This window comes from Nonomuraea turkmeniaca, from assembly GCF_005889735.1.
Taxonomy (GTDB): Bacteria; Actinomycetota; Actinomycetes; order Streptosporangiales; family Streptosporangiaceae; genus Nonomuraea; species Nonomuraea turkmeniaca.
Genome location: NZ_VCKY01000071.1, coordinates 1 through 43,165, shown reverse-complemented (window position 1 = coordinate 43,165; position 43,165 = coordinate 1). Strand labels below are relative to the sequence as shown.

The following is a 43,165-nucleotide window of genomic DNA, read 5'->3' as shown; positions in this document are numbered from 1 at the left end:
CGCCAGCTCGGCGGCGGTGAGGAAGGTGGCGAACCCGGGCAGCGCCGCGGTGTAGTAGCGCCGCACCCGCCATCGCACCTCGCCGACCAGATCGCGGGCGGCGTCCGGGCCGCGCGCGACGACGATGTAGGGGCGGGCGGGCTCGGTGGCGGCGGGGCGCAGGGCAAGTCCTGAAGCGGGCGTCATGGCCAGTGGGACGGCGGTCGTGGCGGCCGTCGCCACGGCCGCGGCGAGGTATACGGAGGGCAGGCCGAGTCGTCGGGGCACGAGTGACGAGGGTGCAGCCCGCGCGTGTCGTCCGGGCGGCGGGACACGCCTTCACGGCCGTTCGCGAGCCAGTTCTTTACCGAAAGAACGACGACCTTAGCCGAGCACCAGGTTTAGGTAGTCGTTGGTGAACAGGCGGCGCGGGTCGAGCCGGTCGCGCAGCGCGGCGAAGTCGGCCAAGCGGGGGTAGACCTTGCCCAGGTAGGCGGCGTCCCTGGTGTGCAGCTTGCCCCAGTGTGGCCGGCCGTCCAGCCGCACCATGATCTCCTCCACGCCCTCGAAGTACGCGGGGTTCGGCGTCGGGCGGTAGATGTGGCACGCGATGTACGCCGAGGCCCGCCCGTACGCGGTGGACAACCACGCGTCGCTGGGCGGCGTGACCCGCACCTCCACCGGGAAGGTGATCATCCACCCCATGCGGTCGATGAGGTCCCGCGTCTCGCGTAACGCCTGCGCGAGACGCTCGCGCGGCACGGCGTACTCCATCTCCAGGAATCGCACGTCCCGCCGCGCCGTGAAGATCTTGTACGAGGTGTCGACCGACTCGGAGTCCCCGAGCGCCGCCGCGCTGACCTCGTTGATCCGCGGGATCAGCCCGGGGAAGCCGGCCCCGGTCGCGCAGGCCGCGCCGAACACGGTGTTCTCCAGGAACACGTTCTCCAGCCAGCGCTTGACCGCGCTCGGCGGCGACGCCGGACCGGGATGCCGGTTGTTGGTCTTGACCAGGCAGGCGTCGGTGTGCGGCAGCCAGAAGAAGTCGAGATGCTCGTTCGCGGCCGTCAGCGAGTCGAGCGAGCCGAGGATCTCGCTGAGCCGCATCTTGCGCCGCCTGTTGTGCAGCAGGAACGCGGGCTCCACCCGGAACGTCACGGCGGTCAGGACCCCGAGCGCGCCCAGCCCCACCCGGGCCGCGTCGAACAGATCCTCGCCGGGGGCGGCGGTCGCCACCGACCCGTCGGCCAGCACCAGCTCCAGCTCGGCGACCTGGTCGGCGAGCCCGCCGCTGTCGCGCCCGGTGCCGTGGGTGCCGGTCTGGATGGCGCCCGCCACGGTCTGCTCGGTGATGTCGCCCATGTTGGCCAGCGCCAGCCCACGCGCGTCGAGCAGCTCGTTCAGCACCCGGAGCGGGGTGCCCGCCTGCACGGTGACGCGGTCACCCGCGTACGACCTGATCCCGGTCAGCGCGTCCGGGCGCAACATGATGCCGTCGGTGAGGGCCACCCCCGTGAAGGAGTGGCCCGTTCCGACCATGCGGATCCGCCGCCCGGAGGCGGCGGCGTCCCGCACGGCGCGCACGACGTCCGTGACGGACGCCGGAGCACGCACCTCGGCGGGGCTGCCCGACTGGTTCTTCGCCCAGTTCGTGAAGACCATGAGCGCCCCTCAAGAGTTCTCGTTCCAGTGAACGTGAACGATACTCAGTTCTCCCAGCCCGCGGGAACGGGGAAGATGTCGCCGGGCTCGAGGTTCTCCTTCTTGACGATGTCGGAGACCGTCACGAGGGTGTAGCCCTTGCTCTGCAGCGTCTTGATGATCGACGGCATGGCGTCGACGGTCTGCTTCACCCAGTCGTGCATGAGGATGATGCCGTCCTGCTTGGCCACCTCGAGGGTCTTCTTCTTGATGGACTCGACGTTCTTGCTCTTCCAGTCCTCCGAGCCGCCGGTCCACAGGATGATCGGCATGCCGAACTCGCTGGCGATGTCGGAGACCGTCAGGTCGGCCATTCCGTACGGCGGCCGCAGCAGCTTGGGCTCGACGCCCGCCGCCTTCTTGACCTCGTCCTGCGTCTTCTTGATCTCAGCCCTGACGTCCCAGGGCTCGATCTTGGTGAAGTCAGGATGCTTGTAGCTGTGGTTGCCGAGCTCGTGCCCCTCGGCGACCATGCGCTTGACGTACTTGGGGCGGCTCTTCACGTACTGGCCTTCGAGGAAGAACGTCGCCTTGGCGTTGTGCTTCTTCAACGTGTCGAGCAGGACGCCCGCGTACTTGCCCGGCCCGTCGTCGAAGGTCAGCGCGATGCACTTGACCTGCGTGCAGTCGACCGGCGCCGTCTTCGGCGCCTGGGCGTACGCGGGGGCTGGCGCGAGGGTGACGCAGACAGCCGCGATTGCTAGAAGTGAACTGATTTGTCGGGACATAAGTAAAGCTTCCAAAGTGATGAATGTTGCGAGGGATGTCCCGACGGTAGCGGATCAACTCTGTGCGGGTGAAGGTGCCTCGGGCACTCTCAGGAAACCCGAACCTCCGATTCCCACGATCACGGCCAGCACCGCGGCGCCCAGGCTGAAGACGTAGGCGTTGGACGCGCCGTACGTCTCGGTGAGCCGCCCACCCGCCCACGCGCCGATCGCCACGCCGAAGCCCAGCGCCGTGGAGATCCACGCCATACCCTCGGTGAGCAGGGACGGAGGCACCAGCCGCTCGGTGAGCGAGAAGCCGGTGATGAGCGTCGGCGAGATCGCGAAACCGGCCAGGAAGAGCGCCCCCGCCATGATCAGCACGTCGCCGATGAACACGATCGGCAGCAGCCCCAGCGCGAACACGCACAGGGCCCGCACGAACCGGCCCCGCATCGAGATCCGCCAGTGCCTGGACCCGAACCAGAGCCCCGACACCATCGACCCGCCCGCGAACGAGGCGAGCAGGAACCCCGCGACCGGCTTCACCCCCTGCTCCTCGGCGAACGCCACCGTGATCAGGTCCACGGATCCGAACACCGCCCCCATCGCCAGGTAGACGCACGACAGCAGGGCGATCCCGGGGATCAGGATGGGCGTGCCGCCGCTCCCGGACCTGGCCGGCTGGACCGGCGGCTGCGTACGCCGCTGCGTCGCCAGGGCCAGGCAGCCGACGAACATGAAGACCAGCGCCACGGCCAGGCCCATGTACGGGCTCACCGCAGTGGCCAGCACCGTGACCAGGGCGGGCCCGGTGACGAAGATCACCTCGTCCACCACGGACTCGAAGGCGAAGGCGGTGTGCAGCTTGCTGGAGCCGCCGTGGATGACCGACCAGCGGGCGCGCACCAGCGACCCCACCGACAACGACGTGGCCCCGACCACCAGGCCGGAGGCGTACAGCGTCCAATCGGGCAGGCGCAGCCCGGCGCAGAACAGGAGCGCGGCCAGCCCCATCGCGTTGACCACGGCGAACGGCGGGATCACCCGGCTCTGCCCGAACCGGTCCACGAGCCGCCCGGACAGCGGGGCGCCGATGGCGAAGGCCACGTTGGTGGTGGCGGCGACGGCGCCCGCGGTGGCGTAGTTGTCGGTGAGCGCGGAGATGAGTAAGACGATCCCGATCCCTATCATCGACATCGGCATGCGCCCGACGAATCCGGCGAGCACGAACGCCTTGATGCCAGGCCCGTTGAACAGCCCCCGGTAAGGCCCGACCACCCCGTTTCCCCCTTACTTCCGACGGCTAACCATTGCGCACCGATGCCCGGTTATCAAGTGGATTTACGGCTCGCTCGGCTAACGTGTCCCGAGTGTCCGGTCTTCCCACCTTCCGCGCGGTCATGCTCATGGTCACCGCCGTGCTCGCGGTCACCGCCGCGGCCGGCGGAGTCGTCGTGTTCCTGGATGATGACCTGCTCACGTCCGCTCAGGAGCCGGTACGCAGGCCGGCGCGCCAGCCCACGGCCGCCCCCCGCCTCGACCAGCTCGTGCCCGAGGCGGAGCCGGTCAAGGACTTCGGCGCCGGCGGCCCCGGCGTCACCGCGACCCCGCCGCGCGTGCTGGCGATCGCCCCGTCCGCCGTACCCAAGCAGGCCAAGCTCAAGCTGGGCGAGCTGAAGCACGTGCAGAAGGTGACCGTGGTGGACGCGGGCGCGGTCAAGGTCTCGGGCACCGCGCTCAACCTGCTGGCCGTGGACCCGGCACACTTCCGCTCGTGGACGCCGCAGCCGGTCGCCGACCAGCCCGCCGTCTGGAGCGCGCTGGCCAGGGGAGAGCTGGTGGCCGACACGAGCACGATCAGCAGGTTCGGGATGATCCTGGGCGCCATGTACCAGGTGGACGGCGGCCCCACGCTCCGCGTCGCGGCCTCGGCCCCGCTCGGACTGCATGGCGTGGACGGGCTGGTGAGCGCAGACCTGGGCAGGTCGCTGGGGTTCGCGCCGGAGGTCGCGGTGCTGCTGCACGGCAAGCCGGGCAAGATCAGCGAGTCGGGGGTGCGCAAGCTGCTCGGCAAGGGCGCCCAGGTCGTCATGCTGGACTCGGCCGCCCGTACCCCGACGCGGAATCAGCCGAACCCGCAGACCGTCAACGTGGGACGCCCGGGCAGCTTCCTGGAGCTCTACAAGGCCTCCGCCACCCGCTGCCCCGGACTGTCGTGGACCGTGCTGGCCGCGATCGGGCAGGTCGAGAGCAGCCACGGCCGCAACAACGGCCCGTCGAGCGCCGGCGCGCTCGGGCCCATGCAGTTCATGCCCGCCACGTGGAAGCACTATGGCGTGGACGGCGACGGAGACGGCAAGGCGGACATCTGGAGCCCGTACGACGCGGTGCCGGGCGCGGCCAACTACCTGTGCGCCAATGGCGCCGGCAAGGGCGGCGAGAAGCTACGCAAGGCGATCTGGTTCTACAACCACTCCTGGGACTACGTGAACAAGGTCATGGGCATCGCCGAGGCCTACGCCCGCACCTACGCCTGAGGCCGAGCCGGCCTCACGCAGCGGGGGGAGAAGGACGCGGGCAGCACGTGAGGGAGCAGGGAACCGGCTCGGGCTCCTCCATCAACTCGCGGACCATCCGGACGAACCGCGGGTGCGTGCCCGCGGTCGCCGCCCGCTCCAACGGCAGGCCGATCTCCGCGGCCACGTCCCTGGCCTCGGTGTCGAGGTCGTAGACGACCTCCATGTGGTCGGAGACGAACCCGATCGGCACCAGCACGACCGCGCGGGCCTCGGTCTTGCGCAGGAAGTCGCAGACGTCCGGCTCCAGCCACGGCACCTGCGGCGGACCGCTGCGCGACTGCCACACCAGGTCCCACGGCTGGGTGCGGCCGAGCGCCTGGTCGACCAGCTCGGCGCTCCTGCGCAGCTGCGCCTCGTAGAGGCCGCCGGACGGGCCGGCGGTCTCGGCCATCGACACCGGGATGCTGTGCGCGGTGAACACGAGCCGGGCGTCGTCGCGGCCGAGCCGCTCCAGCGCCGCCCGCGTGTGGTCGGCCATGGCGGCCACGAACCCGGGGTGGTCCCCGAAATGCCGCATCTTGACCAGCTCGGGACCGCCCTCGACGGAGATCCTGGCGATGTCCTCGTAGTACTGCCGGCAGCTGGAGTAACCCGCGAACGCCGACGTGGCGAAGACGGCCGCCTTGCGGATGCCGTCGGCCTTCATCCGGCGCACGGTGTCCTCGCCGAACGGGTGCCAGTTGCGGTTGCCCCAGTAGACCGGCACGTCCACGATCGGGCGCAGGGCCTCGATCAGGTCGCGATTCTGCTGGTTGATCGGGCTGACCCCACCGAAGCTCTGGTAGTGCTCGGCCACCTCGAGCAGCCGCTCGCGCGGCACGCCGCGGCCGCGCACGACGTTTTCCAGGAACGGCATCACGTCGTCGGGACCCTCGGGACCCCCGAACGACAGGACCAGCAGAGCGTCGTAATCTCCCACGTGACCAACCCTATTCGCGCGAGTGAGCGCCCCCGCCTGGAGGAGCGGCGTAGGGCGACCGAGCCCGCCGAAGGGAGTGAGGCCATAAGCTCGTGCTCGAGGTCCTTGGCGCGCGGTAGGTTCGGGTGAGTGAGCGCATTTACCGACATACGTGAATATGTGGCCATCCCTCGGGTTCTCTCGCTGCGGCTCTCCCCTGACGGCTCCAGGCTGATCTCGACAGTCCAGTCACTCAACCCCGACGGCAAGTCGTACGGCACCGCGCTCTGGGCGATTCCGCTCGACGGCGATCCCTACCGCCTCACCCGCTCCGCCAAGGGCGAGTCGGCCGCCGTCTTCACGGACGCCGGCGACGTGCTGTTCACCTCCGCCCGCCCCGACCCCACCGTCAAGGACTCCACCGACGAGGTCCCCGCCCTGTGGCTGCTGCCCCGCGCCGGCGGCGAGTCGCGCCAGGTGGCCGTCAGGCCCGGCGGGATCGGCGGGGTACGCACCGCGGGTGACGTGGTCGTGTTCGCCTCCGACGTGCTGGACGGCGAGGAGGCGGCCGAGGAGGACAAGCGCAAGGCCCGCAAGGACGCCGGGACCAGCGCGGTCCTGCACGAGGGCGTCACGGTCCGCTACTGGGACCACGACCTCGGGCCCGGCCGTACCCGGCTGTTCGCCGCGCGGCTCGGCGACGACCGGCTCGAGGACGTGCGCGACCTGACGCCCGACGCGGGCGAGGCACTGCGTGACGCCACGTTCGAGCTGACTCCGGACGGCGCCACCGTGATCACGACGTGGCGGACGCATCTGCCGCAGGGCGAGTGGCGTACCGACCTGGTGGCCATCGACGTGGCCACGGGGGAGCGGCGCGTGTTCCTCAGCGAGGACCGCTACGACTACACGCACCCGATCGCGATCTCCCCGGACGGCGGCAAGGTGGCCTGCGCCCGGGAGCGGTTCACCGGCCCGGACGTCTCCGCCCGCAGCGAGTTGTGGATCGCGGACCTGGCCACCGGCGAGGGCCGCGCGTACGCGCCCGACCTGTTCGCGGCCGACGTCGAGTGGGCGCCGGACTCCTCGGCCGTCTACATCGCCGCCGACCATCACGGCCGCCGCCCGATCTTCCGCGTGTCGTTGGACGAGCGCAGGAGCTCGCGACGAGAGGGCGAGGGACGAGCCGACGAGGAGCGAAGCGGGCGCGACCATGAGCACGGGGAAGTGACCAGGCTCACCCAGGACGACTGCGCCTACATCGGGCTCAACGCCTCCGCCGACGGCCGGTTTCTGTACGCCCTGCGCAGCGCGGTCAACCTCGCCCCCGCCCCCGCCAGGATCGACGTGGCCACCGGCGAGATCATCGACCTGCCCTCGCCGGCCCCGCGGCCCGAGGTGCGCGGCACGCTCACCGAGATCTCCGCCACCGCCGATGACGCCGCCACGATCCGCGGCTGGCTCGCCCTGCCCGAGGGCGCTTCCGCCGCCGACCCGGCGCCGTTCGTGCTGTTCATCCACGGCGGCCCCCTCGGCTCCTGGAACGACTGGCAGTGGCGCTGGCAGTCATGGATCATGGCCGAGCAGGGTTACGCCGTGTTGATGCCGGACCCGTGCATGTCCACCGGTTACGGTCAGGACATGATCGACCGCGGCTGGGGCAACTGGGGCCCGCGCACCCAGGCCGACCTCGACGCGATCGTGGACGTGGCCCTGGCCAGGGACGACATCGACAGCGAGCGCGTCGCCGCCATGGGCGGCTCCTTCGGCGGCTACATGGCCAACTGGATCGCCGGCCACAGCGACCGCTACAAGGCCATCGTCACCCACGCCTCGTTGTGGCACCTCGACCAGTTCGCCGGCACCACCGACGCCCCGATGTACTGGCAGCGCGAGTTCGGCGCGCCCGGCTCCGAGCGGTACGAGCTGCTGTCGCCGCATCTGTCCCTCGACAAGATCACCACGCCGATGCTCGTCATCCACGGTGACAAGGACTACCGCGTGCCGATCGGCGAGGCCCTGCGCCTGTGGTGGGACCTGCGCCGCAGCGAGGTGGACTCGAAGTTCCTGTACTTCCCCGACGAGAACCACTGGATCCTGAAGCCGGGCAACATCATCGCCTGGTACGAGACCGTGCTCGCCTTCCTGGCCCAGCACGTGCTCGGCCAGGAGTGGAAGCGCCCGGACTCGGTGGCGTGATGACCGGCTTCCTGAAGCTGGCCGAGGACATCGCCCGCGAGGCGGGGGACATGCTGCTCGCCAAACGGCCCACGATGTCCGAGGAGATCGAGACCAAGTCCAGCCCCACGGACGTGGTCACCGCTCTGGACACGGCGTCCGAGGAGCTCATCCGCGAGCGTATCCAGGCGGCCAGGCCCGGGGACCGCATCCTCGGCGAGGAGGGCGGCGAGGAACCGGGCGAGTCCGACGTCCGGTGGATCGTCGACCCCATCGACGGCACCGTCAACTTCCTGTACGGCCTGCCGGACTGGGCGGTGTCCATCGCCGTCGAGGTCGGCGGCAAGGTCGTGGCCGGCGTGGTCAACATCCCGACGCGCGGCGAGGTCTACACGGCGGCGCTCGGTGAGGGCGCCTGGCTCGGCGGCGCGCGGTTGCGCTGCAACACCGGGGTGCCGCTGGCGCAGGCGCTCGTGGCGACCGGGTTCGGCTACAGGGTGGCCAGACGGGCCGTGCAGGGCGAGGTGGTGGCGGCGGTGCTGCCGCGGGTGCGCGACATCAGGCGCGGCGGCTCGGCCGCCATCGACCTGTGCTCGGTGGCGGCTGGGCGGACGGACGCGTACTACGAGCGGGGCCTCAACCCGTGGGACTACTCCGCCGCCGGTCTGGTGGCGACCGAGTCCGGGGCCCGGCTCGGCGGGTTGCGCGGCAAGCCGGTGAGCCCCGAGTTCGCGCTCTGCGCGGCTCCCGGGCTGTTCGAGGAGTTGCACGACCTGTTGATGACGCTGGACCCCGAGCGGGACGCGTGAGCTGAGCGGGGCAGAACAGGAAACGGCCGGAGCCAGGGGGCTCCGGCCGTTCCGAGTGGGCTAGCGGGGCAACGCGATGCCGTGATCGTCCGCCAGTCGGCGCAGGTCCTCGATCTCGGCGGTGAGCGTGTCGGCGAGGTATTCGTCGCCTACGCTGCGGGCCTCCCGGAGGCCCTTGTAAGCCTGGTCGAGGCGGTCTTCGATCGTGGTCGTGAACTCGCCCATCTCACCTTCTCTCTAGGGGTTCGTTCCGTGTCCGGGCGATGTGCGCCCATTGCCGGTCGATGTCCAGGCAATGGGTGTCCCGCAGGCATACCCCGGGTCATCGCCCCCCGAAACATGAATTTCTCCGTACCCCGCCTCACCTGCCGGCCACCAACCCCTGAACATGCCTTACCGTGCGCTTATCGAGGCCGTGGGCAGAATGAGTGTCCAGAATCGGAGAGAGGTGTACCAGGCGTGCGAGTGCTGGTGGTAGAGGACGAGCGGGTGCTCGCCGATGCGATCGCGACCGGGCTCAGGCGCGAGGCCATGGCGGTGGACGTGGCCTATGACGGCGGTGGCGCGCTCGAACGGACCTCCTACATCGACTACGACGTGATCGTGCTGGACCGGGACCTGCCGGTGGTGCACGGGGACGAGGTGTGCCGGCAGCTGGTCGAGCAGCGGACCGCCTCGCGGATCCTCATGCTGACCGCGTCGGGCGATGTGGACGACAAGGTCGAGGGGCTCGGCCTGGGGGCCGACGACTACCTGGCCAAGCCGTTCGTGTTCATCGAGCTGGTGGCCAGGGTGCGGGCGCTCGGCCGCCGCTCGGCGCCCGCCCTGCCGCCCGTGCTGGAGCGGGCCGGGATCCGGCTCGACCCGGGCAAGCGGCTGGTGGAGCGCGACGGCAGGGAGGTCGTGCTGACCAAGAAGGAGTTCGCTGTCCTGGAAGAGCTGATGCGGGCCGAGGGCGCCGTGGTCAGCCAGGAGGACCTGCTGGACAAGGCATGGGACGAGAACATCGACCCGTTCACGAACGTGGTCCGCGTGACCATGATGACGCTGCGGAAGAAGCTGGGCGAGCCTCAGGTGATCGAGACTGTGCCCGGGGTTGGGTACAAGTTGTGAACGAAGGGCAAGAGCGCCAAGTGGGGCCGACGCATCCGATGATCAGCCCGCACTCGGCGCGGAAAGCACGACAGGTGCAGGAGGCGCCGCCGCCCAGCGGGTTGCCAGCCTGGGACGGCCCGCCGCCGCCGGAGCAGGCGCCGATCCAGCGCACCGCGATGGAGCGGGTGAAGGCGCTGCCGGAGCGGGTCAGCATCCGCTGGCGGCTGACGCTGGCCTACAGCCTGCTGTTCTTCATGGCCTCGGCCGCCCTGCTCTACTCGATCTACGCCATCGTCGGCAGGGCGATCGCGGAGGCGTGGCTGCCGCTGGACACCTCCCAGCTCGACGCGATCTCGGCCGCGATCATGCAGAACCGGTGGAGCGCGGCCAGGGAACGGGCCGTGGAGACCGCGCAGAGCACGTTGTTCACCAGCTCGCTGATGGCGCTGCTGGGCGTGGGGATCCTGGCGATCATCCTCGGCTACTTCGTCGCCGACCGGGCCATGCGGCCGGTCGCGCAGATGACGGTCACGGCACGCAAGCTCTCGGAGAGCACGCTCGCCCACCAGCGCATCGACCTGCAGGGGCCCAACGACGAGCTGAAGGAGCTGGCCGACACCTTCGACGCCATGCTCACCAGGCTCAACATCGCCTTCGACACCCAGCGCAGATTCGTGGCCAACGCCTCCCACGAATTGCGCACCCCCCTCACCATTAACCGGACGGTCCTCGAGATCGCCCTGTCGGATCCAGAGGCGTCGCAGGATCTCAAGGCGCTCGGCCGTACCCTCCTGGAAGTCAACGCGCGGAACGAGAAGCTCATCGAAGGGCTGCTGTTGCTCGCCAGGAGCGAGCGCGAACTCGCCGTACGCAAACCGGTCGACGTCCGGGAAGTCGCTCAGACGGCCGTGGAACAGCTCGCGCCCTTCGCCGAGGAACACGACGTCACGGTCACGACCGATCTGGTCAGCGCGCCTACCATTGGCGATCCCGTGCTCTTGGAGCGCTCCGTCAGCAACCTGCTCGAGAACGCCATCAAGTACAACATTCCGGAAAACGGAAAAGTCTGGATCCGGACGGGAATGGTGGACGGTGTCTTGGTTGTTCAGGTGGCCAACACGGGACAACACGTCCCGGCGTACGAGGTGAACAGCCTGTTCGAGCCGTTCAGGAGGCTCAACGCCGACCGCGTGGATTCGGCCAAGGGATCGGGTCTCGGGCTGTCCATCGTCCGTGCGGTCGTGCAGGCTCACGGCGGAAATGTGGCCGCCGTGCCACGTGATGGTGGAGGACTTGTGGTGACCATTCGGCTGCCGAGGCGCTGACCGCGGTTGCTCCCAGAACGTTCGTCCGCGTGTTGAAAGCCGTGTTGAGGCACGGGGGGCGTCTCATTGACGCCGTACATGTGGTTGGATGTGCCGTCGAACACGGTGGTGCATGGCGCCAAGGCTGTGGGTTTCGCCATATTTGGCTAACCATTGCCGTCGGCAGCAGGCCCTGACGTGTTGGGAGGTTCGTTGTCCGTTCCCGCGGGGTACCGATGGGAAATCTCCCCGGCGGAGCGGGCACAAGATGGGTCTCCTGGACGTTAGAACACGCGCGACGAGCGCGAAGACATATGGATGAGGGGGATGGAGTAAGCACAATGGCTACCGACTACGACAGCCCGCGCAAGACCGACGACGACCTGGGGGAGGACAGCCTTCAGGAACTCCAGGCGCGGCGCACCGACAAGTCGTCCGGCAGCATCGACATCGACGAGACCGACCTTGCCGAGTCGCTCGAGCTGCCCGGTGCGGATCTGTCGAACGAAGAGCTCTCCCTGCGGGTGATTCCCCGCCAGGCCGACGAGTTCACCTGCTCGCGCTGCTTCCTGGTGCATCACCGCAGCCAGCTGGCGTCTGAGAAGAACGGCCAGCAGGTCTGCCGGGAATGCGCCGCCTGATCGCCGTAGCTCAGGGTACGACAGCGAGAAAGCGAGCCGGCGAACCCTGAGCGGTCGACCATGAGGACGGAGGCATCGCGTGGCCGTACCGGAGAAAGACCGTCAACAACCAGGCAACGAGATCGCCGACTCCGACAAGGAGGTCGGCGAGCTCGTCGGTAAGCTCACCGAGCCCGGTGAGCTCGAGCCGGCCGAGCGGCGCAGGCTGCTCGGCCGACTAGCCCAAGCCCTGTCCGCGGGAGCCAAGAGGGCGCGCGAGACCGGCGCGGGCCGGGGGCGCTGGCTGGCCGACGTCTTCCTCAACATCGCGCCGCGCATTCCGATCCGTGATCTGCACGCACTCTCCGAGCATCATCACGGCCTGACCGGCGAGCAACTCGCCGACGACCTCGTGCGCACCGCGCAGAAGGCCACGATGACAGTGGGCGCCATCGGCGGAGCGCTCGCGGCGGCCGAGTTCGCCGCACCACCCCTTCTGCTCTCCGCCCCCGCGCAGCTCGTCGCCGAGACCCTTGTCGTCGCCGCCATCGAGGTGAAGCTCCTGGCCGAGCTCCACGAGGTGTACGGCGTACGCGTCCAGGGCAGCGGCGCCCAGCGCGCCGTCGCGTTCACCTCGGCCTGGGCCAGACAGCGCGGCATCGACCCCCTCGCTCCCGCGTCCGTTTCGCTCGCGTTCGGTGCGGCCGCCAAGACGGCCCTGCGCAACCGTCTCCTGCGGACACTCGGCCGCCACCTGACCACGCTCGGCCCGTTCCTCACCGGGGCGGTCGCCGGTGGCGCGCTCAACAGGGCCGCCACCAAGAGGCTGGGCGAGGCCGTACGCAACGATCTGCGCGGCAAGCTGCCCCCGCCGCCACGCCGCGACGAGCTAGCGCAGTAGGCCGCCGAAGGCCATCTTGACCAGCGCGTCGGCAAGATCCTCCGCCGACGCGCCCGGTGCCGGCCGGTACCACTCGGCGATCGAGTTGACGGTGCCGAACAACAGCCGCGTCAGCAGCGCCGGATCGACGTCAGGGCGGACGGTCCCCTCCTCCGCCGCCGCCCTGACCAGCCCGCCGACGAAGACGTCGAACTCCTGTCGCCGCTCCAGCGCCGCCAGCTCCGTCGCGCTGTTGCCACGTACCCGGAGCAGCAGCGTCACGTACGGCAGCCGGTCGATGAGGAGCCGCACACTCTGCCGCACCACCCACTCCAGGCGCTCGATCGCCGCGCCCGTGGCCGCCCGCTCGTCGGCGGCCAGCTCGAACAGCCCGTCCAGCGCCCGGTCGAGCGCCCGCGCCAGCAGCTGCTCCTTGCCCGGCACGTGGTAGTAGATCGCCGACTTGGTCACGCCGAGCGCCCTGGCCAGGTCCTCCATGCTCGTCCCGTCGTAGCCGCGCTCGTTGAAGACGCCGACGGCGATCGACAACACGGACTCGGGATCGTGCCCGCGCCGGCGCGAAGGGGCGGAGGTGGGGGTAGCCATATGCCTAATTATCCTTGAGTAACCCAATTATCCTTGACGCGAGTCGATGACCCGTCTCAGCTTCCCCACCGACCGCTCCAGCGTCTCCGGGTCCACCACGTCCACCTCCACCCGCACGCCGACGGTGTCCTTGACCGCCTTCCGCAGCGCCTCGCCCGCCTCGTCCCTATCCGCGAATCCTGGCCGCGCCTCGACCCTGACGGTCATCACGTCGAGCCGCTCCGGGCGGGTCAGGTGCAGCTGGAAGTGTGGCGACAGGCCCGGCACCCGCAGCACGAGCTCCTCGATCTGGGTGGGGAACACGTTCACACCGCGCAGGATGATCATGTCGTCCGTGCGGCCCGTCACCTTCTCCATGCGCCGGAACGCCGGCCGTGCCGTGCCCGGCAACAACCGGGTCAGATCGCGCGTGCGGTAGCGGATGACCGGCATGGCCTCCTTGGTGAGGCTGGTGAACACCAGCTCGCCCGCGTCCGCCGGCTCCCCGGTGAACGGGTCGACCGTCTCCGGATAGAAGTGGTCCTCCCAGACGTGCAGGCCGTCCTTGCTCTCCACGCACTCGCCGGCCACGCCAGGCCCGATCACCTCCGACAACCCGTAGATGTCGACGGCGTGCAGGTCGAAGCGGTCCTCGATCTCCTCCCGCATGCGCTCGGTCCACGGCTCGGCGCCGAAGATCCCGATCCGCAGTGACGACGCGCGCGGATCCAGCCCCTGCGCCGCGAACTCGTCGAGCAGGGCCAGCATGTACGACGGCGTCACCATGACGATGTCGGGCCGCAGATCCGCGATCAGCCGCACCTGCCTGGGCGTCATCCCGCCCGAGACCGGCACCACCGTGCAGCCCAGCCGCTCGGCCCCGTAGTGCGCGCCCAGGCCGCCGGTGAACAGGCCGTAACCGTAGGCGACGTGCACGATGTCACCCGGCCGCCCGCCCGAGGCGCGGATCGAGCGGGCCATGACGTCCGCCCAGAGGTCGATGTCCCGCCTGGTGTAGCCCACCACGGTCGGCTGCCCCGTGGTGCCGCTGGAGGCGTGGACGCGGGCCACCTGCTCGCGGGGGACGGCGAACATGCCGAACGGGTAGTGGTCGCGCAGGTCCTGCTTCGTGGTGAAGGGGAATTTCGTCAGGTCGCCGAGATCCTTGCAGTCGCTCGGATGCACGCCGACGCTGTCGAACTTTTGCCGATAGAAGGGGACATTTTTGTAAGCGTGGCTGAGCGTCCACTGCAGGCGCTCCAGCTGCAGCGCCAGGAGCTCGTCGCGGGACGCCCGCTCGATCGGGTCGAGCTCTTCCGGTCGTGGGGAATCGCCGTGTCTCATCCCGGCTCCCGGCTCGGGTCGTCGGACATCGCTGTCACCTCAGTTCCCGGCTCCGGCCGCGGAACTCCGCGACCACCTCGCCGTCCGGCCTGCGTACCGTGATGTCGTAGATGCCGCTGCGGCCGTAGCGGGTCCGCTCGGCGGCCTCCGCCACCAGCACGTCGCCTACGCGGGCGGGGGAGACGAACGTGATCTCCGCGCCCGCCGCCACCGTCACCGGCCCGCGCGTGTTGCACGCGCAGGCGAAGGCCGTGTCGGCCAGCAGAAAGACATAACCGCCGTGACACAGGTCGTGTCCGTTGATCATCTGGCCGGTCACGGTCATGCGGCACACCGCCCGGCCCTCCGCCAGCTCCGTCAGCTCGATGCCCAGGGCCGCGGAGGCGGTGTCGGCGTCCATCATGCGACGCGCGCTCTCCAACGCCGGTCTCCCTTGTCAACTGACCGAATGTTCGGTAAACACTTCACCGTCTGGCCGATCTCTGTCAAGAGGGTGAGCAAATATGTTCGAACAGCACCGCGACACCCTGGAGAAAGCTCTTTCCGCGATCGCCGGGCGGGGATACTGGAGCGCCTATCCCGAGTCGCCGAGCCCCCGCGTGTACGGCGAAGGGGCGGCCGAGCGGGGCAAGGAGGCGTTCGAGTCCTATCTCGGCAAGCCGTTCCCCCTCGACCAGCCCGGCACCGGCACCTGGATCGGCGCCGAGCGCTCCCCGTTCGGGATCGAGCTCGGCGTCACCTACCCCGAGCCCGTCGTCGAGGACCTCATCGGCGCCGCCAAGGCGGCGATGCCGGCCTGGCGGGACGCCGGCCCCGGCACCCGCGCCCTGGTCTGCGTCGAGATCGTCAACCGGATCAACCACCACAGCTTCGAGCTCGCCAATGCGGTGCAGCACACGACCGGGCAGGCGTTCGTGATGGCGTTCCAGGCCGGTGGGCCGCACGCGCAGGACCGCGCGCTGGAGGCCGTCGCGTACGGCTACGCCGCCATGACCTCCTCGGCGGAGGTCGCCCACTGGGAGAAGCCGGGCAAGGGCGAGCCGCTCGTCATGGACAAGCGCTTCACGGTCGTGCCCAGGGGCGTCGCGCTGGTGATCGGGTGCAACACGTTCCCGACATGGAACGCGTACCCGGGGCTGTTCGCCTCGCTCGTCACCGGCAACCCCGTGATCGTCAAGCCGCATCCCCGTGCCGTGCTGCCGCTCGCGATCACCGTGCGGATCGCCCGCGACGTGCTGGCCGAGGCGGGCTTCGACCCGGCCCTCGTGTCCCTGGCCGCCGAGGAAGGACAGGGGCTGGCCAAGACCCTGGCCACGCACCCGGACGTCCGCATCGTCGACTTCACCGGCTCCACCGAGTTCGGCGACTGGCTGGAGCAGAACGCCCGCCAGGCCCTCGTGCACACGGAGAAGGCCGGGGTCAACACCGTCGTCATCGACTCCACCGGCTCCTGGCGGGGCATGCTGGGCAATCTGGCGTTCTCCCTGTCCCTCTACAGCGGGCAGATGTGCACCGCGCCGCAGAACATCCTCGTTCCCGCCGGCGGGATCGACACGGACGAGGGGCACAAGAGCTTCGACGAGGTCGCCTCGGGGTTGGCGGCGGCGGTCGGCACGTTGCTCGGCGACGACGCGCGGGCGGTCGAGCTGACCGGCGCCATCGTCAACCCGGACGTCCTGGGGCGGGTCGAGACCGCACCCTCGCTGGGGGACGTGGTGCTGCCGTCGCGGGCCATCCAGCACCCGTCGTTCCCCGATGCGGTCGTCCGGACGCCGGCGATCGTCCGGGTGGACCCGTCCGCCGCGGACGTCTACGGCCGCGAGCACTTCGGCCCCATCTCGTTCGTCATCCCGACGTCCTCGACCGAGGAGAGCCTGGAGGTGCTGCGCCGCACGATCAAGGCGCGCGGCGCGCTGACGGCTTCCGCGTACTCGACCTCGCCGGAGGTGCTCGACCAGGCCGAGCGGGCCGCACTGGACGCGGGGGTGAACCTGTCGTGCAACCTGACGGGCGGCATTTTCGTCAACCAGTCCGCCGCCTTCAGTGACTACCACGGCACCGGCGCCAATCCGGCCGCCACGGCGTCCCTCACCGACCCCGGCTACGTGGCCGGTCGCTTCCATGTGGTGCAGTCCCGCCGTCCGGCGTGACCCCACCCGGGGGCCGCGAGAGGGGGCCGCGAGAGGGAAAAGGGATCGTACGAGTGGTGACGGGAGGAGAGCCATGGCCAAGCCGTTCGCCTCGTCGGCGGATCTCGGCGAGAAGCGGCAGACCCTGGAGGTGCTGGCGGACGGCGTGTACGCGCTCACCGCCGAGGGCGACCCCAACGTGGGAGCCGTCGAGGGCGAGGACTTCCTCGTCTGCTTCGAGGCCCTGGCCACGCCGGTGGCCGCCCGCGAGTGGCTGACCAGGCTGCGGGAGCACACCGACAAGCCGATCAGGTATCTGGTGCTGTCGCACTACCACGCCGTCCGGGTGCTGGGCGCGTCGGCGTTCGGCGCGGACGTGATCGTGACGCACGACAAGACCCGCGAGCTGATCGCCGAGCGCGGTGAGCAGGACTGGGCCAGCGAGTACGCCAGGATGCCCCGCCTGTTCAAGGAGCCCGGGTCGATCCCCGGCCTGACGTGGCCGACGGCGACGTTCAGCGACCGGTTCACCATCGACCTGGGCGGCGACCGAGGCGACCTGGTGCTGGCCTACTGCGGCCGGGGCCACACCGAGGGGGATCTGGTGGCGTGGCTGCCGCGGCAGCGGATCATGTTCGCCGGCGACCTCGTGGAGTCGCAGGCCGCGCTCTACACCGGTGACGCCTTCCACCGCGAATGGTCCGCGGGGACGCTCGACCGGGTGGCGTCGTTCGGCGCGGAGACGCTGGTCGGCGGCAGGGGAGCGGTGGCGAGGGGCAAGGCGGGGGTGGACGCGGCCATCGCGCAGACCCGCGACTTCCTCCAGGTCATGCTGCGCGAGGTGAGCGCGGCGGGCACCCTCAAGGAGGCGTTCGCCGGCACCTACCGGGCGTTGGAGCCGCGCTACGGCGCCTGGCCGATCTTCGAGCACTGCCTGCCGTTCAACGTCTCCCGGCTCTGGGACGAGTTGCACGGCGTCGAGCGGCCGCGGGTCTGGACCGCCGAGCGCGACCGCGAGGTCTGGGACGAGCTGCAGTCATGAACACCGAACCGCAGGTCATCGTGGTCGGCGCGGGTCCGGTGGGGCAGAGCGCCGCGTTGTTGCTGGCCCGCTGGGGGATTCAGGTCCTGGTGCTGGACCGGCGGCCGGAGCGGGACGCGGCCGGGTCGCGCTCCATCTGCCAGCAGCGGGACGTGCTCGACATCTGGGCCGCCGTGGGCGCGGGCAAGGTGGCCGAGGAGGGGCTGACCTGGACGACCGCCCGCACCTACTACCGCGATCGCGAGCTGTTCTCCTGGTCGTTCGAGCGGGAGGGCCCCATGCCGCCGTTCGTGAACATCTCGCAGGCCCGCACCGAGCAGATCCTCGACGAGGCCATCGCCGGGCAGCCGCTCATCGAGGTGCGCTGGAACCACGAGGTCACCGGCCTCACGCAGGACGCCTCAGGCGTCACGGCGCACTGCGGGCAGCGGCTGCTGCGTGCGCCGTACGTGCTGGTCTGCGCCGGGGCCCGGGCCCAGCAGGTACGCCAGTCGCTCGGGGTCACGTTCGACGGGGAGACGTTCGACGACCAGTTCCTGATCTGCGACATCAAGGCCGACCTGCCGGGGTGGGAGACCGAGCGGCGCTTCTACTTCGACCCCGTCTGGAACCCGGGACGGCAGGTGCTGATCCACCCGTGCCCGGGAGGCACGTTCAGGATCGACTGGCAGATCGCGCCGGACTTCATCCCAACGAAGACTGATATTTCGCGAAAAATCAGGCAAATCATTGGCGACCGGCCCTACGAGCTGATCTGGCACAGCACGTACCGCTTCCACTCCCGCATCGCCTCCCGCATGCGGGTCGGCCGGGTCCTGCTGGCCGGCGACTGTGCCCATCTGGTGGCCCCGTTCGGCGCGCGCGGGCTCAACTCCGGCGTGCCCGACGCCGAGAACGCGGCGTGGAAGCTGGCCTTCGTGCTCAACGGCTGGGCCGGGGACAGCCTGCTGGAGTCGTACCACCTCGAGCGGCACGCGGCCGCGCGGGAGAACCTCGAGGTCACCGCCGCCACCATGCGGTTCCTCGCGCCCCGCAGCGTGGAGGAGCGGATGCGCAGGCGGGCGGTGCTGGAGGGCGGGCTGGTCGCCGAGGTGGACTCCGGGCGTTTCGCCGAGCCGTACTGGTATGTCGACTCGCCGCTGACCACGCCCGAGCCGACGCGGCCCTTCGCGGGCAGGCCGCCCAAGGGAGCGCTGTGCCCGCCCGCGCCCGGCGTGATCCTGCCGGACATGGGAATTCCGGGCGGCCGATTGCGCGAGTTCTGCCGGGATGGATTTCTAGTACTTCTGGGTGATATGTGCGATTCGAGTTTGTTTGTGCAGGTCCTGGGCAAGGTCACTACGGCGCCGCTCGCCGTACGCGGGCTCGCGGAGATGGATGGAACCGGCTCGCTCAGTGAAAGGCTTGGCGCCGGGCCTGATGAGGCATGGCTCATCAGGCCCGACTCCCACGTCGCCGCGACCGTCCCCCACGCGGGTCCGGAGTCGGTGGCGGCCGCCTTGAGCCGCGCCATGGGCGGCTCGCCTGACATAACCCCATAAGAGGAGGGAACTGCGTGACTGGCCGGAGCTCGTTTCTGATCGTCGCGAACCGCTTGCCAGTGGACAGGACGATCGAGCCTGACGGAACGGCCTCGTGGCGCAGGAGCCCCGGCGGGCTCGTCACGGCGATCGCGCCGGTGATGCAACGCCGCCACGGAGCCTGGGCCGGTTGGCACGGGGCGCCTGATGAGAAGCTGGAGCCGTTCGAGCAGGACGGCATGAACTTGATCCCGGTCCCGCTGTCGGCCACCGAGGTGGAGCTCTACTACGAGGGCTTCTCCAACGCCACGCTGTGGCCGCTCTACCACGACGTCGTGGCGCCGCCGGTGTTCGACCGGGCGATGTGGGAGACCTACCGGGAGGTCAACGAGCGCTTCGCCAACGCCGCCGCGGACGCGGCCGAGGAAGGCGCGGTCGTGTGGGTGCAGGACTACCAGCTCCAGCTGGTGCCTGCCATGCTGCGCAGGCTCAGGCCGGATCTGCGGATCGGGTTCTTCCTGCACATCCCGTTCCCGCCGGTCGAGCTGTTCTGGCGGTTGCCGTGGCGCAAGGAGCTGGTGGAGGGCCTGCTCGGGGCCGACCTGGTCGGCTTCCAGCTGCCCGGCGGGGCTTCCAACTTCCGCCGGTTGTGCCGGCGGCTGCTCGGGCTGCCGTACAAGGGGAACGAGATCTTCCTCGACGACCGCATCGTGCAGACGCAGGCGTTCCCGATCTCCGTGGACTTCGGGCAGCTCGACTCGCTCGTCCGCGAGCCGCACGTCGAGGCGCGGGCCAAGGAGATCAGGGTGGAGCTCGGCGATCCCGAGCACGTGCTGCTCGGCGTGGACCGCCTGGACTACACCAAGGGCATCGGCCAGCGGCTGGAAGCCTTCGGCGAGCTGCTGAAGGACGGGCGGCTCCAGTCGGGCGAGGCGGTGTTCGTGCAGATCGCCACGCCGAGCAGGGAGCGGGTGGAGGAGTACCGCCGGCTGCGCGACGACATCGAGCTGCAGGTCGGGCGGATCAACGGCGAGCACGCGCAGCTCGGCTACCAGCCGATCGTGTACTTCCACCAGTCCTACGACCACGAGGAGCTGGCCGCGCTGTATCTCGCCGCCGACGTCATGGTCGTGACCCCGCTGCGGGACGGCATGAACCTGGTGGCCAAGGAGTACATCTCCTGCCATCACGACCTGCACGGCGGGCTGGTGCTCAGCGAGTTCGCCGGGGCCGCCGACGAGCTGCGCCAGGCCTATCTGGTCAATCCGTACGACGTCGAGGACGTCAAGCGGCAGATGCTGGCCGCGATGCGGGCCACGCCGCACGAGCTCGCCCGGCGGATGCGTACGATGCGCCGCCGGGTCGCCACCTACGACGTGGACCGCTGGGCCAGTGAGTTCCTCACTGCCCTGGAGTCACCTGCTTCAGAGACTTCCACGCGTCGTAGCGCTTCTTGGCGGTCCGGTTGACCACGATCTGCGCCACGGACATGCCGACGCCCATGAGCACGGCGTAGCCGATGGCCTCGCCCATGCTGACCTCGGGCGACTCTGTGTCGACCGGCGGCTCCTTGCCGGTCGTCTTCACCCAGACGAACCCGAGGAGCTTTTTCATCGCCCACCCCGTCGCCAGACCCACGAGGCCGCCGATGATCCGCCAGGCCACGTCGGGCTTGTCGTCCGCCATGCCGATCTCCTTCCCCATATGTAACGAACACTAGTCTGTACCGCGGGCCGAGCCCGTGAAGCCGTACCATAAGGAGGCATGACTCAACAGCGACTACGCCATGCATCCATGCCGGACAAGCCCACTCTCGATGGCTTGGAGCAGGTATGGGTAGCTCGCTGGGAGGCCGACGACACCTACCGCTTCGACCGGTCCAAGCCGCGCGATCAGGTCTACGCGATCGACACGCCGCCGCCGACCGTGTCGGGATCGCTGCACGTCGGTCACGTCTTCTCCTTCACCCACACCGACATCATGGCCCGCTACCAGCGGATGATCGGCAAAGCGGTCTTCTACCCGATCGGCTGGGACGACAACGGCCTGCCCACGGAGCGGCGGGTGCAGAGCGTCTACGGCGTGCGCTGCGATCCGTCGCTGCCGTACGACCCGGACTTCGTTCCACCGGAGAAGCCCGGCAAACGCGAGATCTCGATCTCGCGGCGCAACTTCGTGGAGTTGTGCCACCAGTTGACCGCGCTCGACGAGCAGGCGTTCGAGGAGGTGTGGCGGCGGGTCGGCCTGTCGGTGGACTGGTCGCTGCTCTACACGACGATCGGCGATGAGGCGCGGGCGGTGTCCCAGCGGGCGTTCCTGCGTAACCTGGCGCGCGGCGAGGCGTACCTGGCCGAGGCTCCGACCTTGTGGGACGTCAGCTTCCGCACCGCGGTCGCGCAGGCCGAGCTGGAGGACCGGGAGTGGCCGGGCGCCTTCCACCGGATCTCGTTCTACGGCGAGCAGGGTCCCGTCTGGATCGAGACGACCAGGCCCGAGCTCATCCCGGCGTGCGTGGCGCTGGTCGCGCACCCCGACGACGAGCGCTACAAGGAGCTGTTCGGCACGTCGGTGCTGACGCCGCTGTTCGGGGTCGAGGTGCCGGTGCTGGCGCACCACCTGGCCGAGCCGGACAAGGGCTCGGGCATCGCGATGATCTGCACGTTCGGCGACATCACCGACGTCACCTGGTGGCGGGAGCTGCGGCTGCCGACCCGGCCGGTCATCGGCTGGGACGGGCGGCTGCTGCCCGAGCCGCCCGAGGGTGTGGACGCGGAGCCGTACAAGGAGCTGGCCGGTAAGACCGTGCACAGCGCGCGCGAGCGGATCGTGGAGATGCTGCGCGAGTCCGGCGACCTGGAGGGCGAGCCGCGGCCGGTCGCGCGGACGGTGAAGTTCTACGAGCGCGGCGACAAGCCGCTGGAGATCGTCACCACCCGTCAGTGGTACATCCGCAACGGCGGCAGGGACGAGGAGCTGCGTCAGCAGCTGCTGGGGCGCGGGCGGGAGCTGGACTGGCACCCGCCGCACATGCGGGTGCGCTACGACAACTGGGTCGAGGGGCTCACCGGCGACTGGCTGATCTCCCGCCAGCGGTTCTTCGGCGTGCCGTTCCCAGTGTGGTATCCGGTCGACGAGTCCGGGCAGCCGGTCCACGACGCCCCGATCGTGCCGCCGGAGGACACACTGCCGATCGACCCGTCCTCCGACGTGCCGCCCGGCTACACCGAGGACCAGCGCGGCGTGCCCGGCGGGTTCATGGCCGACCCGGACGTCATGGACACCTGGGCCACCTCGTCGCTGACGCCGCAGATCGCCGGCCGCTGGGAGACCGACGACGACCTGTTCAAGCGGGTCTTCCCGGCCGACCTGCGGCCGCAGGCCCACGAGATCATCCGCACCTGGCTGTTCTCGACCGTGGTCAGGTCGCACCACGAGTTCGGCGGTCTGCCCTGGCGCGACGTCGCGATCTCCGGCTGGATCCTCGACCCCGACCGCAAGAAGATGTCCAAGTCCAAGGGCAACGTGGTCACGCCCATGGCCCTGCTGGAGCAGCACGGCTCCGACGCCGTGCGTTACTGGGCGGCCAACGGCCGCTACGGCGTGGACACCGCGTTCGACGTCGGGCAGCTCAAGATCGGGCGGCGGCTCGCCATCAAGATCTTGAACGCGTCCAAGTTCGTGCTCGGCCTGGCTTTGACCGACGGTCCGGAATCAAACAGCGTCACCGAGCCGCTCGACCTGGCGATGCTGGCGGCGCTGTCGGAGGCCGTGCGCGAGGCCGGCGAGGCGTTCGACGCCTACGACCACACCAGGGCCCTGGAGGCCGTGGAGCGCTTCTTCTGGGCGTTCTGCGACGACTACCTGGAGCTCGTCAAGGCGCGGGCGTACGCCGGGTCCGCCTCCGCCCACACGGCGCTGCGGCAGGCGCTCGACGTGCTGCTGCGGCTGTTCGCGCCGTTCCTGCCGTTCGTGACCGAAGAGGTCTGGTCCTGGTGGCGGGAGGGCTCGGTGCACCGAGCGCCGTGGCCGGCCGTCGAGCAGGGACCGGGGAACCCGGCCGTCCTCGCCGTGGCCTCAGAGGTGCTCAGGCGGGTGCGCAAGGCCAAGTCGGAGGCCAAGCTGTCGATGCGGGCCGAGGTGTCCCGGCTGACGGTCACGGGCCCTGAGATCGAGCTGGTGCGGCAGGCGCAGGACGATCTGTGCGCGGCGGGCAACGTCGAGGAGTTCGTGCTCGACCACGGTGAGGAGCTGACGGTCGAGGTCCACCTGGGCTGAGCTGGTGGTGAGAGCGGGGGACCCCACGTCCCCCGCTCTCTTCACGCGTCGCGGGCCACGTCGCGGTGGAGCGCGACGAACAGCGAGTACGCCTCCCCGTCCGGCGACGGCGGCCGCTCGCGGAACTCCTCGAACACCTCTTGCAGCCGCCCCTGCAACTCGGCGAGCCCTTCGGCGGTGAGCCTGAGCCCCAGTCTGGTGAAGTCGCTCTCCTCGACGTCGACGAGCTTGATCTCCTCGAGGAACGCATTGAGCATCGCCGCCCTGCCCCCCATCACGCCGCTCTCGCGGACGTCCATCTCCCATGACTTGCCGGTGGCCCGGTAGGGGATCTCGGTCGAGCCGCGCGGCCCGGGACGGCTGGGCTCGGCGCCCAGGAAGCCCGTCTCGACCAGCTTGCGCACATGGTGGAGCGTGGTGGCCGGGTTCGCGTCGAGACGGCCGGCGATCTCCTTGTTGGTCAGCGCCTGGTCGAGGCAGAGCCGCAGAATGCGCAGCCGCACGGCTGAGGCCAGCGCGCGGGCCTCGGCCTCGGTGGCGGGGCGGCGTTTGGTGCCCATGGACGGCCACCCTATAGCCGATTGATTTTTCTCAATCGGTCATGGATGCTTGGCCGGGTGAGCCTGTTACGCGATCACGACTTCCGCCGCCTGTTCCTCGCCGACACCGCCAGCCAGGCGGGCAGCCAGATCCTCATGCTGGCCCTGCCGCTGGTGGCCGTGTCGGCGCTGCGTGTCTCGGCGTTCGAGGTGGGCCTGCTGGCCGCATGCCAGACGCTGGCGTTCGTGGTGATCGGGCTGCCCGCGGGCGCCATCGTGGACCGGCTGCGCAAACGCGTCGTCATGGTCGTCGCCGACTGGGCACGGGCGGGGGCGCTCGCGTCCGTGCCGCTGGCGTGGTGGCTGGACGCGCTGACGATCCACCAGCTGTACGCGGTGGCGCTCGTGCTCGGGGTGTTCACCGTGTTCTTCGATGTCGCCTACCAGAGCTACCTGCCGCACCTGGTCGGGCGGGAGCGGCTCGTGGCGGGCAACTCCTCGCTGGAGGTCGTGCGCACGGTGGCCCAGCTCGGCGGACCCGGCGCGGGCGGATACCTGATCCAGTTCCTCACTGCGCCCTTCGCGCTGGCCGCCACCGTGGCCGGGTTCGCCTGGTCGGCGCTGTGCCTGGGGACGATCCGCAAGCGTGAGGCGCCTCAACAGGCGCGCCGCGGCCACCTGGGCCGGGAGATCGCCGAAGGCGTCAGATTCGTGCTCGGGAACCCGCTGCTGCGCCGCATCGCGGCCTGTACGGCCACCTCGAACCTGTTCGCGGCGATGGCCCAACCGGTGATCCTGCTGCTGCTGGCCAGGGAGCTCGGGCTGGCCGCGGGCACGATCGGGCTGCTCCTGGCCGCGGGCGGGGTCGGCGGGCTCGCCGGCGCGCTGGTCAACGCCAGGATCGCCCGGCGGCTCGGGCAGGGGCCGACGATGTGGCTGGCCATCGTGCTGCCCGCGCCGCTGACGTTCGTGGTGGCGTGGCTGGAGGCCGACTGGCGGCTGGTGCTGTTCGTGCTGTACGAGTTCTTCGTCGGGGCCGGCGTGGTGGTCTACAACGTCACCCAGGTCAGCTTCCGCCAGGCCATCACGCCCGAGCCCCTGCTCGGCCGGATGAACGCCACCATCCGCTTCCTCGTCTGGGGGACGCTGCCGCTGGGCGGGTTGCTCGGCGGCGTGCTGGGCGAGGTGATCGGGATCAGGAACACGTTGCTGGTCGCCGCGGTCGGCGCCTGCCTGGCCTTCCTGTGGCTGGTCACCTCGCCCCTGCGCTCGATGCGCGAGCTGCCCGTCAGTAGTCGCACACCCCGGTAGGGAAGATCTGCTTCAGCCGGGCCCGCTCGTCCGCCGACGGCCGCCAGGAGCCGTACAGGCCCTTCCCGATGGCCCGCTCGGCCAGCCGGTCGGCGGCTGCAGGCGGCACTTTTGAAGTGCTCTCCTCCGTGACGGAGGAGATTCCCTCCTACCTTGCGGTGGCGGGCTTGACGCGGCGAGCGCGCCTGACGACTGCCCTCCCGGCAGCCGGGACGAGCGCAAGGCCCATCCGATACAGGTGCAAGATGTTCCGGGCGGCATTGTGGTCGGCGTTGCCGCGCCAGCCGCAGCCGGGGTTCTTACACGCGAACACGGCCTGGCTCTGTCGGCTGCCCGGGATGGTGAACCCGCAGGCCGAGCAGCGCTGGGAGGTGCCCGGGGCGGGCACCTTGTGCAGGACGCCGCCATAGCGTGCGGCCTTGTACGTCAGCATCGTCACGGTGCGGCCCCACGCCTCCTGGTTGATGGAGCGGTTCAGGCCGGACTTTTGGGCGACGTTCTTGCCCGGGGCCTCGACGGTGCCCTTGGCGGAGGTGACCATGTTCGTGATGGCCAGGTCTTCCACTACGATGACGCCGTAGGTGCGGGCGATCTCGGTGGTGGTCTGGTGCTGCCAGTCGATCGCCCGGCGCTTGGCTCTCGCGCGCAGGCTGGCGATCCGGTCGTAGGTGGCCCGCAGCCGGTGCGAGGTGCGCTCGCCCTGCTTTCGCAAGCTCTTGCGGTGGGCCGCCCGCCGCTCCAGCGCCAGTAGCGTGGCCTGTTCCCTGCCGGTCAGCCAGGCGTTCGACTTATCGCAGGTGGACCTCCATTGCTCGTGGGTGTGATGGTTGCCGTCCGACAGGGCCAGCGGCACGCTCACACCGGCATCGATGCCAACCTGCGGCCCTTGGTGGGGCTCGGGCATGGGGTGGAGGGTCTGGACGCGGAAGGCGACGTGCCAGCCGAGCGCGTCCTTGACCAGCCGGGCCCCGGTGATCCGGTTGCCGGCGTCGGCCTTCGCGCCGGCGGGCAAGTCCTTGGTCCAGCGGAACCGAACTCGGCCGACCTTGGGGATGGTGACCATGCCCCAGCGGCGGTGCACCCGCGTGATCTGCAGGTCGCGGCCCTGCGGGATGTCCACCGACATCACCGTGTGGAAGCGGGCCTTGAAGGTGGGCGGGTGGGCGCGGCCCTCCCAGCAGTTCTTCCACGCCTGGTAGTACGTCTTGAGGACGGCCTGCGCGGCCTGGGCAGGCAGCACGGCGAGCCACTCGATCTCTTTGCGGGCCTGCCGGATCGCCGCGTCGGCCGCGGCCAAGGAGCGCTGGTGTTTGGCCAGCATGGTCCACCAATCGTGCAGCAGGTTCCACAGCGCGCGGGCCGCGTGCGCCTGCTCGTCAATGAGGCGGATCTGGGCAGGCGTCAGCGCCAGCCGGGCGCGATGCCCGAACTTCCGCTCCTGGAGACCAGGTTGCGGGGCCAGAGTGGGCGCGAGCCGCAGTTGCACCGCCGAAGGCAGGCCTTGCTCTGCGGTGGTGGAGCGGCGGATCGCCATTCGAGCACCTCCTGTCACGTAATCATCACCCATCGCGATGGTAACCTATTGTCACCGATGTTTTCCATACTGTTTTCGAAAAGGGGTGTCAGGTTCAGCGTCCGGCCACCCCTTACACAGGCCCGATCTTCGGCTTGTGAGCCGCGCCCGGCGTTTATCGGCGCGCATCCGCGGCCCGGACATGCCAGTCTTGAACACGTGCTGCCGGACCGCCCAACCAAACTCGTGCCGCCCGTGCTGGCGAAGATGGCCGCGTGGTGCGTGTGCCTGATCCTCGTCGGCGTGGTCGTCTACTTCTTCGCCCTGGTCATCGCCCGGCTGACGTTCGTGGCGCTGCCGGTGGCGATCGCGTTGCTGCTGACCGCGCTGCTGTTCCCGTTGACCAACAGCCTGCGCCAGGCGGGCATGCGGCCGATCTACGCCACCTGGCTCACCATGCTGGTGGCCCTGACCGTGCTCATCGGCACCGGCTGGCTGGTCGGGGCGCGGGCCAGCGAGGAGTTCCCCAACCTGGTCACGCAGGTGCAGGCGACCGCTCGCGACGTGCAGGAGTGGCTGATCACCGGCCCGCTGCACCTCGAGCAGGCGCAGATCACGGCTTACGTCGACGAGATCGCCAACCTCGTCAACACACAACGTAATGCCATCACCGGCACCGTCCTGAGCGCCGGCGCGGCCGCGCTCGAGGTGCTCGCGTCCATCGTGCTGCTGCTGTTCGTGACGTTCTTCCTGCTCAAGGACGGCGACCGGATCTGGGGGTGGTTCCTGCGGGGGTTCGGCCGGATGGCGCCGCGCGTGGACCGGGCCGGGCGGGCCGCGTGGACGACGCTCTCCCACTACGTGCAGGGCACCGTGGCGGTGGCCGCGGTGCACGGCCTGATCATGGGCATCGTGCTGGCCGGCATGGGGGTGCCGCTGTGGGCGCCGCTGGCGGTGCTGATCTTCTTCGCCAGTTTCATCCCGATCGTCGGCATCTTCTTCGCCGGCACGGTGGCCACGCTCGTCACGCTGGGCGCGAAGGGACTGGTGCTCGCGCTGGTCTTCCTCGGCATCCTCATCGTGGAGCAGCAACTGGAGAACCACGTGCTGCAGCCGCTCATCGTGGGGCGGGCGCTCAACTTCCATCCGCTGGCGATCATCCTGGTGCTGTCCATCGGGGGCATCCTGGCGGGCATCGCGGGGGCCGCCGTGGCCGTTCCGGTGGCGGCGGTGCTCTACCGGGCACTGCCGGAGCTCCGGCACGAGCCACCGGCCCTGCCGCCGCCACCTGAGGACCATGCCGAGCCCCCGGACGGCGGCGAGCCGTCCCGCCCGGCGCCCGGGTCCGGACCCCCGTCCGGCCAGGACGTGCCTCCCACGGCGGGCGGGACTCCTGCCGGAGGCGAAACGGAGCCAGGGGGCCAGGGAGGCGAGGGCCGGACCGGCGACCGGTGACGCGAGGGCCGGGGAGGCGAAGGCCGGACCGGCGACCGGTGGCGCGAGGGCCGGCGCGGAGCGCGGAGCGAGGACCGGCGGGGCGTGGACACGGAGTAACCTCGTCACCCGTGACCCGTTCCTCCCTCACGACCCCGCCGCCGGACGCCGGCACGCCGGCGGCCCACCCCGACGCGCCGCCGCCGGGCACCGACCTGGGCTCCCACTACAGCCGCTGCTTCGGCTGCGGCACCGACCACCCGACCGGCCTGCACCTCACGGCCAGGACCCCCGACGGCACCACCGTCGAGGCGGAGTTCACGGTGGGGGAGGCGCACCAGGGAGCGCCGATGCTGGCGCACGGCGGAGTGCTGGCCGCCGCCATGGACGAGGTCATCGGAATGTCCGTTTACCTGTTCCACAAGCCGTATGTGACGGGACGGCTGGAGACCGACTTCCTTCTCCCCGTTCCCGTGGGCACGACACTCCACCTGCGCGCCTGGTGCAACGGCATCGCGGGCAGGAAGGCGTACCTTGAGGCTGAGGGGCGCATCGGCGCCCCCGACGGACCGGTCGCCGTCCGTGCCGCAGCGCTGTTCATCGAGGTGAGCATGGAGCACTTCGCCCAGCACGGTGACCTGGCCGCCATCGCCGCAGAGCACCAGGACTACGAGGTGAACCCTTGAGCAACGTGGAGGTCCTCATCCACCGGCTCGACGTCGAGCTGCCGATGCCGTCCTACGCCCATCCTGGAGACGCGGGCGCCGACCTCTACGCGGCTGAAGGCGTCGAGCTGCTGCCCGGTGAGCGGGCCGTCGTCGGCACGGGCGTGGCGATCGCCCTTCCCGACGGCTACGCGGCGTTCGTGCATCCGCGTTCGGGACTGGCGGTCAGGCACGGGGTCACGATGGTCAACGCGCCCGGCACGGTCGACGCGGGCTACCGGGGCGAGATCAAGGTGACGTTGATCAACACGGACGCCAAGGAGCCGTTCCGGCTCCAGCGCGGCGACCGGGTGGCGCAGCTCGTGATCCAGCGGGTCGAGCGCGCGGCCTTCTACGAGGTCGAGCGCCTGCCGGGTTCGGTACGCGGCGCGAACGGCTTCGGATCCACGGGACGTTGAAAGTCGGGCCGTTCCGCGGCCCACGCGAGCAGGGAGAGTGAGGAAAGTGTTCCGACGTCGTCGGCGTGAGCAGCCGGAGAAGGTGGTCGAGCAGGAGTCTGCTGCGCCCACGCGAGAGTCCGGCCCCTGGGATGCCGACGAGCCCCATCCCGAGGCCGACAGGATCGACCTCGGCGGCCTGCGGCTGCCGCACAACCCCGACTTCGACGTACGGCTGGCCTCGCTCGGCGACCAGCACGTCGGCGTCGTCGTCCTCTACGAGGAGAGCAGTCTGCAGCTGCAGGCGCTGGCCGCGCCGCGCAGCTCGGGCCTGTGGGACGAGGTCAAGACCAAGATCCTGGCGCAGGCGAAGGACCTGGAGGAGCGGGAGGGCCCGTTCGGCACCGAGCTGAGCGGCGAGATCAAGGCCGACGGCAACGTCAGGCCGGCCCGCTACCTCGGCATCGACGGCCCGCGCTGGTTCCTGCTCGCGGTGATCTCCGGCAAGGGGGCGCACGACGAGGCGGTCTTCGGGGCGTTCGTCGACTTCATCAAGGATGTCGTGGTGGTCCGCGGCGACGAGCCGATGGCCCGCGAGGAGCCGATCACGCTACGCCGCCCCAACGAGCAGACGAGCGAACAGGCCGAGGACCCGCAGGGGCTCAACCCCTTCAAACGAGGACCTGAAATCAGCGAGATTCGCTAAGGGCTGACATTCGCATAGGCTGATTCATCATGAGTACGGCAGAGCCCCCCAAACGCGGGGGATTGCGCGGGTTCCTCAGCCGACTGGCATCCCCCCAGTCCGAGATCGAAGCCCAGGAGCTGCGGGAAGACGCCGACGAGGTCGGCGCGACGCCGATCGCGTCGTGTGGCGGCCGTCGGCGCTTCTGCGTGGCAGGTACGCTACGTACGGTGACTTTGCGTCCAAGGGGCGGTGCCCCTGCTCTCGAAGCCGAGCTCTACGACGGGTCGGATGTGATCGACCTGGTATGGCTCGGCCGCCGCAAGATCGCGGGCATCGAGCCCGGCCGCACGGTCAAGGCCGAGGGCCTGGTCAGCATGCAGGACGGGCGCAAGGTGATGTTCAATCCTCGTTACGAGTTGCGCCCAGGGAGTTGACCAGGTGAGTGCTGAGGCGGAAGAGGTCGCCCACGACACTGTCGAGGCCGCGGTGCGAGCGCAGCTCGCCAAGGCCTTCGGCGGCGTGCGCGGGATCATCGAGGCGGCGATCCCGACGATCGCGTTCACGGTGTGCTGGATCTCCACCGAGGAGCTGAAGCTGTCGCTGATCGTCAGCATCTCGCTGGCGGTCCTGCTGCTGGTGGTCAGGATCCTGCAACGCTCGACGCCGCAGTTCGTGATCAACAGCTTGATCGGCATCGCGATCGGGGCTTTCTTCGCCAGCCGCACGGGCGACGCGAAGGACTACTTCCTGCCGGGCATCCTGTGGAACGCCGGCTACATGGTGGGCATGCTGCTGTCGATCGTCACCCGCTGGCCGGTCGTCGGCTTCCTGATCGGCTCGGTCACGGGCGACCCGACCGCCTGGCACAAGGATCCCGGCATCGTGAAGCTCTGCACCCGCCTGACCTGGCTGCTCATGCTGCCGTGCGCGGTCAGGGTGGCGGTGCAGGGGCCCGTCTACCTGTTCGGCGGCGGGGACGAAGCGGTGGCGGCGCTCGGCCTCGCCAAGATCGCGATGGGCTGGCCGCTCCAGGTGGCCGCGCTCGGGGCGATGCTCTGGATCCTGGGCCGCGGCCGCACGCCGATCAAGCCTCCGGTCGCCCCGGCCTGACCCGCTCCACCGCGTGATGCGCGCGGCGTGCTCCAGGATCCTGGCATTGGCCAGACCATGCCGCGCTGCTCGCTCTGGCGGCAATGATCGTATTGGTGATGGCCGGACTCGCGTGGCGCGCCAGGGTCAGCGCTCCGTTGCTGGTGGTCGCGCAGGGAGTGCTCGCCCTTCCCCTTCCTGCTGTTGGTGGTGTCGGCAGGGACCCCCTTCATGCTCAGCGGGGCCGGCGGCGAGCCCGTTCCCGAGGTGCTCGGCTCAGGGCGGTCTGGTACCAGCCCGCCATCCTCGTCCCAACCGTCCCTGGCGCTCTTGCCTACATCGTGTGCCTGGTCCTGCTGGTCAGGCAGACCACGCAAGAGGGCAGGCCCGTAAGCCGTTCAGTGCTGGGAGAGGAGGTGGGCGAGCTCCTGCTCGACTTCCTGGCTCGCGACGAACAGCAGCTCGTCCCCCGCCTCCAGCGGATCGTCCGCCGTCGGCACCAGGACTCGCCCCTCCCGCAGGATCGCCACCAGCGCCGCGTCCACCGGCCACGGCACCGAGCCGGCCCGCTGGCCCACCACCGGTGCGTCCTCCGCCAGCGTGAGCTCCACCAGGTTGGCCTGGCCCTGGCGGAACGTCATCAGGCGGACCAGGTCGCCGACGCTGACCGCCTCCTCCACCAGCGCGCTCAGCAGGCGCGGGGTCGAGACGGCCACGTCCACGCCCCACGACTCGTTGAACAGCCACTCGTTGTTGGGGTGGTTGATCCTGGCCACCACGCGCGGCACGCCGTACTCGGTCTTGGCCAGCAGCGACACCACCAGGTTGACCTTGTCGTCGCCGGAGGAGGCCACCACGACGTGGCAGTTGTTGAGTCCGGCCTCGTCGAGGGAGGCGATCTCGCAGGCGTCGGCGAGCAGCCACTCGGCCCGCGGCACGCTGTCGATCTTGATGGCGCGGGGGTCGACGTCGATGAGCAGGACCTCGTGGCCGTTCTCCAGGAGCTCGGCCGCGATGGAACGGCCGACGGCCCCCGCTCCGGCGATGGCGACGCGCATCAGTGGTCCACTTCCGGTGCCGCGGCGAGCACCTTGTTGATCCGGTCCATGTCGTTCTCGGCGGCGATGACGTGGAGCACGTCGCCTTCCTGGACCACGGTGTCCTCCGTGATGGTGACGGCCTCGCCCATACGGTTGATGAAGGCGGCCCGTATGCGTACGTGACGCTCCAGGTCGATGACGCGGGTGCCGATCCAGGACGGGTTGGCGGCGACTTCGGCCAGCACGACGGTGCCGGTGGGGTCGCGCCAGAGCGGCTCGGCGCCCTCGGGGAGGATGCGGCGCAGGATCTGGTCGGCGGTCCAGCGCACGGTCGCCACCGTGGGGATGCCCAGCCGCTGGTAGACCTCGGCCCGGCGGGGGTCGTAGATGCGGGCCACCACGTTGTCGACGCCGAACGTCTCGCGCGCCACGCGCGCGGAGATGATGTTGGAGTTGTCGCCGCTGGAGACCGCGACGAACGCCGTCGCGGACTCGACGCCGGCCTCGGTGAGCACGTCGCGATCGAAGCCGACGCCCGTCACCCGCCGCCCCCGGAACCCGGCGCGCAGCCGGCGGAACGCCTGCGGGTCGCGGTCGATGATGGCGACGGAATGGCCGCTGTCTTCGAGGATGTGCGCGATGGTCGATCCCACCCGGCCACATCCCATGATCACTATATGCATATCCCCCCGCATCTCGCGGTCGGCCGGTTGCTCGACACCAGTATGGCCCCACGGGGGGCTCACCTCGTTTAGGGCCTGCGTATGGGGCTAGCATCTCGTTACGTGGCGAAGGTAACGGATCTTGTCAAACGCTTGCTCGTGGGGCGCGCCCTACGCAGCGGGCAGCTTCATGAGCAACTCCTCCGTAAGCGGATCGCACTACCCGTTTTCGCGAGTGACGCCCTTTCCTCCGTTGCCTATGCGCCGCAGGAGATTCTGGTCATTTTGTCGCTGGCCGGCGTCTCCTTCTACAGCTTCAGCCCGTGGGTCGCCATCGCCGTGGTGGTCGTGATGCTCACGGTGGTGGCGTCGTACCGGCAGAACGTGCACGCCTATCCCAGCGGCGGCGGCGACTACGAGGTCGCGACCACCAACCTCGGCAAGAACGCCGGCCTCACCGTGGCCAGCGCGCTCATGGTCGACTACGTGCTGACGGTCGCGGTGTCCGTGGCCAACGGCGTCGACTACGTGGGCGCCACGATCCCGTTCGTGGGTGAGCACAAGCCCTCCGTCGCCATCGCCATCGTGATCCTGCTCACCGTGATCAACCTGCGCGGCATCCGCGAGTCCGGCGCCGCCTTCGCCATTCCCACGTACGGGTTCATGGTGGCCGTGTTCGTGCTGATCGCCTGGGGCGGGTTCCGGATCCTGGTGCTGGGCGAGCAGATCGAGGCGCCGAGCGCCCACTTCACCATCGAGCCCGAGCAGACCAACCTGACGGCCTTCGCCGCGGCGTTCCTGGTCCTGCGCGCGTTCTCCTCCGGCTGTGCGGCCCTGACCGGTGTGGAGGCCATCAGCAACGGCGTGCCCGCCTTCCGCAAGCCCAAGAGCAAGAACGCCGCCACGACGCTGCTCATGATGGGCCTCGTCGCGGTCACCATGTTCAGCGGCATCATCGCGCTCGGGCTGGCGTCCGGGGTGAGGATCGCCGAGCCGTCCGTGGTCGCGCGCGACCTGCTCAGGCCGGACGGCACCCCGGTCGGGCCCGACTACTACCAGCAGCCGATCATCTCCCAGGTGGCCGACGCGGTGTTCGGCGGCGGGTCGCTGATGTTCATCGCGATCTCGGCGGTCACGGCGCTGATCCTGTTCCTGGCGGCCAACACGGCGTTCAACGGCTTCCCGGTGCTCGGCTCGATCCTGGCGCAGGACCGTTACCTGCCGCGGCAGCTGCACACCCGCGGCGACCGGCTGGCCTTCTCCAACGGCATCGTCATCCTGGCGCTCGGCGCGTGCCTGCTGCTGTGGGGCTTCCAGGCCGACGTCAGCCGCCTGCTGAACCTCTACATCGTGGGCGTCTTCGTGTCGTTCACGCTCAGCCAGACCGGCATGGTCATCCACTGGACCCGGCACCTGAAGACCGAGACCGACCCCAGGATCCGGCACCAGATGCATCGCTCCCGGGCCATCAACTTCTTCGGCGCCGTCATGACGGGGCTCGTGCTCATCGTGGTGCTGCTGACGAAGTTCCTGGTCGGGGCGTGGATCGTGGTGATCGCGATGCCGATCCTGTTCCTCATGATGAAGGGCATCAGGCACCACTACGACAACGTGGCGGCCGAGCTGGAGATCACCGAGGACTACGAGCCGTCCATGCTGCCGGCCCGCAACCACGCCATCGTGCTCGTCTCCAAGATCCACAAGCCGACGATGCGGGCGCTGGCGTACGCCCGCGCAACCCGGCCGTCCACGCTGGAGGCCATCACCGTGGGCGTCGAGGGCGAGGACGCGCGCAAGCTGCAGGAGGAGTGGGAGCGGCGGGGCATCCCGGTGCCGCTGAAGATGCTCGACTCGCCGTACCGGGAGATCACGCAGCCCATCCTCGACTACGTCAAGCACCTGCGGCGACGCTCGCCGCGTGACGTGGTGACCGTGTTCATCCCGGAGTACGTGGTCGGCCACTGGTGGGAGCACCTGCTGCACAACCAGAGCGCGCTCAGGCTGAAGGCGCGGCTGCTGTTCAAGCCGGGGGTCATGGTCACGAGCGTGCCGTGGCAGCTGCACTCCTCGGACCGGCTCAAGGGCCGGCCGGAGCCGTTCGCACCGGGTTCGGTGCGCCGGCCGTGGCACCAGACGGTCAAGGAAGAGGAGCAGATCAAGAGTTGATCAGGGCGCGCAGCCGCTCGGTGTCGGACGTGCTCCAGCCCGGCGGCGCGGCGACCGCGGCCCAGCCGTCGACGATGTTGGGTCCGTAGCGGTGCCCGTGGCCGGGCGGCACGGACAGTCCTTCTGTCAGGTCCACCAGCACCTGCCAGAACGTCACCAGCGGAAACCAGTTCATCTCCGGGTTCACCCCCGGACCCCGCTCGCCCTCGAGCCAGGCCGGCCGGCGGTAGATCAGCTCGGGCGACCACCACACCACCGGGTCGGAGGCGTTCTGCAGGTAGACCACGCGCGGGTGCGGCCACGGGTCCGCCGGCCGGCCCAGGTCGTCGGGGCGCTGGGCGAACCTGACCGTCTTGCCCGCCTGGTAGACCGGCCGCCACACGGGGCTCCCGGGCTCGCGGCCGTTCGTGACGCTGCGCCAGATGTGGTTGGCGTTCGGCGGGCCGACGAACACCGCGCCGTCCGCCCGGGCCGCCAGGTCCTCCAGGTCGCGGAAGGCCCCCTCCAGCTGGTAGGACCCCAGGCTCTCGCCCGACAGCACCAGTTTCGGCCGATCGGCGGGCGGCAGCACGGCCCACCTGGCGCGTACCGCCTCGAACAACGCCCGCCCCGCGGCCGCCGCCTTCTCCCTGTCCAGCAGGAACGACGCCCAGCTCGGCAGGTATGAGTACTGCAGGGCGACCATGGCGGTGCTGCCGTTGTACATGTACTCCAGCGCGTCCGCCACGTGCTGGTCCACCCAGCCGGTGCCGGTGGTGCCGAGCACGGCGAGCACGGGGCGGTCGAACGCGCCGGTGCGTTCCAGCTCGCGTACCGCCAGCGCCGCCTGGGCCTGGGGAGAGCGGGTGGCGTCGAGGCCGACGTACACCCTGATCGGGTCGGCGGCGGGACGGCCGGAGAAGGCGGCGAGCCTGGCGCGGGTGGTGGCGGTGCCGGTGAAGCGGCGGCCTTCCCTGCCGAGCGACTCCCAGGTCACCAGCGAGCGGGGGCCGCCGGACACCAGGGTGGAGGTGGGCCTGTGCACGCCCGGGTGGGTGCCCGCGTTGGTGACGGAGGAGACCTCGCTCACCCGGGCGACGAACGCCGAGAACACCACGTCGTTGGCGAACACGACGACCACGAGGCCGATGACGAGCACGCCGAGGACATGGCCGACATAGATGGGGACGAAACGGTCGAGCCAGGCGATCAGCTTGCGGCCGCCCAAGCGGACAAGCCGCGCAGTAACGAGAAATATCGTGAAAAGGGAGACGGCTATGGCGAAGATCACCGGCGGGAACCACGTGATCCGCGTGTCCATGCCCATGAGCGCCCGCAGGTCGCGCTGCCAATCCACGCCGTACAACAGTGCCACCGTCGCCAGCGCTCCGCCCCCGGCGATCAGGAGCTGCCAGGCGATCCTGCGGCCCCGCTCCGGCAGCCGGTACGCGATCATCGCCCGGCCCAGCGCGCCGGCTGCGGCGCCCACGGCATAGCCGAGAATGCCGGTGACCGCGCACATCACCCCCTGGTACAACCAGGTGCGGGGCAGCAGCGACGGCGTCACCGACGCGCAGGCGAACAGCGTGGCCATCAGCGTCCCCCCGAAGCCTGGTGCCCGCCGTACCACTCTCCCCGTTTTCACGCCCACCTACAGTAGTGGATCAATCTGGGCAGGTAGTGGGCATAGGGTGGCGGTGTGGAACAGGTATCTCTCGAGCTGACGGTGGGTCCGGTCGCGCACGGCGGCTGGTGTGTGGCACGCCACGAAGGGCGCGTCGTGTTCGTCCGGCACGCGCTGCCCGGCGAACGGGTCATCGCCGACGTCACCGAGGAGACCACCCGGTTCCTGCGTGCCGACGCCGTGGAGATCCTCGAGCCGTCGCCCGACCGGGTGGTCCCGCCCTGCCCGTACGCGGGCCCGGGCCGCTGCGGCGGCTGCGACTGGCAGCACGCCACGCCGGAGGCGCAGCGGCGGCTCAAGGCCCAGGTCGTGGCCGAGCAACTGCACCGGCTGGCGGGCATCGATCGCGAGATCCTGGTCGAGGAGGTGCCGGGGGCCAAGGACGGGCTCGGCTGGCGTACGCGGGTGCAGTTCGCCGCGCTGCCGACAGGCGAGCTGGGGTTCCGGCGGCACCGTTCGCACGAGATCGAAGTCGTGGACGCCTGCCTGATCGCCCACCCCGAGGTGGAGGCGGTCGGGGTGGAGGCGCACGAGTGGCCGGGCGCGGCCGGGGTCGAGGTCATCGCCTCCTCCGCCGGCGACCGGGCCGTGGTGGTCTCGCCCCGGCCGCGGCGCAGCGTCACCGTCCCCGAGCTCGAGGCGCCCGCCTCGATCCTGCTCGACCAGGGCAAGGGCCGCACCGTGCCGCGACGCGGCTCGGGGGTGCTGCACGAGCAGGCGGGCGATCGTGAGTTCCGGGTGGCGGGCAGCGGCTTCTGGCAGGTCCACCCGGGGGCGGCGGAGACGCTGCTGGACGCGGTGCTGGCGTACGCGGCGCCGGAGCCGGGGGAGTGGGCGCTCGACCTCTACTGCGGCGTCGGCCTGTTCGCGGCCGGGCTCGCCGAGACCGTGGGGCCCGAGGGGGCGGTGTTCGGCCTGGAGTCCGAGGCGTCGGCCGTCCGCGACGCCCGCGCCAACCTCCGCGACCTGCCGCAGGCCCGTGTGGAGCGGGGGCGCGTGGAGGAGGCGCTCGACCGGTTCCAGATCGAGCGCGCCGATCTCGTCGTGGTGGACCCGCCGCGGTCCGGGCTCGGGCGCGAGGTGGTCGAGCGGATCACGGGGCTGGACGCGTCGCGGATCGTGTACGTGTCGTGCGATCCCGCCACGTTCGCCCGGGATCTGAAGTGGCTGGCCGAACGTGGATATGCGCTCGCCGACCTGCGGGCTTTCGACGCCTTCCCGATGACGCACCACGTGGAGTGCGTGGGACTGCTCGTCAGGACATAGCTCGGCAAAGGGTCCCCGCGGCCCTCGACGGCGAGGCTTCGCCGCCTCCGTCGAGGCGGCGAAGCGGCTGCGCGCGATCAGCTTTGAGGTGGACTCAATTCGGCCGCGCTCTGGTCGAAGTCATTACCACCAATCCAAGTCGACGTCCCACCCCGAGAAGTTGCCACCCTTGTTGATGATGACGCCTCGGCCGCTGATCAACGTGTCATTGCCCGGTGCCAGGTTCGCCTTCTGCTGCAGGCCCGTCTCGTTCCGTAGCACGTCGTCTCCGGCGCCCGTGGTCGCCGAGAGCATCGTGATCCCCTTGCTCGGGCAGGCCACCTCGTTGGCGGTCACGCGCGTGCAGGGCGCGCTCCCGACGACGGTGTCGCCGGTGTTCTTGACGATGATTCGGCCCTCGGACAAGGTGACGGTGATGTCGTCGGACGCGGTGCCCGCGTGGACGGTCAGCTGCCCGCCGGACACGCTCACGTTCGTGGTGGCGTGCGCCGGAGCGCCGATGGCGGTCAGCGCCGCGGTCAGCGCCGCTCCGGTCGTCAGCGCGCGCTTGCCGTGCCGCAGCAGACCGGCCCTCGAACGCCGTACGTTCCCCCGTTGTGTACTCATCGATCCCCCTGAGTTGGATGATCGGCTCCGCGATCGAGAGCTGAGGACCCCCGCGACGGCCGCGCCGATGGAGCGGCCATGCGTTCTGTGGCTTTTGCCGTGTACGTCATGTCGTGCGTCGCTAACGTGGCCCACATGCACCCCCAGCCACCTCGACCGCACCCGCAGCCGCAACGGCCCCCACAGCCTCCTCCGAAGCAGAGCCCTGTGCTGCTGATCCTACTGGTGGCCGTCGGCGGCCTGGCGGTACTCGCCGTCGTCGGCGTGCTGCTCGTCAACGTCGTGGGGCCGCGCCTCCTGGCACCGCCCCAGCCCCCGTCACTGGCGCTTCCCCAGAAGAGCCAGGGGACCGGGACCACGACGCCGGAGGAGCAGCGGAAGAAGGACTTCCTGTTCAGACTGGCCACGATCGCCCCCTGGCTGCTCGACGAGGACATCAACTGGTCGGCCGCCACGAGGACCTGCACCGACATCAAGCAGGGCAAGAGCGAGCAAGAGGTGATCGAGGCCGCGCAGGAGCGGTTCACCGACGTGGACGCCGAGCAGGCCAAGAAGATCGTCGCCGAGATCAGGACGTGGTGCGGCCCCTGAGCTCAGAGCCACCCCATGCGCTGTGCGGTGCGGATCGCCTCCAGGCGGTTCTGGGCGTTGAGCTTGGTCATGGCACTCGACAGGTAGTTGCGTACGGTGCCCTCGGTCAGGTGCAGCTCACCGGCGATCCGAGAGATCGTGGCCCCGTCACCGGCCAGTCGCAGCGCGTCGCGCTCGCGCTCGGTCAGCGGGCTGTCGCCCGCGGCCATGGCCGCCGCGGCCAGCTCCGCGTCCAGGTAGCGCCCGCCGGTCTGGACCTTGCGGATCGCCATGGCCAGCTCCTCGGCCGAGGCGTCCTTGCCAAGGAACCCGCTCACGCCCGCCGCCATGGCCCTGCGCAGATAGCCGGGCCGGCCCAGGCTGGTCAGGATGACGATCTTGCACTGGGCGTTGATGCGCTCGGCCGCGCTCAGGCCGTCCATGCCGGGCATCTCGATGTCGAGCACGGCCACGTCGGGCCGGTGCTCGGCCACCGCGGCCAGGACCTCGTCGCCCCGGCCGATCTGCGCCACGACCTCGATGCCGTCCTCGAGGTCGAGCAGGGCCGCGATGGCGCCGCGGATGAGGTGCTCGTCGTCGGCCAGCAGCACGCGGATGGTCATGGAAGCTCCCAGATAATCATGCGGGCGAGTCATGCGGGCACCGCCGCCCGCAGGAGATAGCGGCCCTCGCGCGTGGGCTCCGCCTGCAGAGTGCCGCCTGCCGCGCGGACGCGCTCGGCCAGCCCCGCCAGCCCGTTGGGCGCGTGCTCGCCCACCGGCCCGCTCACCCCGTCGTTGGACATTTCCAGTACGCCGTCCTCGATCGTGATCGTGCAGCGTTCGGCCCGGCTGTGCTTGAGCACGTTCGTCGCGCCCTCACGGACGACCGTGGCCAGCAGCGTGCGGGTCTCGGGCGTCAGCGAGGCCGTGTCGGCGCGTACGGTGCACCGCACGTCCGCCGCCTCCAGCACCGCCCGCACGCTGGCGAGCACCTCGTCCAGGTCGATGGCCCGGTAGTTCTGCACGACGGTGCGGACCTCGCGTAACGACTGCCTGGCCAGGTCGCGTACCTCGAACATCTCGGCCGCGGCCGCCCCGGGGTCGGCGCGTAGCGCCTGCTCGGCGTGGGCGGCCCGGGCGGCGACGTCGGTGAGGCTCTGCCCGAGCAGGTCGTTGAGGTCGCGGGCGAAGCGCAGCCGTTCTTCGGAGACCGCCAGCCTGGCCAGCGCCTCCTGCCCCTCGTGCGCTTCCTTGGCCAGCTGCCAGAGCCGCAGGTTGGCCCACACGGCGCCGACGCAGATCACGGTGTACAGCGTCTGGATCAGCAGCACGACGAGGACGAACCCGCTGAACAGGGTGATGTACAGGTTGATGACGACGATCGACGCGACGGAAAGGGCGATGACGATGCGCTTGCTCACGAACGCCGTCATCAGCGCGAGCCAGGTCGGGATGGTCCAGAAGAGCGGGAAGACGGACAGCAGCACGACGATCACCCCGGTGACCGCGAGGATCGCGGTCGGCCGCTTTCCGCCCCTGATGGCGATCGCGAACGGGCGCGTGCTCAGCACGTTGAAGACCAGCAGCAGGACGGCGGCGGCCACGCCGAGCGGCCATGGCAGGATCCCCGTCTGCCAGCGGACGACCAGATCCACGTAGCCGAAGAGCGGCAACAGCAGGACGATGTCGGTGGAGCCGATGATCAGCCAGCGGACCTTGTCCAGCTTGGAGGCCCGCCGCACCCTGCCGAGCAACCCGCGCATCAGACCGGCACCGCCGCGCGCAGCAGGAACTCGCCCGCCGGGGTCGGGGCGGCGGAGAAGGAGCCGCCGGCCGTGGCCAGCCGCTCCGACAGGCCGCGCAGCCCGTTGCCGGGTGGTGACGGCTCCTCGTGCACGCCGTCGTTGAGCATCTCGAGCACGCCTCCGTGGATCGTGATCGCGCAGCGTGTGGCCTTGCTGTGCTTGAGCACGTTGGTGCCGCCCTCGCGGACCGCCCACGCCAGCAGCGCCTTGGCGGCCGGCGACAGGCCGTCCGCCCTGGCCACGATGTCGCAGCGGGCGCCCGCCGCCTCCAGCGCCGCGCGTACGCCGGCCAGCTCCTCGTCCAGGTCGAGCGCCTGGTATCCGTGCACCGCCTGCTGCACCTCGGCCAGCGACTCCACGGCCAGCGCGCGGACCTCGGCCATCTCGGTGGCGGCCCGCCCGGCGTCCTTGTCCGCCAGCTTGGCGGCCAGCTCGCTCTTCAGCGTGATCACCGACAGGCTGTGCCCGAGCAGGTCGTGCAGGTCGCGGGCGAACCGCAGCCGCTCCTCGGCCACCGCCAGCCTCGTCTTGGCCTCCCGGCTCTTGTACGCGTCCCTGATCACCCACCACAGCCAGCGCCACACCAGCATGGTCAAGACCATCGCGACGGAGCTGAATAAGCTGCCGAGCAGGACACCCTGCCACGCCTGCCCGGTCGTGAGGACGGTGTAGCCGGTGACGCCGGGCACGACGGCCGCCATCAGACCGGCCGTCGCCCAAGGCCGCAGGTAGAGCGCGGCCGCCGACAGCCAGAGCCCCTCCGTCTGCATCCACATGTTCGCGGCGTCCGCGTCCAGTGGCAGGAGGGCCAGGCTGGCCACCGCGAACAACGCCGCGAGCAGCAGCTTCGCCGTGGGACGCGGCCGGGAGTCGAAGGCCTCTCTGAGGAGGAACGGAAAGAGCCCGTAGAAGCCGAGCATGCACGTGATGGAGATCGTCGCGATCACGGGGGAGATCGTGCCCTCAGCCACCGCCGCGACGGTGTACACCACGGAGAGGACGGCGACGAACGCCACGACAGCGTCCATCCAGTAGATCAGGATCTTCCGCGCCGTGTCCGGCCGGGCCGCCATCGCCCCTCCTCCCACTGACAGAAGTCTCCTGGTTCCCAAATCCTATAGTCAGGGGGCTCGCAGATTCCGCGCCACGTCCCGTGACGGGGGGACGCCGCGCAGCGACAGCCAGGCCAGCCCGTGGCGGGCGGCGTAACCGGCGAGCGTGCGGGCGTCGAGTTCGGTCAGGTCGCTCTCGCCCGTGAGCACCGGGGTCAGGGCGATGCGCCGCCACGCCTGGCCGGGATCCGGCAGCTCCTGCGCCTGGGCGATCTGGTCCTTGGCCAGCTGGATGGCCGCCGCGAGCCGGCGCAGCCGGCCGCTGGGAGCCGAGCGCGGCTCCATGGGGGCCAGCAGGTTCACGGTGCCGACCTCCGCGCCCGCCTTGCGGGTGGTACGCAGCATCGCCACGTCGGCGGCGTCCAAGCCGTACGGCCTCAGCGGGAGCGTGAAGCTCACCCGCAGCCCCCGCTCGCGCTGCATGGCCCGGATGGCGCGGGCCCTGCGCAGCACCACGGCGCCGTCCTCGCTGTCGCGGACCTCGAAGTCGATGGCCGCGGCGTCGAACGCGCCCACCACCCTGCGGTAGGCGGCGGCGAGCCCGCCCGGCCTGGTGCAGGTGACGGCCAGTTCCGCTACGTCGGCCCCGCCGAAGGTGAGGGCGACGTCACCGCCCAGCGCCCTGAGGCGGCCGATCCGGTTCGCGACCGGGTTCTCACCGGGATCAAGCGGATCGTCTCGGTCGGCGGCTGGTTCGAGCGTTTCGTACGGGCCTGCCCACTTCGGGGAGCAGCCGTCGTCGCCACCCGCGATGAGGTGGCCCAGCAGGTAGTGGCGCACGCCGGTGCGGCGGGACTCGGCAGGCAGGTCGAAGTCCGGCTCCCGGGCCGTGTCGACGAAGCCCACGAGCGGGGCCTTCTGCTCCACCACCACGGCGGGCGAGGCACTGGGGGAGGGCGGTGCGACCGTCGGTGGCCGCACCGGTGGCGAGGGGGCGGCGGCGCCCGCC

43 protein-coding genes are annotated in these 43,165 nt (G+C 70.1%); 22 read left to right on the top strand and 21 right to left on the bottom strand.

Going from position 1 to position 43,165, the window contains the following annotated elements:
- The 4 genes from ETD86_RS21920 to ETD86_RS21905 all read right to left on the bottom strand — a co-directional run.
- Nucleotides 1-267, bottom strand: a 267-nt coding sequence (locus ETD86_RS21920; RefSeq protein ID WP_211370220.1) for a hypothetical protein, incomplete at its 3' end; no start/stop codon positions are given.
- A gap of 96 nt (nt 268-363) precedes the next feature.
- Nucleotides 364-1,641, bottom strand: coding sequence for a D-arabinono-1,4-lactone oxidase (locus ETD86_RS21915; RefSeq protein ID WP_138668017.1), 1,278 nt, complete (start codon nt 1,639-1,641; stop codon nt 364-366).
- Between the two features lie 44 nt (nt 1,642-1,685).
- The gene (locus tag ETD86_RS21910) at nt 1,686-2,408 is read right to left on the bottom strand and encodes a polysaccharide deacetylase family protein (RefSeq protein ID WP_138668016.1); all 723 of its coding nucleotides are present in this window, start codon (nt 2,406-2,408) and stop codon (nt 1,686-1,688) included.
- Nucleotides 2,409-2,462: 54 nt separating this feature from the next.
- Nucleotides 2,463-3,668, bottom strand: coding sequence for an MFS transporter (locus tag ETD86_RS21905; RefSeq protein WP_138668015.1), 1,206 nt, complete (start codon nt 3,666-3,668; stop codon nt 2,463-2,465).
- A 92-nt stretch (nt 3,669-3,760) separates the two neighbouring features.
- Between ETD86_RS21905 and ETD86_RS21900 the strand changes: the two genes are divergently transcribed.
- A complete protein-coding gene (locus ETD86_RS21900) occupies nt 3,761-4,927 on the top strand; it encodes a lytic transglycosylase domain-containing protein (protein ID WP_138668014.1) in 1,167 nt (388 codons plus the stop codon).
- Between the two features lie 13 nt (nt 4,928-4,940).
- Here the strand turns inward: ETD86_RS21900 and ETD86_RS21895 are convergent, their stop codons facing one another.
- Nucleotides 4,941-5,888 carry a ferrochelatase gene (locus ETD86_RS21895; RefSeq protein WP_138668013.1) on the bottom strand — a complete coding sequence of 316 codons (948 nt, stop codon included), beginning with the start codon at nt 5,886-5,888 and terminating at the stop codon, nt 4,941-4,943.
- Nucleotides 5,889-6,047: 159 nt separating this feature from the next.
- Between ETD86_RS21895 and ETD86_RS21890 the strand changes: the two genes are divergently transcribed.
- Together ETD86_RS21890 and ETD86_RS21885 are read left to right on the top strand one after the other, a co-directional pair.
- Nucleotides 6,048-8,066, top strand: coding sequence for a S9 family peptidase (locus ETD86_RS21890; protein WP_138668026.1), 2,019 nt, complete (start codon nt 6,048-6,050; stop codon nt 8,064-8,066).
- Nucleotides 8,066-8,854, top strand: coding sequence for an inositol monophosphatase family protein (locus tag ETD86_RS21885; RefSeq protein WP_138668012.1), 789 nt, complete (start codon nt 8,066-8,068; stop codon nt 8,852-8,854). Before ETD86_RS21890 ends, ETD86_RS21885 begins: the two co-directional genes overlap by 1 nt.
- A gap of 60 nt (nt 8,855-8,914) precedes the next feature.
- On the opposite strand, the gene ETD86_RS55330 is transcribed toward ETD86_RS21885, so the two are convergent.
- Complete coding sequence (locus tag ETD86_RS55330; protein WP_170223195.1) at nt 8,915-9,079, bottom strand: hypothetical protein; 165 nt, start codon at nt 9,077-9,079, stop codon at nt 8,915-8,917.
- A gap of 234 nt (nt 9,080-9,313) precedes the next feature.
- On the opposite strand from ETD86_RS55330, the gene ETD86_RS21880 reads away from it, so the two are divergent.
- The 4 genes from ETD86_RS21880 to ETD86_RS21865 all read left to right on the top strand — a co-directional run bounded on the left by ETD86_RS21880 (nt 9,314) and on the right by ETD86_RS21865 (nt 12,774).
- Nucleotides 9,314-9,967 (top strand): response regulator transcription factor, encoded by a 654-nt coding sequence (locus ETD86_RS21880; RefSeq protein WP_138668011.1) that lies wholly within the window; start codon nt 9,314-9,316, stop codon nt 9,965-9,967.
- Between the two features lie 38 nt (nt 9,968-10,005).
- On the top strand, nt 10,006-11,274 hold the full coding sequence (locus ETD86_RS21875; RefSeq protein ID WP_138668025.1) for a sensor histidine kinase: 1,269 nt from the start codon (nt 10,006-10,008) through the stop codon (nt 11,272-11,274).
- Between the two features lie 320 nt (nt 11,275-11,594).
- Nucleotides 11,595-11,894, top strand: a complete 300-nt coding sequence (locus ETD86_RS21870; RefSeq protein ID WP_020542847.1) for a DUF4193 domain-containing protein — start codon at nt 11,595-11,597, stop codon at nt 11,892-11,894.
- A gap of 79 nt (nt 11,895-11,973) precedes the next feature.
- Nucleotides 11,974-12,774, top strand: coding sequence for a hypothetical protein (locus ETD86_RS21865; protein ID WP_246148073.1), 801 nt, complete (start codon nt 11,974-11,976; stop codon nt 12,772-12,774).
- On the opposite strand, the gene ETD86_RS21860 is transcribed toward ETD86_RS21865, so the two are convergent.
- The 3 genes from ETD86_RS21860 to paaI are packed head-to-tail and all read right to left on the bottom strand — an operon-like array spanning nt 12,763 to nt 15,085.
- Nucleotides 12,763-13,359: a TetR/AcrR family transcriptional regulator gene (locus ETD86_RS21860; RefSeq protein WP_138668010.1), complete on the bottom strand. Its 597-nt coding sequence runs from the start codon at nt 13,357-13,359 to the stop codon at nt 12,763-12,765. The two genes, ETD86_RS21865 and ETD86_RS21860, sit on opposite strands and share 12 nt — an antisense overlap.
- 27 nt (nt 13,360-13,386) lie before the next feature.
- Nucleotides 13,387-14,682 carry a phenylacetate--CoA ligase PaaK gene (gene paaK, locus ETD86_RS21855; RefSeq protein ID WP_138668009.1) on the bottom strand — a complete coding sequence of 432 codons (1,296 nt, stop codon included), beginning with the start codon at nt 14,680-14,682 and terminating at the stop codon, nt 13,387-13,389.
- A gap of 34 nt (nt 14,683-14,716) precedes the next feature.
- Nucleotides 14,717-15,085: a hydroxyphenylacetyl-CoA thioesterase PaaI gene (gene paaI / locus ETD86_RS21850; RefSeq protein WP_138668023.1), complete on the bottom strand. Its 369-nt coding sequence runs from the start codon at nt 15,083-15,085 to the stop codon at nt 14,717-14,719.
- Nucleotides 15,086-15,185: 100 nt separating this feature from the next.
- Here paaI and paaN point away from each other — a divergent pair, with 100 nt between their 5' ends.
- From paaN to ETD86_RS21830, 4 genes are all read left to right on the top strand, one after another.
- Complete coding sequence (gene paaN, locus ETD86_RS21845; RefSeq protein WP_138668008.1) at nt 15,186-16,832, top strand: phenylacetic acid degradation protein PaaN; 1,647 nt, start codon at nt 15,186-15,188, stop codon at nt 16,830-16,832.
- Nucleotides 16,833-16,905: 73 nt separating this feature from the next.
- Nucleotides 16,906-17,853 carry an MBL fold metallo-hydrolase gene (locus tag ETD86_RS21840; RefSeq protein WP_138668007.1) on the top strand — a complete coding sequence of 316 codons (948 nt, stop codon included), beginning with the start codon at nt 16,906-16,908 and terminating at the stop codon, nt 17,851-17,853.
- Nucleotides 17,850-19,394: an FAD-dependent monooxygenase gene (locus ETD86_RS21835; RefSeq protein ID WP_138668006.1), complete on the top strand. Its 1,545-nt coding sequence runs from the start codon at nt 17,850-17,852 to the stop codon at nt 19,392-19,394. Before ETD86_RS21840 ends, ETD86_RS21835 begins: the two co-directional genes overlap by 4 nt.
- Before the next feature lie 14 nt (nt 19,395-19,408).
- Nucleotides 19,409-20,842 carry an alpha,alpha-trehalose-phosphate synthase (UDP-forming) gene (locus ETD86_RS21830; protein ID WP_138668005.1) on the top strand — a complete coding sequence of 478 codons (1,434 nt, stop codon included), beginning with the start codon at nt 19,409-19,411 and terminating at the stop codon, nt 20,840-20,842.
- On the opposite strand, the gene ETD86_RS21825 is transcribed toward ETD86_RS21830, so the two are convergent.
- Entirely contained in the window at nt 20,775-21,059 is a 285-nt protein-coding gene (locus tag ETD86_RS21825) for a DUF4235 domain-containing protein (protein ID WP_138668004.1), read from the bottom strand. The two genes, ETD86_RS21830 and ETD86_RS21825, sit on opposite strands and share 68 nt — an antisense overlap.
- Before the next feature lie 78 nt (nt 21,060-21,137).
- Here ETD86_RS21825 and valS point away from each other — a divergent pair, with 78 nt between their 5' ends.
- Nucleotides 21,138-23,648 carry a valine--tRNA ligase gene (gene valS, locus ETD86_RS21820; RefSeq protein WP_246148072.1) on the top strand — a complete coding sequence of 837 codons (2,511 nt, stop codon included), beginning with the start codon at nt 21,138-21,140 and terminating at the stop codon, nt 23,646-23,648.
- Between the two features lie 41 nt (nt 23,649-23,689).
- Here valS and ETD86_RS21815 read toward each other — a convergent pair whose 3' ends face one another.
- Nucleotides 23,690-24,208, bottom strand: a complete 519-nt coding sequence (locus tag ETD86_RS21815; RefSeq protein ID WP_138668003.1) for an ArsR/SmtB family transcription factor — start codon at nt 24,206-24,208, stop codon at nt 23,690-23,692.
- Between the two features lie 57 nt (nt 24,209-24,265).
- Here ETD86_RS21815 and ETD86_RS21810 point away from each other — a divergent pair, with 57 nt between their 5' ends.
- On the top strand, nt 24,266-25,498 hold the full coding sequence (locus tag ETD86_RS21810; protein WP_246148071.1) for an MFS transporter: 1,233 nt from the start codon (nt 24,266-24,268) through the stop codon (nt 25,496-25,498).
- Here ETD86_RS21810 and ETD86_RS59185 read toward each other — a convergent pair.
- Both ETD86_RS59185 and ETD86_RS21805 read right to left on the bottom strand, forming a co-directional pair.
- Nucleotides 25,476-25,607: a hypothetical protein gene (locus ETD86_RS59185; protein WP_281286944.1), complete on the bottom strand. Its 132-nt coding sequence runs from the start codon at nt 25,605-25,607 to the stop codon at nt 25,476-25,478. The genes ETD86_RS21810 and ETD86_RS59185 overlap by 23 nt on opposite strands.
- 39 nt (nt 25,608-25,646) lie before the next feature.
- Nucleotides 25,647-27,032: an RNA-guided endonuclease InsQ/TnpB family protein gene (locus ETD86_RS21805; RefSeq protein ID WP_211370219.1), complete on the bottom strand. Its 1,386-nt coding sequence runs from the start codon at nt 27,030-27,032 to the stop codon at nt 25,647-25,649.
- Nucleotides 27,033-27,230: 198 nt separating this feature from the next.
- On the opposite strand from ETD86_RS21805, the gene ETD86_RS21800 reads away from it, so the two are divergent.
- The 6 genes from ETD86_RS21800 to ETD86_RS21775 all read left to right on the top strand — a co-directional run bounded on the left by ETD86_RS21800 (nt 27,231) and on the right by ETD86_RS21775 (nt 31,345).
- Nucleotides 27,231-28,466, top strand: coding sequence for an AI-2E family transporter (locus ETD86_RS21800; RefSeq protein WP_246148070.1), 1,236 nt, complete (start codon nt 27,231-27,233; stop codon nt 28,464-28,466).
- A 110-nt stretch (nt 28,467-28,576) separates the two neighbouring features.
- A complete protein-coding gene (locus tag ETD86_RS21795) occupies nt 28,577-29,131 on the top strand; it encodes a PaaI family thioesterase (RefSeq protein ID WP_138668001.1) in 555 nt (184 codons plus the stop codon).
- Complete coding sequence (gene dut / locus ETD86_RS21790; RefSeq protein WP_138668000.1) at nt 29,128-29,568, top strand: dUTP diphosphatase; 441 nt, start codon at nt 29,128-29,130, stop codon at nt 29,566-29,568. The genes ETD86_RS21795 and dut overlap by 4 nt, the downstream gene beginning before the upstream one ends.
- Nucleotides 29,569-29,614: 46 nt before the next feature.
- Nucleotides 29,615-30,253, top strand: a complete 639-nt coding sequence (locus tag ETD86_RS21785; protein WP_246148069.1) for a DUF3710 domain-containing protein — start codon at nt 29,615-29,617, stop codon at nt 30,251-30,253.
- A 209-nt stretch (nt 30,254-30,462) separates the two neighbouring features.
- The gene (locus ETD86_RS60140; protein ID WP_225289212.1) at nt 30,463-30,669 is read left to right on the top strand and encodes an OB-fold nucleic acid binding domain-containing protein; all 207 of its coding nucleotides are present in this window, start codon (nt 30,463-30,465) and stop codon (nt 30,667-30,669) included.
- A 4-nt stretch (nt 30,670-30,673) separates the two neighbouring features.
- On the top strand, nt 30,674-31,345 hold the full coding sequence (locus tag ETD86_RS21775; protein ID WP_246148068.1) for a DUF3159 domain-containing protein: 672 nt from the start codon (nt 30,674-30,676) through the stop codon (nt 31,343-31,345).
- Nucleotides 31,346-31,722: 377 nt separating this feature from the next.
- Here ETD86_RS21775 and ETD86_RS21770 read toward each other — a convergent pair whose 3' ends face one another.
- Both ETD86_RS21770 and ETD86_RS21765 read right to left on the bottom strand, forming a co-directional pair.
- A complete protein-coding gene (locus ETD86_RS21770) occupies nt 31,723-32,382 on the bottom strand; it encodes a potassium channel family protein (RefSeq protein WP_138667998.1) in 660 nt (219 codons plus the stop codon).
- The gene (locus tag ETD86_RS21765; protein WP_138667997.1) at nt 32,382-33,047 is read right to left on the bottom strand and encodes a potassium channel family protein; all 666 of its coding nucleotides are present in this window, start codon (nt 33,045-33,047) and stop codon (nt 32,382-32,384) included. The genes ETD86_RS21770 and ETD86_RS21765 overlap by 1 nt, the downstream gene beginning before the upstream one ends.
- An 81-nt stretch (nt 33,048-33,128) precedes the next feature.
- Between ETD86_RS21765 and ETD86_RS21760 the strand changes: the two genes are divergently transcribed.
- On the top strand, nt 33,129-35,192 hold the full coding sequence (locus ETD86_RS21760) for an APC family permease (protein WP_246148067.1): 2,064 nt from the start codon (nt 33,129-33,131) through the stop codon (nt 35,190-35,192).
- On the opposite strand, the gene ETD86_RS21755 is transcribed toward ETD86_RS21760, so the two are convergent.
- A complete protein-coding gene (locus tag ETD86_RS21755) occupies nt 35,182-36,816 on the bottom strand; it encodes an alpha/beta hydrolase (RefSeq protein ID WP_246148066.1) in 1,635 nt (544 codons plus the stop codon). The genes ETD86_RS21760 and ETD86_RS21755 overlap by 11 nt on opposite strands.
- 54 nt (nt 36,817-36,870) lie before the next feature.
- On the opposite strand from ETD86_RS21755, the gene ETD86_RS21750 reads away from it, so the two are divergent.
- Complete coding sequence (locus ETD86_RS21750) at nt 36,871-38,121, top strand: class I SAM-dependent RNA methyltransferase (protein ID WP_138667995.1); 1,251 nt, start codon at nt 36,871-36,873, stop codon at nt 38,119-38,121.
- Between the two features lie 123 nt (nt 38,122-38,244).
- On the opposite strand, the gene ETD86_RS21745 is transcribed toward ETD86_RS21750, so the two are convergent.
- Entirely contained in the window at nt 38,245-38,727 is a 483-nt protein-coding gene (locus ETD86_RS21745; protein ID WP_138667994.1) for a hypothetical protein, read from the bottom strand.
- A gap of 207 nt (nt 38,728-38,934) precedes the next feature.
- On the opposite strand from ETD86_RS21745, the gene ETD86_RS21740 reads away from it, so the two are divergent.
- Nucleotides 38,935-39,318, top strand: a complete 384-nt coding sequence (locus ETD86_RS21740) for a DUF732 domain-containing protein (protein WP_138667993.1) — start codon at nt 38,935-38,937, stop codon at nt 39,316-39,318.
- 2 nt (nt 39,319-39,320) lie between these two features.
- Here the strand turns inward: ETD86_RS21740 and ETD86_RS21735 are convergent, their stop codons facing one another.
- The 4 genes from ETD86_RS21735 to ETD86_RS55325 all read right to left on the bottom strand — a co-directional run.
- Nucleotides 39,321-39,920, bottom strand: coding sequence for a response regulator transcription factor (locus ETD86_RS21735; RefSeq protein ID WP_138667992.1), 600 nt, complete (start codon nt 39,918-39,920; stop codon nt 39,321-39,323).
- A 29-nt stretch (nt 39,921-39,949) separates the two neighbouring features.
- Nucleotides 39,950-41,062: a sensor histidine kinase gene (locus ETD86_RS21730; RefSeq protein WP_138667991.1), complete on the bottom strand. Its 1,113-nt coding sequence runs from the start codon at nt 41,060-41,062 to the stop codon at nt 39,950-39,952.
- Nucleotides 41,062-42,177 (bottom strand): sensor histidine kinase, encoded by a 1,116-nt coding sequence (locus tag ETD86_RS21725; RefSeq protein WP_138667990.1) that lies wholly within the window; start codon nt 42,175-42,177, stop codon nt 41,062-41,064. The genes ETD86_RS21730 and ETD86_RS21725 overlap by 1 nt, the downstream gene beginning before the upstream one ends.
- A 48-nt stretch (nt 42,178-42,225) precedes the next feature.
- The coding region (locus ETD86_RS55325; protein WP_211370218.1) for a glycoside hydrolase family 18 protein at nt 42,226-43,165 on the bottom strand (940 nt) is incomplete at its 5' end.

Coding starts and splice junctions, on each gene's coding strand:
- ETD86_RS21915 (WP_138668017.1), bottom strand. CDS start 1,641: ATGGTCTTCACGAACTGGGCGAAGAACCAGTCGGGCAGCCCCGCCGAG.
- ETD86_RS21910 (WP_138668016.1), bottom strand. CDS start 2,408: ATGTCCCGACAAATCAGTTCACTTCTAGCAATCGCGGCTGTCTGCGTC.
- ETD86_RS21885 (WP_138668012.1), top strand. CDS start 8,066: ATGACCGGCTTCCTGAAGCTGGCCGAGGACATCGCCCGCGAGGCGGGG.
- ETD86_RS55330 (WP_170223195.1), bottom strand. CDS start 9,079: ATGGGCGAGTTCACGACCACGATCGAAGACCGCCTCGACCAGGCTTAC.
- ETD86_RS21875 (WP_138668025.1), top strand. CDS start 10,006: ATGATCAGCCCGCACTCGGCGCGGAAAGCACGACAGGTGCAGGAGGCG.
- ETD86_RS21870 (WP_020542847.1), top strand. CDS start 11,595: ATGGCTACCGACTACGACAGCCCGCGCAAGACCGACGACGACCTGGGG.
- ETD86_RS21860 (WP_138668010.1), bottom strand. CDS start 13,359: ATGGCTACCCCCACCTCCGCCCCTTCGCGCCGGCGCGGGCACGATCCC.
- paaK (WP_138668009.1), bottom strand. CDS start 14,682: ATGAGACACGGCGATTCCCCACGACCGGAAGAGCTCGACCCGATCGAG.
- paaI (WP_138668023.1), bottom strand. CDS start 15,085: ATGATGGACGCCGACACCGCCTCCGCGGCCCTGGGCATCGAGCTGACG.
- paaN (WP_138668008.1), top strand. CDS start 15,186: ATGTTCGAACAGCACCGCGACACCCTGGAGAAAGCTCTTTCCGCGATC.
- ETD86_RS21840 (WP_138668007.1), top strand. CDS start 16,906: ATGGCCAAGCCGTTCGCCTCGTCGGCGGATCTCGGCGAGAAGCGGCAG.
- ETD86_RS21835 (WP_138668006.1), top strand. CDS start 17,850: ATGAACACCGAACCGCAGGTCATCGTGGTCGGCGCGGGTCCGGTGGGG.
- ETD86_RS21825 (WP_138668004.1), bottom strand. CDS start 21,059: ATGGCGGACGACAAGCCCGACGTGGCCTGGCGGATCATCGGCGGCCTC.
- valS (WP_246148072.1), top strand. CDS start 21,138: ATGACTCAACAGCGACTACGCCATGCATCCATGCCGGACAAGCCCACT.
- ETD86_RS21815 (WP_138668003.1), bottom strand. CDS start 24,208: ATGGGCACCAAACGCCGCCCCGCCACCGAGGCCGAGGCCCGCGCGCTG.
- ETD86_RS21805 (WP_211370219.1), bottom strand. CDS start 27,032: ATGGCGATCCGCCGCTCCACCACCGCAGAGCAAGGCCTGCCTTCGGCG.
- ETD86_RS21770 (WP_138667998.1), bottom strand. CDS start 32,382: ATGCGCGTCGCCATCGCCGGAGCGGGGGCCGTCGGCCGTTCCATCGCG.
- ETD86_RS21765 (WP_138667997.1), bottom strand. CDS start 33,047: ATGCATATAGTGATCATGGGATGTGGCCGGGTGGGATCGACCATCGCG.
- ETD86_RS21760 (WP_246148067.1), top strand. CDS start 33,129: ATGGGGCTAGCATCTCGTTACGTGGCGAAGGTAACGGATCTTGTCAAA.
- ETD86_RS21745 (WP_138667994.1), bottom strand. CDS start 38,727: ATGAGTACACAACGGGGGAACGTACGGCGTTCGAGGGCCGGTCTGCTG.
- ETD86_RS21735 (WP_138667992.1), bottom strand. CDS start 39,920: ATGACCATCCGCGTGCTGCTGGCCGACGACGAGCACCTCATCCGCGGC.
- ETD86_RS21730 (WP_138667991.1), bottom strand. CDS start 41,062: ATGCGCGGGTTGCTCGGCAGGGTGCGGCGGGCCTCCAAGCTGGACAAG.
- ETD86_RS21725 (WP_138667990.1), bottom strand. CDS start 42,177: ATGGCGGCCCGGCCGGACACGGCGCGGAAGATCCTGATCTACTGGATG.